Here is a 54,941-nt window from a genome sequence, read left to right as displayed (position 1 = left end):
GGCGGTCTAGAAGGGGTTCACCGAAAGGTGAGCCCCTTTTTTGTTTCTGGCCATTTTGATGGCTTTGCACGATCCGCCAAGAAGCCCACTGGCATTGCAGCGCTCGCTGCGATCTTGGCCAGTGATCAGTCGGGGCGGATGTGCTCCTGCCAATGTTCAAACAGCGCCTCGACATTGGCACTGGTCATCAGTGGCATCACTGCTTTCAACTGCTCGCTGCTCCAGTTCCACCACTGCATTTCCACAAGCATCTCGATACGCCGATCATCGAAGCGCTTGCGAATCGTCTTGGCGGGGTTACCGCCGATGATTGCGTAGGGTTCCACGTCCCGTGTCACCAGGGCTCGAGTGCCTATCACGGCGCCATCGCCGATCCTGATGCCCGGCATGACAATGGCTTCGGAACCGATCCAGACGTCATTGCCTATCACCGTGTCGCCTGCGGCTTGATATCCATTCTGCGCGCCCGCGAAGGCCGGTTCCTCGGGCATCCAGTAGAGCGCAACGGTGCTGATCCACTCGCTTCTATGCCCCTGGTTGCCGGCCATGATGAATGCGGCTCCCGAGCCGATTGAGCAGAAAGAGCCGATTATCAGCTTGTCCGCACCTTCCTCGTGGGGCAGGTAGCGCGCGCACTCATCGAAACTATGACCGTGGTAGTAGCCTGAGTAGTAGCTGAAACGACCTACTCGAATATTCGGGTGGGTGACTTGCCGATCAAGCGTGATGCCCTTGAAGGGGCTTTCGAAGTAGTTGTTCATCGGGACTCTGCTCCATGTCTTCAGTGTCCTCTGCATTTGCCGCATCGGTCACCGGTTCAAGATCTTTTACGTATTGCCCTCTGTAGCCACCAACCTGGTTCGGGGAGCCGTCGTGACGATCGGCTTCCCGTACCAGGGCGGGTCAGTCCAGAGGGGTGAAGGCGCTGCCGCTGAAGGTGCGCACGGCATTGCCCCGTTCAACCCGGTGATGGGCGTCACGACGCTGCAAGCGCAGTTCCTGTACGGATTGCTCTTGCCGATCGGCAAGCCGTTGCTGGATCAGTAGACGAGCCAGGCGCTTGTTATCGTGCTGGCTGCGTTCGGACTGCACCTTGACGCTGATGCCGGTCGCTACATGGGTGGCACGTACCGCGGAGTCGGTCTTGTTAACGTGCTGCCCGCCGGGGCCGGAAGCGCGCATGGCCTCGAAGCGGATCTCGCCGCCCTCGGCTTCTTCCAGGGCGCAGAATGGCTGGCCGGCGAAATACCAGTTCTTGCGTCGATGTGCGGGCCGCAGAGGGCTTTTGCAGATCCACAGCAGGGTGCCTGTCCAGCGTCGAGCCAGGTTTGCGGCGTGCTCGCCATCCAGGCTGACCAGCACCGAGCGATGGGCGTCGCGAGCCTGGTTGGCAACCTGCTCGATGATGCCGAGGCGCACGTTCTGCGCTTCGGCTTCGTGATGCAGGCGGCGTAATGCGTGGGTTACTGCCAATTCGCATTCGGCAGGCCCTTGGGCGGAGGACAGCTGTAGCAACATCATCAGCAGCACCCCCGGCGTTTGTAGGTCAGTACCGGTTTGAGTCGGGCGATGATCTTCACCAGGCCGGCGTCGCGCAGGCTGCCCACCACGCTGTCGATGCTCTTGTAGGCTTCGGGAGCCTCTTCGTACATCAGGCCGCGGTCCTCGCAGATCACTCGGCTGCCCAGCTGGGTGCGCTTGAGTTGATCGAAGCTGAAGCGCGTTGCCAGCCGGCCCTTGCAGTCGCTGCGCAGCCACTTGCGCCCGGCGCCGTGCGCCAGGGAGTAGAGGCTGAACGATTGGGGGAGCGGTTGCACCAGGTAGCTGTAGTCGCCACGAGAGCCGGGAATCACCACCGGACCCTGGTCCGATGGCGTGGCGCCCTTGCGATGCAGCCAGCCCGATACGCCGTCGACCTGCGCCGCAGACACCAGGTTGTGATTGATATCCAGCAGCGGCTGGCCCTTGGCCCGCAGATTGTGCAGCAGGCGCTCGGCGATCAGTCGTCGATTGGCCTCGGCAAAGCGCAAGGCCTGGTCGTGCTGCTCCAGGTACTGGGCGCCGGCGGTGCTGGTCATCAACAGGCCGTTGTGGCCGTGTTGGTCGACGTGGCTGCGCAAAATGGCCTCTCCCAGGCCTCGGGAGCCGCTGTGCACCAGCAGCAGCAAGGCTTTCGGGTCCAGTGCCAGTGCTTGCAGGGCGTCGGCGTCATGGACCTGATCGAGTTGTTGCAGTTCGGCGAAGTGGTTGCCGCCGCCGATGGTACCCAGGGAGTGCTCATGACCGCTGACAGGCAATGCCAGTTGCGCGCGTTGTTCATCCCACTGCTCATCCAGGGGCAGGTCGATATTGCCGATTTTCTTTTCCAGCTTGTCGAGGTTGAGGCGAGTGCTGGAGAGGTCGGTTTGCCACAGCGCCATGCCGCAGCCGATGTCGTTGCCCACCAGCGCCGGGTAGGCCACTTCGGTGGAAAAAAATGCCGCGCCCACCGGATAGCCCCGGCCTGGATGCAGGTCGGGCATGCCGACGACCTGGCGCATGCCGGGCAGTTGTGCGGTGGTGTGCAGTTGCTGGAGCGCTTTGTCTTCGATCCAGGTGGTGTCGGAGGCGATCAGAGAGACGCCGTTCGACAAATGACGGATGCAAGTGTCCATGTCCAATTCCTGATTGGAAAAAAATATTCAGGTAGTGGCAGGACGAAGCGGGGGTTAAGCGAAGGCGCTAGCGGGTAGCGGTTGCAGCGTTTAAACCAGGCACGTCCTGCAAGGGGTGATCAGCTGTTGCATGGTGGATCTCCTTGGCAAAAGTGTGGAAAGGGCGCGCAGGTTAATCTTTTGCCCGGGGGCTGGCAATGGTGTGGGCAAACAAAATGCACCTTCTGCGGCCGCTACGGTCGTAAAACCATCACCTTGTTGAATGAGGATGGTTATGCAGACCTTTGGTGAGCGCTTGAAAGAACAGCGCAAGGCGTTGGGGCTCTCCCAGCAGGAATTCGGTGCCATTGGCGGTGTTGAAGCCAACGCCCAGGGCCGTTACGAGAGCGGTGAGCGGGTGCCCAAATCGGATTACCTGATGGCCATCGGGCGCCACGGCGTTGACCTGCTTTATGTGTTGACCGGCGAGCGCTCGCGCTTGTCCGAGGGCAGCCTGAGCCTGGATGAAAGCACCATTATTCAGAACTACCGCCACCTCGGAGATGAGGACCAGGAGGCGATCGCCCAGCTGGCGTCCTCCCTGGCGGAGTGCTGAGTGGGCGCGGGGGAGTTTTTCTGCTGTTCGCGCGCCTTTTTAACGCGGCCTGAGCGATACTCTCGCGTTTTCTGGACGAGGAGGCAGCATGCGGGTTTTGATGGCGGTAATGGTGGCGGCGCTATTGGCTGGCTGTGCGAGCTCTACCATGGATGAAGCTCGGGCCCGAACGCCCAACAAAACCCTGGCCTCGGCCAAGGCTGATCAACTGGTAGCGCAATGTGTGCAGTTCGCCTGGCAGGACGAGTCGGTCTTTGGTGTCGATGCCGCTGCCTATCTGCAACCGGGCAAGGCTGGGGGGTACACCGTGTATACCCGTTCCGCCGAGACTTTTGTCGATATCAAGGCTGAGGCCGCGACGACCACCGTCCACTTTTATGCGGTTGCAGACAGCTATGTCTCGAAGCGTCGCCTGGCGGCGCTAGCGACCTGTCTGTAACGCAGAGGATAGTCACTGGCGTTGGTATTTGACGCTATCAGGTACAAACCCGGCATCGGCCGGGTTTTGTCATTTCTGGGGAAGGGTTTTCAGCTGGTCAGGCCAGCTGTTATTGGCGATCTGTGGAAACACCCAATAAGCCTGTAGCAAAGCGTGTAATACATTGCCTCTTCAAACTGTCAGTTGAAATAAGGAAGTCCAGGGATTAAGGGGGCTGGGGCGGACTTTTGTAAATTGTCCTGAATGGTTAGTTTTTGTGGTGATGAAAAAAGCAGGGAAAAGTGCGCTAAGTTGAGGGTGCTCAATAAGGAGCAGTAGTTAATTAATCAATGGAGTGAAAGATATGAATAAGCCACAGGCTCAACTAAAACATGGTCGCGTTGTTTCTCCGTCCAGCCGCGGTGCGGTAGCGGTAGAGCTGGGGCTGCTGGGAACCTGGCAGGTCAACGAGATGGAAGGCGGGAAAAACTTTCCGGCCCTCGCCGCCGGTCCTTTCCCAAAGCCTTACGACAGCGATGTGGCCAGTGTCGCGCCACCCGCCGACGGTCATATTCTCAGTGGCGGCAAGGTTGATGATCGCGATTGCATCAACTTCACCAACGAGGAAATGTCGAAAAAGATCAACCGGCCCTTCACTTGGCCGCTGGTGAACGTGAACCCGGGCCAGGTGTTCCAGGTGCAGTGGGAATACACCGCCCCTCACGTTACCCGGGGCTACAACTGGTTCATCACCAAGGACGGCTGGGACCCGAAACAGCGCATCAGTCGCGCCCAGCTGGAACCCCAGGCTTTTTATCAGGACTTCTACACCGAAGTGCCATTCGACAAGTTCGGTTCGGTATTGAAAGCCAAGACTCATCATGAAGTTGTGCTGCCCAAAAATAAAAAGGGCCACCATGTTGTAGTACTGGTGTGGATTGTTGCCAATACCGGCAATGGCTTTTATCAGGCTTTCGATCTGGACTTTAAATAAGTTTCAGGTAGTTAACATTTTCTGACAGTTCTGAAGGATTAGAACGTGGATAAGATCGATTTTGCATTAATCAAGAGTCAGGCCGCAGATGCTGCTTCCCTGATGCCGAGCATTGCCGGCAAGAAGGTGCTCATGGGCTTCTGGCACAACTGGGCCGCCGGTCACAGCGACGGCTACCAGCAGGGGCAATTCGCCAACCTGGATCTGGTGGACGTGCCCAAGGAATACAACGTGGTTGCAGTGGCCTTCATGAAGGGCAACGGTATTCCCACCTTCAAGCCCTACAACCTTTCGGACGCCGAGTTCCGGCGCCAGGTGGGCGTGCTCAACAGCCAGGGCCGGGCGGTATTGATCTCCCTGGGCGGCGCCGATGCCCATATCGAATTGCACAAGGGCAACGAACAGCCCCTGGCCAACGAAATCATCCGTCTGGTGGAAACCTACGGCTTCGATGGCCTGGATATCGACCTGGAGCAGAGCGCCATCGACTTTGCCGACAACAAGAGTGTGCTGCCAGCCGCCTTGAAGCTGGTGAAGGATCATTACGCCGGCCAGGGCAAGCACTTCATCATCAGCATGGCGCCTGAGTTTCCCTACCTGACCAGCAATGGCAAGTACGTGGCCTACCTGCAGGCCCTGGAAGGCTATTACGACTTTGTCGCGCCGCAGTTCTATAACCAGGGAGGCGACGGGCTCTGGGTGCAGGAGGCCAATGGCGGGCAGGGCGCCTGGATCGCCCAGAACAATGACGCGATGAAAGAGGATTTCCTCTACTACCTGAGCGAAAGCCTGGCCTCCGGTACCCGCGGTTTCACTCGCATTGCCGCGGACAAGCTGGTGATAGGCCTGCCAAGCAACGTCGATGCCGCGGCCACCGGCTATGTGATCGACCCGTCGGCGGTGAGCAATGCGTTCAAGCGCTTGCAGGGCGCCGGTCACGCCATCAAGGGGTTGATGACCTGGTCGGTGAACTGGGATGCCGGCATCAGTCGGCAGGGCGTGCCCTACAACTGGGAGTTTCGTCATCGCTATGCGCCGCTGATCCATGGCGATGGCGGTGAGCCGGAGCGCCCAGGTGCTCCTGGAAACCTGATGGTACTGGGCACCAGTCGCAGCAGCGTCAACCTGAGCTGGGGTGTTTCCGGTAGTGTGCGGCCGGTGGAGTTCTACACCTTGTACCGCGACGGCAATGCGGTCGCTCGCACTCCCTCTCCGGGCTTCGAGGATCAGGGGCTGAGTGCGGACACCCAATACAGCTATTTTGTGACCGCTACCGACACTCAGGGCCAGGAGTCGCTCCCCAGTCGCAGTGTGAGTGCCAGGACCGCAGGTGGTGCGGTCGATCCGAGCTTTCCCGAGTGGCGCACCAGCCAGCACTACCTCAGGGAGGATGGAGTGACTTACGAAGGCAATCGTTACCTGTGCCTCCAGGAGCATACCTCCAACCCCGGCTGGACGCCGCCCGTAGCGTTCACCCTGTGGAGCAAGGTGCTGCAGGAGCGTCATGGCTGAGTTGTGACGGCCATTGATGAAGTTGAGTGGCCAGGCGGTTCTTGCGGAAGTTGTCGATCCGTGCGAGCCGCCTTTTTCGTTTCCGCTGGCCGGCAACAGCCTGGGTTATGAGCTATTACTGAGCTGCCCGGATGTGTCGATCAATCAAGCGGAGATGAGCTCGATGTTGCAGCAATGGTTGCTGGCGGCTGTGCATTTGCTGGCGTTTGCCAGTGCCTTTGCCGGGGTGCTGGCGCGCGCTTCGGCATTGCGTCGCCTGAGCGGCGGCGCTGCGGCGCCCGGGCAGGTGTTGCGGGCCGACAATGTCTGGGGGCTGATGGCCGCGGTGTTGTTGATCACCGGGTTGTTGCGGGCTTTTGGCGGTTATGGCAAGGGTGCGGAGTATTACCTGCACCAGCCGCTGTTCCACCTGAAGATGACGCTGTTCGTGATCATCCTGTTGCTGGAGGTCCTGCCGATGCTGACCTTGATCCGCTGGCGCATGGCCCTGGGGCGAGGGGTGGCGCCACAGATCGGGCGGGCGCTGCTGTTCGCCCGTATCAGCGATGTGCAGGCCCTGCTCATGGTGTTGATGGTCATCGCCGCCAGCGGCATGGCGCGTGGGGTGACCTGGGCTCAGTTGTAATCATTGGTAAGCGGGGCTGCACTGCGTGGCTGCTTGAGAGTAGGCTCGCGGCTCTATCAATGAGCAATGGAAGCCTTCGATGTTTCAAATGAATGACCTGGTGCCGGAGATGCTGGTCACCGACCTGCAGCGCAGTCTGGCCTTCTACTGCGATCTTCTGGGCTTCAAGGTGGAGTATCAGCGGCCGGAACACTTCTTTGCCTTCCTCTCCCTCAATGGTGCCCAACTGATGCTGGAGCAGGATGACCAGCAGGAGTCGGAGTGGCGCGTGGGGCCCTTGCAGGCTCCATTTGGCCGCGGCATGAACCTGTCCATCGAGTGCCCGGATATTCGCCAGTTGGCAGCCGCCCTGGCTCGGGCGGGCATTGCCTTGCGTCGAGAGATTCAGGAGTGCTGGTACCGTCACGACGAATTGCTGCACGGCGAGTTGAACCTGCTGGTACTCGACCCGGATGGTTACCTGCTGCGCTTTACCCAGGACCTGGGCTTCAAGCCTGTGGAGCCTGCAGCGGGCGCCTGACCGCCGCACCGGTGCGCCGCCTGCAATGCAGCGGCGGCGTGTGTCGGGAATCAACGGTCGGGCTCGCTATCGCGAAAGGGCGATAATCAGTGGTTGACGACAGTCTGATGGGCGGGAATCTGCTGTGGCTGCAACCGGGCGAGGGTGTGCAGGCCGTCTGCGGGGAAAAGCTCAAGGCAAACAAGACAGGCGCTGCGCCAGCCGTTGTGCGCGGGCAAAAGGCTGGTGCTCATGCTGTTCAGGGGGTTTCGCGTTTGTCCGGAGCGGTCAGGCCTGCCTGAATGCGTTGATAGATTTCTTCACGGTGTACCGCGACGTCTTTTGGCGCGTTGATACCAATGCGCACTTGCTGGCCGCTGACGCCGAGAATGGTGATCGTAATGTCGTCACCGATGTTTATGCTTTCACCGACTTTGCGGGTGAGTATCAGCATGATCTTCTCCTTGATAGCTTTGTAGGGCACCAGATTCAAACAGTGCAGAGGTCGGTCTTAGGTATAGATTAGTGCGAAGTTCCACTGAGTGGGTGCCTCTTTCTGACGCGCAGAAGATCTATTAATTCCCAAGGCGCAACTATACATAGGCAATAAATATCATTCTTCCTGTTTCGGTCCGATTTTGTGACGAGGTCTCTCGGGTCATGAGTGCTAAAATCGCCACCTCAGACTTTCTAGGGGTTAGGTTGTGCGCACAGTAGCGATGATGATGGCGGTATTGGCGTTGGCCGGTTGTGGGGAAGGCAAGCGGGTCGAAGCGAACAAGAGCACGGCGGTGGCAGTACAGACCCAGCCGGCCTCGACCGAGCCGCAATGGGATGTGCTGGTGGGCAGCCCGCTTCCCCTGGCGGTGAGTGACCTGACCGGCTGGCTGATCGAGCACGGGGTGATTTCCAATGTGGTGACCGTGGACGGCAAGCGTCTGGTCGTGGTCGGTCCGTTTGCTTCCCAGGCCGAGGCCGAGGCGAAGAAGAATGAAGTGACCGAAAAGCTGGTCAAGGCCAAGAAGCGTGACATCGAAGTCACGGTCATCGAGCATCAAGCCGCGCAGTAAGCCCGTTTCCATAGGCTCAATGATCGCCCGCCACCCGCGGGCGATCTGCGTTCAGCCACAAGCCTTGAGGTTGACTGTGCCGACGAATTCATTGCCGCGCCCCATCACGCAAGCCACGCTCTGATTGCGCTGGCGCTCCCAGGCCTGTACTGGATAGGTCTTGTTCCAGGCTTCGAATAGCTGCCGATCCTGTTTGGAAAGGCGCAGGCCGTACTGCTTGCTCATGTAGAAGTAGGTACGGGCGATCATCCCGCGAATCGAAGGGCGAGGCATGACCTTCTTGGCCTTGAAGTCGACCTGGGTCAGGCACGAACCGTACTGGCCCGATTGTTCCGGCAGCCAGCCGAAGCTGAAATTGCTGCGATCACCATTCACTTCGCCAATGCTCGGTACCAGATTGTGCAGGTCGGCCTCGGCGCGCTGATAGACCGAATCGGTGCGTGTACAGTTCTTGCGACCGCCTTGTTGCCAGCACTGGCGCTGATGGCCGATCTGCCAGGCCGGCACTATATGCTCCCATTCAATGCGTTCGGCGCGTTTGGCGTTCTTGCGCGGAACATAGCCGCAGGCCGCCAGGTTCACCCGGTTACCGTTGTATTTGCAGCCGCAATAGAACTCGGTGGATTGGGGGGCGTAGAGCTTCCAGGCGACTTTCTTGGCCTCGCTGAAGGTGCGGGGCGCATCGGCGTGGGCGGAACAGGCGAGAAACAGCAACAGCAGGGCAAAACAACGGACACTCATCGACTCAATCTTCCTTCGGCACGACCCAGAAAATCTGCACACCGCCATCGTCGCGGTAGGCGAGGGTGACGTTGTCGTTTTCGGCGATCTCCTCCAGCAGGCGTTCCCACTCATCCTGTGGCTCATCGGCGAGGCGGAAGATCAGCGCTGCCTTGGCCTTTTGTGCGGTGGGAGAGTTGATGATTTTCTGGATGCGCACACCCAGGCGTTCGTAGGAGCTGAGGGGCGTTTGGGTCGTGGCCACGGAACATTCCTTATTAAGCTGTACGTGCATACAGTATTTAACTGTAGGGCATTTCGCAACTGCTTAAAATTCAAGAAGTTCCTCTGACAACGCTTTATGCATTTGTCTCACGAGGAGAGCAGATTTTTTTGCATGGGGGAAAGGGGGGAACCACCCGCCCGGGCGGGCGAGTGGTTGCAAGCATGCTCGACCGGGGCCGGTCGAGCAGAGGGGCTGTCAGTATTCCCAGAACATGCGTTGCAGTTCCTTGCTGTCCTGGGTCTTGGTCAGGGCGACCATGGCCAGGATGCGAGCTTTCTGCGGGTTCAGGTCATGAGCCACGACCCAGTCGTACTTGTCGTCAGGCTGTTCGGCGTTGCGCAGTACGAAACCGCCGGCATTGACGTGGGAAGAACGAATGATCTGTACGCCATTCTTGCGCAGTTCCTGCAGGGCAGGGACCACACGGGAAGACACCGAGCCGTTGCCGGTACCGGCGTGGATGATGGCTTTGGCGCCACCTTGGGCCAGGGCCTTGTAGGCGGTGTCGCTGACGTTGCCGTAGCCGTAGGCGATTTCTACGTCAGGCAGGCTCTTGATGTTCTTGATGTCGAATTCCGAATCCATGGTGTGGCGCTTGGCTGGCAGGCGGAACCAGTAGGATTTGCCCTCCACCACCATGCCCAGCGGGCCCCATGGGCTCTTGAAGGCTTCGGTCTTGATGTTGATCATCTTGCTGACATCGCGGCCGGACTGGATTTCGTCGTTCATGGTCACCAGTACGCCTTTGCCGCGGGCGTTCTTGCTGCCGGCCACAGCCACAGCGTTGTACAGGTTGAGCATGCCGTCAGCCGACATGGCGGTACCCGGGCGCATGGAGCCGACCACAACGATTGGCTTGTCGGTCTTTTCCACCAGGTTGAGGAAGTAGGCGGTTTCTTCCAGGGTATCGGTACCGTGGGTGATGACGATGCCATCGACGTCCTTGCTGTCGGCCAGTTCGGCAACGCGGCGGCCCAGTTGCAGCAGGTTTTCGTTGGTGATGCTTTCCGAGGCGATCTGCATGACTTGCTCGCCACGCACGTTGGCCAGTTGGCTCAACTCGGGGATGCCGGCGATCAGTTGTTCGATGCCGACCTTGGCCGCCTGGTAGGTGGCGCTGTTGGCCGCGCTGGCGCCGGCGCCGGCGATGGTGCCGCCAGTGGCGAGAACCACGACGTTGGACAGTTTCTGTTGGGTTTCAGCTTCTTTGGCTTGCAGGGCTGCAGGTAGAAGCAGGAGGAGGGCCAAAGCGCCCGGGGCGAAGGATTTGAAGGCAGATTTCATTATTTTCTCTCTAGTAGTGAGACGGTGCTGATGCAGGTTCATCTAGAAACACCCCGGCGGCAGATCTGTATGCGCCGGGGCAGCGAGGGTGGAGCAGGATCTGTACCAGCGCTACCTTGGCTGGATGACTATTTTAAGTTACTGATTTATATCAATTTTATTTCTGTTTTTATGCGTAAGAAATCATGTGGCGTCCGGGTTTCCGAACGTTTTCAAGGTGGCGCGTTCGGCAATCCGAAAATGCTCGTCACAAGTCCCGGGATGACTTCTCGCTCATCCATTAAAGATTGTTCTGCAGCGGTCGATGATCCTTCTAGGATTTTTCACCAGGAGTTCCCATGTCACTGTCAGTAGGATTTCCAGGGGCAGGAGCCATTCTGATCAATGGCAAGTCGCCCGCGACCATCGATGCATTGAGTAATGCCGCCGCCGAACAGGCGTCTACGGCGTTGGGTACCGACGAGTCGGGCACTTTGCGGGTCGGCTCCAGCAAGCAGGCCGAACAGTCTGAAAGCGAAAGCCCAAGCGAAGACAAGCACGGCATCGTGGTAAAGATGCTGCTCAAGCGCATGCAGGAGCTGCAGCAGCAACTTCGCGAGCTGCAACAGCAACTGGCTGCCGCCCAGGCCGCCAACTACCCAACCCCTGAGGCCAAGCAGACGGCAGTGATGGCCATTCAAGGGCAAGTCGCCGATACCAACGGCGCGCTGGCGGAAGTCTCTGGCAACCTGGTCCGGGAGTTGGCCAAGGAGTCGTCTTCCGGTGGCCTGGTGAACACCACTGCCTGAATCATCAGCCTGTCCGGGAGCATTTTTCGGGCAGGTTTTTCTCCTCGTGGCCGGCTGCGGATGGCTACCCACTCTCTCTGATCGCACTTTGAACAGCGTTGACAAACGCTGGCGAGGTTCGCATAGTTCGTTTTACGCAAACGTTTGCGCGGCCTTCGGAAAAGGATAATCGTCTATCTTTGCAAGGTTCGCCGTCGGCCAGTGGGGCTGCCTACCTGGCGGTTCCGTTTGACGAACGCTGCTCACAATAATCATAAGATCGGAGTGAACCCATGAAGCTGCCCTTTGCTGGACGTCTCCTCGCTGTCGCCGTTCTCGCCGCTGCATCCGCGGCCCTTCCTTTCTCCTCGGCTCAAGCCGATACCCCGCAGAAACCCAAGGTCGCCCTGGTCATGAAATCCTTGGCCAACGAGTTCTTCCTGACGATGGAAGATGGTGCCAAGGCCTATCAGAAAGAGCATTCCGCCGATTTCGACCTGGTGTCCAACGGCATCAAGGATGAAACCGATACCGCCAACCAGATCCGCATCGTCGAGCAGATGATCGTCTCCAAGGTCAACGCCCTGGTGATTGCCCCGGCTGACTCCAAGGCCATGGTTCCGGTGATCAAGAAGGCCGTGGACGCCGGGATCACGGTGATCAACATCGACAACCAGCTCGACCCCGGCGTGCTGAAGAGCAAGAACATCAGCGTGCCTTTCGTTGGCCCGGACAACCGCAAGGGCGCGCGTCTGGTGGGTGAGTACCTGGCCAAGCAGCTCAAGGCCGGTGACGAAGTGGGAATCATCGAAGGGGTTTCCACCACCACCAACGCGCAGCAGCGCACCGCCGGCTTCAAGGATGCAATGGAAGCCGCGCAGATCAAGGTGGTGTCGCTGCAGTCGGGCGACTGGGAAATCGACGCCGGCAATCGTGTGGCCTCGGCCATGCTCAGCGAATACCCGAACCTCAAGGCATTGCTGGCCGGTAACGACAGCATGGCGGTGGGCGCGGTTTCGGCAGTCCGGGCTGCCGGCAAGGCAGGCAAGGTGCAGGTCGTGGGCTACGACAACATCAACGCCATCAAGCCGATGCTCAAGGATGGCCGGGTCCTGGCCACTGCCGATCAGTTCGCTGCCAAGCAGGCGGTGTTCGGTATCGAGACCGCGCTGAAGATCCTCAAGGGCGAGAAAGTCGACAGCGGCACCAATGGCGTGATCGAAACTCCGGTTGAGCTGGTCACTCAGTAGTCATTGCGGCGGTACAACGGCGCTCGCCCGGTTGGGCGGGCGCATGGAGAGTTTCCTATGTCAGTTTCTGCTGCCAACGCTGTCCTATCGGTCAGCGGTATCGGCAAGACTTATGCGCAACCGGTGTTGACCGGCATCGACCTGACGCTGTTGCGCGGTGAAGTGCTGGCGCTCACCGGCGAGAACGGTGCCGGCAAGAGCACCCTGTCGAAGATCATCGGTGGCCTGGTCAGCCCCACCACAGGGCACATGCAGTTCAATGGTCAGGATTATCGTCCGGGCAGTCGCGCCCAGGCCGAGGATCTGGGCATTCGCATGGTGATGCAGGAGCTCAACCTGCTGCCGACCCTGTCGGTGGCCGAGAACCTGTTCCTCGACAACCTGCCCAGCAGTGGTGGCTGGATCAGCCGCCGGCAATTGCGCAAAGCGGCGATCGAGGCCATGGCCCAGGTCGGTCTGGATGCCATCGACCCCGACACCCTGGTGGGCGAGCTGGGCATCGGCCACCAGCAGATGGTGGAGATCGCCCGTAACCTGATCGGCGACTGCCATGTGCTGATTCTCGATGAGCCCACCGCCATGCTCACGTCCCGCGAGGTAGAAATGCTCTTCGAGCAGATCACCCGCCTGCAGGCCCGCGGCGTGTCGATCATCTATATCTCCCATCGCCTGGAAGAGCTGGCCCGGGTTGCCCAGCGCATCGCGGTATTGCGTGACGGCTGCCTGGTCTGTGTCGAGCCGATGGCCAACTACAACAGCGAGCAACTGGTGAACCTGATGGTGGGTCGCGAGCTGGGCGAGCACATCGACCTGGGCGAGCGCCGGATCGGCGCGCCGGCCTTGACGGTGAGCAACCTCAGCCGCTCGGACAAAGTCCGCGATGTGTCCTTCGAGGTCCGCAGTGGCGAGATCTTCGGAATTTCCGGGTTGATCGGGGCAGGGCGCACCGAGCTGCTGCGCCTGATCTTCGGTGCCGATGTCGCCGACAGCGGCACCATCGCCCTGGGCACCCCGGCGCGCCCGGTGAGCATCCGCTCGCCAGTGGATGCGGTGGCCAACGGCATCGCCCTGATTACCGAGGACCGCAAGGGTGAGGGGCTGCTGTTGACCCAGTCCATCAGCGCCAATATCGCCCTGGGCAACATGCCGGCGATTTCCAGCAGCGGCCTGGTCAATGGCCAGGACGAGGAGCATCTGGCGCAGCGCCAGATCGACGCCATGCGTATCCGCAGCTCCAGCCCGGCGCAACTGGTCAGCGAGCTGTCCGGTGGCAACCAGCAGAAGGTGGTGATCGGCCGCTGGCTGGAGCGCGACTGTTCGGTGCTGCTGTTCGATGAGCCGACCCGTGGCATCGATGTCGGCGCCAAGTTCGATATCTACGGCCTGTTGGGGGAGTTGACCCGGCAGGGCAAGGCCCTTGTGGTGGTGTCCAGCGACCTGCGCGAGCTGATGCTGATCTGCGATCGCATCGGCGTGCTCTCGGCCGGGCGGCTGATCGATACCTTCGAGCGCGACAGCTGGACCCAGGATGAACTGCTTGCCGCGGCATTTGCCGGCTATCAAAAACGAGATGCGCTGATCGATGTAGCGGCGCCTAGGAATGCATCATGAAAACTGCAGCAAGCGGCAAGCGAGGCGGCCACTACTACGGCCTCGGCACTTACCTGGGGTTGGCGGGGGCGCTGCTGGGGATGATCGTGCTGTTCTCCCTACTCAGCAGTCATTTTCTGTCCTATGACACCTTCAGTACCCTGGCCAACCAGATTCCCGACCTGATGGTGCTGGCGGTGGGCATGACCTTCGTCCTGATCATCGGTGGCATCGACCTGTCCGTGGGCTCGGTACTGGCCCTGGCGGCGTCGACCGTCAGCGTGGCGATTCTCGGCTGGGGCTGGAGCGTGGTGCCCGCGGCGTTGCTGGGCATGGCTTGCGCGGCGCTGGCGGGAACGGTGACCGGTTCCATCACCGTGGCCTGGCGCATTCCTTCGTTCATCGTGTCTCTGGGTGTACTGGAAATGGCCCGCGGCGTGGCCTACCAGATGACGGGCTCACGCACCGCCTACATCGGTGACGCCTTCGCCTGGTTGTCGAATCCGATTGCCTTCGGCATTTCGCCGTCGTTTATCATTGCCCTGCTGATTATTTTCCTGGCCCAGGCGGTGCTGACTCGCACCGTGTTCGGTCGCTACCTGATCGGCATCGGTACCAACGAAGAGGCAGTGCGTCTGGCGGGGATCAACCCCAAACCCTACAAGATCCTGGTCTTCAGCCTGATGGGGTTGCTGGCAGGTATCGCTGCACTGTTTCAGATTTCTCGCCTGGAAGCGGCAGACCCGAACGCGGGCTCCGGTCTGGAGTTGCAAGTCATCGCTGCGGTGGTGATCGGCGGCACCAGTCTGATGGGCGGGCGCGGTTCGGTGATCAGTACCTTCTTTGGCGTCTTGATTATTTCCGTGCTGGCTGCGGGCCTGGCGCAAATCGGCGCATCCGAACCGACCAAGCGCATCATCACTGGTGCGGTCATCGTGATTGCCGTGGTGCTGGACACTTATCGCAGCCAGCGCGCCAATCGGCGGGTTTGATTCATGGCAACAATCAAGGATGTGGCGGCGCTGGCGGGGATTTCCTACACCACGGTGTCCCATGTGCTGAACAAGACGCGGCCAGTCAGTGAGGAAGTTCGGGTCAAGGTCGAGGCCGCTATCGCGCGCCTGGACTATGTGCCCAGCGCGGTGGCGCGTTCGCTGAAGGCCAAGACCACGGCTACCATCGGCTTGCTGGTACCCAACAGCCTCAACCCGTACTTCGCCGAATTGGCTCGGGGGATCGAGGATTATTGCGAACGCAACGGCTACTGCGTGATCCTCTGCAACTCCGACGACAACCCGCAGAAGCAGCGCAACTACCTGCGAGTATTACTGGAAAAACGTATCGACGGGTTGATTGTCACCTCGGCCGGTGGCGACAGCGGCCTGGCCCAGGGGCTGGCCGGCGTGCGCACGCCGATGGTGATTGTCGACCGTGGGCTGGAAGGGGTGAACGCCGACCTGGTGCGTATCGACCACCAGCACGGTGCCTACCTGGCCACCCGACACCTGCTGGAGCTGGGGCATCGGGACATTGCCTGCATCGGCGGCCCGGGCAATACCAGTGTGGCGCAGATGCGCCTGGCGGGATTCCAGCAGGCGCTGCGTGAGGCCGGTGTCGAGGCGCCTGCCGAGCGCATCCTGGAAAGTGATTTCAGTAGCACTGGTGGTTATCGCGCAGCCGCGCAGTTGCTCGATGGCGGACAGCCGCCGAGCGCGATTTTCGCTGGCAACGACATGATGGGCATCGGGGTGCTGCGCGCGGCAGCGGAGCGCAATATCCGCGTGCCCAGCGAGCTTTCGGTGATCGGCTTCGACGACATCCTCATGAGCCGGTACGTCTACCCGGCGCTGACCACGGTCGGCCAGTCGATCCTGCAACTGGGGGAAACCGCGGCAGAGTTGCTGCTGCGGCGGATCGCCTGCCGGGAGCTGCCGGTCGACCAGCGCATCGTTACGCCGAATATCGTCTTGCGGGAGTCGACGGCGCCGCTGGGTGGCGCTTTCGCCGAATACCGCTGAACCCAACTGATTGAGTACCGATGTATGTCAGCAAAAGTAGTGGTAGTGGGTAGCCTCAACATGGACCTGGTGACTCGGGCCGAGCGCCTGCCCCGAGGGGGCGAGACGCTGATTGGCAAATCCTTCGCCACGGTATCCGGTGGCAAGGGCGCCAATCAGGCAGTGGCTGCGGCCAGGCTGGGAGCGCAGGTGTCGATGGTCGGCTGTGTCGGCGACGATGCCTATGGCGAGCAACTGCGAGGTGCCTTGCTGGCCGAGCAGATCGATTGCCAGGCGGTGAGTGTGGTCGAAGGCTCCAGTGGGGTGGCGCTGATCGTGGTGGACGACAGTAGCCAGAATGCGATTGTCATCGTCGCCGGCGGCAATGGCCAGCTCACTCCCGAGAAGGTCGCCGGGTTCGATGCGGTGCTGCAGGATGGGCAAGTCATCATCTGCCAGCTTGAAGTGCCGCTGGCGACTGTGGGCTACACCCTCAAGCGCGGGCGCGAACTGGGCAAGACGGTGATCCTCAATCCGGCGCCGGCCAGTGGCCCGCTGCCGGCGCAGTGGTATGGCGCGATCAACTACCTGATTCCCAACGAGAGCGAGGCTTCGGCCTTGAGCGGGGTAGCGGTGGACTCCCTGGAGAGCGCTGAAGTGGCTGCCAGTCGCTTGATCGCTGCGGGTGCTGGGAAGGTGATCATCACCCTCGGTGCGCAAGGCTCGCTGTTTGCCGATGGCCAGCGTTTCGAGCATTTCCCGGCGCCCAGGGTCAAGGCAATCGATACCACGGCGGCCGGGGACACCTTTGTCGGCGGATTTGCCGCGGCCCTGGCTGCCGGCAAGAGCGAAGCCGAGGCCATCCGCTTTGGCCAGGTGGCTGCGGCGCTGTCGGTGACGCGCGCCGGTGCGCAACCTTCCATTCCCACGCTGTCCGACGTTCAGGCGTTTATCCCTTCATGAAAAAGACACCTTTGCTCAACATTGCCCTGTCACGCTTGATCGCGTCCCTGGGCCACGGCGATATCGTGGTGATCGGCGATGCCGGCCTGCCGGTGCCCCCGGGCGTGGAGTTGATCGACCTGGCGCTGACCCACGGCGTTCCCGACTTTCTCACTACCTTGAAGGTGTTGCTCAGCGAGATGCAGGTGGAGCGTCATGTGCTGGCCGAAGAAATTCTGCTCAAGCAGCCTACGCCGCTGGCGGCGCTTGAAGGCATGACCGCCGGTGGTGAGCTGGGGCAGCGGCAGCTCATGAACCACGAGGGTTTCAAGGTGCTCAGCCGCCAGGCCCGTGCGGTGATCCGCACCGGGGAGTGCCAGCCGTATTGCAATATCGCCCTGATTGCCGGGGTGACCTTCTAGGCCGCTGTCGGGCCTTTTTCCATCTTGCACAAGGAGTGCGCCATGCGCCGCTATGCTCAGTTGTTTCACCACTGGTTCCGGAGTCTGCTGCTTTTGTCTCTGCTCACTGCTACCGGCGCTCAGGCGGCGGAAAAAATCGATCTGATCATCGACACCGATCCGGGGGCCGACGATGTGGTAGCCCTGCTGTTCGCCCTGGCTTCCCCCGAGGAGCTGCAGATCCGCGCCCTGACCACGGTGGCGGGCAACGTGCGGTTGGACAAGACCTCGCGCAATGCGCGCCTGGCCCGAGAGTGGGCGGGGCGCGAGGAGGTGCCGGTATACGCCGGAGCGCCCAAGCCGCTGCTGCGTACCCCCATCTATGCCGAGAATATCCATGGCAAGGAAGGCATTTCCGGGGTGACGGTGCACGAGCCCAAGGCGCCTCTGGCCAAGGGCAATGCGATCAACTACCTGATCGATACGCTGCGGGCGGCCAAGCCCCACAGCATCACTATCGCCATGCTCGGCCCGCAGACCAACCTGGCGCTGGCGCTGATCCAGGCACCGGACATCACCCAGGGCATCAAGGAAGTGGTGGTCATGGGCGGTGCGCACTTCAACGGTGGCAACATCACGCCGGTGGCCGAGTTCAACCTGTTCGCCGACCCCCAGGCGGCCGAAGTGGTGCTCAAGAGCGGCGTCAAACTGACCTATCTGCCGCTGGACGTGACCCACAAGGTGCTGACCAGCGATGCGCGGCTGCAGAAGATCGCGGCGTTGAACAACAACGCCAGCAAGGTGGTGGGGGACATCCTCAACGAGTACGTCAAGGGCGACATGGAGCACTACGGTATTCCCGGCGGCCCGGTGCATGACGCTACAGTGATTGCCTACCTGCTCAAGCCCGAGCTGTTCACCGGCCGTCAAGCCAATATGGTCATCGACAGCCGCGAGGGGCCGACTTTCGGCCAGACCATCGTCGATTGGTACGACGGCCTGAAGCAGGAAAAGAACGTGTTCTGGGTTGAGAACGGCGATGCCCAGGGTTTCTTCGACTTGCTCACCGAGCGCCTGGCGCGTCTCAAGTAAACCTTGCCCCCGCAGGTACCTGCCTGCGGGGTTCTATTCCCGTTCCGGGTCCTGTACGCCCAGGTGGTCGGCCGGGTATTTCTCGAAGACTTGTTCAATGAAGGCTCGGGCGGACTGGGTGCCCAGTTCCTTGACCAGCAGGTCTATGCCAATGATCGCCAGCTCCTCCGGGCTCCCCGGGCTGTAGGAGCATTGGCCCTGGGGCCATTTGGCTTTGATGTCGGCGTCGATACTCACGGTGGCCATGAAAGTCTCACGAATTCGGATAAGGCGGGCGCCAGGGCAGGGCTCTGGGCGGGTAGTTGCTGCGTCGCAGAGTTAACCATGTTGCCGGGCGTTTGGCACTCCGACTTAGGCATCAGGCGAGTGCTGTGCGACACTGCGGCTTTTCCTGTGCTCAAGGAAGCCTCCGTGCAAATCGATTTGAACCAGCCTGATGCCCTGACCCTGGAGGCGGTGCGTCAGCTGCTGGCGTCTGCCAGCGACAACGTGCATACCCAGTTGCGCGTGAGCAAAACCGGAATTGCCTATATCTCTTCGGGGGTAGTGGGCGGTGCCGAGATAGAAGGTTTGCTGTTTCGCCTGGAAACCTGGGCGGCCGGCTCCGGGTATGTCGGCAAGGTGGCTGCCGCCGACGAGGTCTGGGTGATGCAGATCTTCAATGCGCTCAAACAGAACTGGCCCAAGCCGGCGTTCGACTACATCGACATCTATTGAGCGTCGTTCATATCCGGTGACGATTGTCCCGTGAAAGAGTGGCACCGGCTGAGGCAGACTTGCCCGCTGTTCACCTGATACGGCAAATGGCCATTTGTTTTGAAACCAAAAGCCAAATCGGCTGTCGCACGATCTCTGCTTAATTTTGAAAAGGAGGCTTCATGCCTTGGAAGCTCGCTTCATTCGGAACCTTGTTGGCCGCTGTCGTCCTTGGTGGGTGCAGCACTGCCGGGTCGACAAAGGAGCCTGTGGCCGCTGAGTCCGGGCACACTCGTTGTGAAGCATCGGCCGCCGAATTCGCCGTCGGCAAGAAGGCTTCTCCCGAGTTGCTCGAGCAGGCCCGTACACGCGCAGGCGCGCAGTACGCACGGTTCCTCAAGCCCAACGACATGATCACCCTGGAGTACCGCTCGGATCGCCTGAACCTGAACACTGATGCCGGCCTGGTGGTGACCCGGGTCAACTGTGGTTGAGGCTGAGGCCTTTGGATCACGCATAAAAAACCCCGTCACATGGACGGGGTTTTTTTAGCTCGCTGAGAAATTACTCAGGGCGAACTTGTGCAGCTTGCATACCCTTTTGGCCTTTCTCAGCCACGAAGGAAACGGTCTGGCCTTCTTTCAGGCTTTTGAAACCGTCGCTTTCAATAGCTTTGAAGTGTACGAACAGGTCGTCACCGCCACCTTGAGGAGTGATGAAGCCGAAGCCTTTTTCATCGTTGAACCATTTTACGGTGCCGGTTTGGCGATTAGACATGGTGTATCTCCAAGAAACATATATTTTCAGTAGTGCTGTGCTGCTCAGGCCAACTGGGCACACCGAGCTATCATAGTCGAAATGTTCGGCTTGGGAGCCCCCCAGAGGCGCTCTTTGCCCGATGTACCTGTGTATTTTGCCATCTGAGTTGGCTGCAGGCCCCGGTTTAAGGGGCTTTGGCGTAAAACAGAGGGTAATAAAAAAACCCGTAAAAGCTGCGTAAATTGTGAAAAAGACCGCGTTTCAGGCTCTGTGGCGAGCACTGGCGCAGCCTGTTCCGGGCATCAGCAGCTTATTTGACCACCCGGCAAGCAGCGATGGCGTCCAATGCTCGGGTTCGCAGATCTGCGCTGGGTTGCTTGGTTTTGCTCATCAGCTCCTTGATCTCCTCGGTGGTGAATTTTTCATTTAGCTTGTCGGCGCCGCAGGCACAGTGCTTTTCGGCGCTCTTGGCGTCGATGTTCTGGCTGGCCGCCGCGGTGCAGTCCTTCATGTAGTCGGCGCGTGCTCCGGCAGGCCATGCCGCCTGTGCACTCAAAGGCAGTAGCAGGGTGAGCGGTGCGGCAAGGGCGAGCAGTTTGATAAGGCGCATGAGTCGGGTTCTCCTGAAGTCGGTAGCAAGGACGACGATTCTCCGGTTATTTGAGGCTCGACGTACATCTCAAGTTCACTTTCAACAATAAAAGACTGTAAACCAGGCTCGCGATAATTTGCTGCACGGCGATTGCGATGTATCTGTGCTAGCATGCCCGGCTTCGGTGTTTTCAAGCTTTGGGCCTTTTCTAGCCCTTGCCGTTTATGCCTCATTAATCTTGATGTGAACCCCAGTCACTCTGGTTCGGTTTTTCGGTTGGCCGCAAGGCTCTTGCCACTGTGAGGCAGGCGTTCGTAGCAGAACGGCCGGACTGAATCGCGTACTGGCTCATCCCAACCCACGTGACCTTTGGTAGGGGTCACCACTAGGAGAGGAGGCGCCATGCCCACTATTACTCTTCCCGACGGCAGTCAACGTTCATTCGATCACGCAGTATCCGTAGCCGAGGTCGCCGCATCCATTGGCGCGGGCCTGGCCAAGGCCACATTGGCTGGCAAGGTCAATGGCAAGCTGGTCGATGCCTGCGACGTGATCGACGGCGATGCAACCCTGCAAATCATCACGCCAAAGGACGAAGAGGGGCTGGAGATCATTCGCCACTCTTGCGCTCACTTGGTGGGGCATGCGGTCAAACAGTTGTATCCGACCGCGAAAATGGTCATCGGTCCGGTCATCGATGAAGGCTTCTATTACGACATCGCCTATGAGCGTCCTTTCACGCCTGAGGATATGGCCGCCATCGAGCAGCGCATGCAGCAGCTGATCGAGAAGGACTATGACGTGATCAAGAAGGTCACGCCGCGCGCCGAAGTGATCGAGGTGTTCAAGGCCCGGGGCGAGGACTACAAGCTGCGTTTGGTCGAAGACATGCCGAACGAGCAGGCGATGGGCCTGTACTACCACGAAGAATATGTCGACATGTGCCGCGGTCCGCACGTGCCGAACACGCGTTTCCTGAAGTCCTTCAAGCTGACCAAGTTGTCCGGTGCCTACTGGCGCGGTGATGCCAAGAACGAGCAGTTGCAGCGGATCTACGGTACTGCCTGGGCGGACAAGAAGCAGCTCGCTGCCTACATCCAGCGTATCGAAGAGGCCGAGAAGCGCGATCATCGCAAGATCGGCAAGCGCCTGGGCCTGTTCCATACCCAGGAAGAAGCGCCGGGCATGGTGTTCTGGCACCCTAATGGCTGGACCCTGTACCAGGTGCTCGAGCAGTACATGCGCAAGGTGCAGCGTGACAACGGTTACCTGGAGATCAAGACTCCGCAGGTGGTTGACCGCAGTCTCTGGGAAAAATCCGGGCACTGGGCCAACTACGCCGAGAATATGTTCACCACCGAGTCGGAAAGCCGCGACTACGCAATCAAGCCGATGAACTGCCCTTGCCACGTGCAGGTGTTCAATCAGGGCCTGAAGAGCTACCGCGAGTTGCCGATGCGCCTGGCCGAGTTCGGTGCCTGCCACCGTAATGAACCCTCGGGCGCTCTGCACGGCATCATGCGTGTGCGTGGCTTCACTCAGGATGATGCTCACATCTTCTGTACTGAAGACCAGATGCAGGCCGAGTCTGCGGCGTTCATCAAGCTGACCATGGATGTCTATGCCGACTTCGGCTTCAAGGACATCGAGATGAAGCTGTCCACTCGCCCTGAAAAGCGCGTGGGCTCCGATGATCTGTGGGACCGTGCGGAAAGCGCACTGGCAGCGGCTCTGGATAGCGCCGGCCTGCCATACGACCTGCAGCCGGGCGAGGGCGCATTCTACGGTCCGAAGATCGAGTTCTCGCTGAAGGACTGTCTGGGTCGTGTCTGGCAGTGCGGTACCTTGCAGTTGGACTTCAACCTGCCGATCCGTCTGGGCGCCGAGTACGTTTCCGAAGACAACAGCCGTAAGCATCCGGTGATGTTGCACCGGGCGATCCTCGGTTCCTTCGAGCGTTTTGTCGGGATTCTGATCGAGCATTACGAGGGTGCATTCCCTGCGTGGCTGGCTCCGACTCAGGCCGTGGTGATGAATATCACTGATAAACAGGCAGATTTTGCCCTCGAAGTGGAAAAAACACTCAATCAAAGCGGATTTCGTGCCAAGTCCGACTTGAGAAATGAAAAGATCGGCTTTAAAATCCGCGAGCATACTTTGCTCAAGGTTCCCTATCTCTTGGTTATTGGAGATCGGGAGGTCGAGATGCAGACTGTCGCTGTGCGTACCCGTGAAGGTGAAGACCTGGGCTCGATGCCTGTCGCCCAATTCTCGGCGTTCCTCGCACAAGCGGTTTCCCGGCGTGGTCGCCAAGATTCGGAGTAATTATTATTAAGCGTGATATGAGACAAGATAAACGAGCTGCACCGAAAGCCCCGATCAACGAGAATATCTCGGCACGCGAGGTTCGGTTAATTGGCGCTGACGGCGAGCAGATTGGCATCGTCTCGATTGATGAAGCGCTTCGTATAGCTGAAGAAGCCAAGCTGGATCTGGTGGAAATTTCCGCCGACGCAGTCCCACCTGTTTGCCGGGTGATGGATTACGGCAAGTCGATCTTCGAAAAGAAGAAGCAGATTGCTGCTGCGAAGAAGAACCAGAAGCAGATTCAGGTTAAAGAAATCAAGTTTCGTCCAGGGACGGAGGAAGGGGATTACCAGGTAAAACTGCGCAACCTGGTACGTTTCCTGAGTGACGGGGACAGGGCCAAGGTATCCTTGCGATTCCGCGGCCGTGAGATGGCCCACCAGGAGCTGGGGATGGAACTCCTCAAGCGGGTTGAAGCTGACCTGCAAGAGTACGGTTCGGTCGAACAGCATCCTAAGATGGAAGGACGCCAGCTGATCATGGTCATCGCCCCGAAAAAGAAGAAGTAATCAACAGGGCACGGCAGGCCTTCTGATTATGTTTATCAACTGAATGCGGAGTATCCGAACATGCCAAAGATGAAAACCAAAAGTGGTGCTGCTAAGCGGTTTCTGAAAACTGCTAACGGTATCAAGCACAAGCACGCTTTCAAGAGCCACATCCTGACCAAAATGTCGACCAAGCGTAAGCGTCAACTGCGCGGTAGCAGCTTGCTGCATCCGTCTGACGTGGCAAAAGTCGAGCGCATGCTGCGCCTTCGTTAATTTTTGGATCAAGAATAGAGGAAGTAACTCATGGCTCGTGTAAAGCGTGGCGTCATTGCCCGTAAACGTCACAAAAAAATTCTGAAACTTGCTAAAGGCTACTACGGCGCTCGCTCGCGCGTATTCCGTGTTGCCAAGCAAGCGGTAATCAAGGCAGGCCAATACGCCTACCGTGACCGTCGTCAGAAAAAACGTCAGTTCCGCGCTCTGTGGATTGCTCGTATCAACGCTGGTGCTCGTAATAACGGCCTGTCGTACAGCCGTCTGATCGCTGGCCTGAAAAAGGCGTCCATCGAGATCGACCGTAAGGTTCTGGCTGATCTGGCAGTGAACGAAAAAGCGGCGTTTGCTGCGATTGTCGAGAAAGCTAAAGCCACCTTGGCTTAAGTACCCCCGACAGTCATCCGGGCTCACCTTTCGTGAGCCCAGATGTTAAACGTCATAAATAGGGGAAGAGCCTTCAAGCTCTTCCCCTATTTTGTATCTGGAGTCTGTACATGGAAAACCTGGATGCGCTGGTTTCTCAAGCACTTGAGGCCGTGCAACACGCTGAAGACATCAATGCCCTGGAACAGATCCGGGTTCACTTCCTTGGCAAGAAGGGCGAGCTGACTCAGGTGATGAAGACCCTGGGCAACCTGCCTGCCGAAGAGCGTCCGCAAGTCGGTGCGCTGATCAACGTTGCCAAGGAGCGTGTAACAGAGGTTCTCAATGCTCGCAAAGCGGCTTTCGAGGAGGCGGAACTCAGCGCCAAGCTCGCCGCCGAGTGCATTGACGTCACTCTGCCGGGCCGTGGCCAGACCTCGGGCGGTCTGCACCCGATTACGCGGACCCTGGAGCGTATCGAACAGTTCTTCACTCATATTGGCTACGGCATCGCCGAAGGCCCTGAGGTTGAAGACGACTATCACAACTTTGAAGCGCTCAACATCCCAGGCCACCACCCGGCCCGGTCGATGCACGACACCTTCTATTTCAACGCGAACATGTTGTTGCGCACCCATACCTCACCGGTACAGGTCCGCACCATGGAGTCGCAGCAGCCGCCGATTCGCATTGTCTGCCCAGGCCGTGTGTACCGTAGCGACTCCGATATCACTCACTCGCCGATGTTTCACCAGGTCGAAGGCCTGCTGGTCGATCGTGACATCAATTTCGCCGACCTGAAGGGCACGATCGAAGAGTTCCTGCGGGTGTTCTTCGAGAAGGAACTGGCGGTGCGTTTCCGTCCTTCGTACTTCCCGTTCACCGAGCCTTCCGCCGAAGTCGATATGGAATGCGTGATGTGCGCCGGTAAAGGCTGCCGGGTCTGCAAGCAGACTGGCTGGCTGGAAGTCATGGGATGCGGCATGGTTCATCCGAACGTGCTGCGTATGTCCGGGATCGATCCGGAAGAGTTCCAGGGCTTTGCCTTCGGCATGGGCGCCGAGCGTCTGGCCATGCTGCGTTACGGTGTCAATGACTTGCGCCTGTTCTTCGACAACGACTTGCGGTTCCTTGCGCAATTTCGCTAGTCGCGCGTCCGTAACGAATCTATTAGGAGAGCAGGATGAAATTCAGTGAACAATGGCTGCGCGGCTGGGTTAGCCCGCAGGTAAGTCGTGACGAGCTGGTAGCCCGTCTTTCGATGGCCGGTCTTGAGGTCGACAGCGTAACGCCGGCCGCCGGTGATTTCAGTGGCGTGGTAGTGGGCGAGGTGTTGAGCACCGAGCAGCACCCGGATGCCGACAAGCTGCGCGTTTGCCAGGTCAGCAATGGTTCGGAGACCTTCCAGGTTGTCTGCGGCGCGCCGAACGTGCGCCCGGGCCTGAAGGTCCCGTTCGCCATGATCGGTGCCCAGTTGCCGGGCGACTTCAAGATCAAGAAGGCCAAGCTGCGTGGAGTGGAATCCAACGGCATGCTGTGCTCCCAGGCTGAGCTGCAAATCGGTGAGGGCAATGACGGCCTCATGGAGTTGCCGGTCGATGCGCCGGTGGGTGAGGACGTTCGCACTTACCTGAGCCTGGACGATGCCAGCATCGAGGTCGACCTGACCCCTAACCGCGGGGACTGCCTGTCCCTGGCCGGCATGGCCCGTGAAGTGGGTGCCTTGTACGCGGCCAAGGTGCAGCGTCCGGAAGTGCCGGCGATTCCTGCGGCGCATGACGAGGTGCGTCCAGTGGAAGTGCTGGCTCCGGCTGCCTGCCCACGTTACCTGGGGCGTGTCGTCCGCAATGTCGACCTGTCCAAGCCTACTCCGCTGTGGATGGTCGAGCGCCTGCGTCGCGCCGATGTGCGCAGTATCGATGCTGCAGTGGACATCACTAACTACGTGATGCTCGAACTGGGCCAGCCGCTGCATGCCTTCGATCTCGCCGAGATCAATGGCGGCATCCGTGTACGAATGGCTGAAGAGGGCGAGAAGCTGGTATTGCTCGACGGTCAGGAAGTGACCCTGCGCAGCGATACCCTGGTGATTGCCGACCATACCCGAGCCCTGGCGATTGCCGGCGTGATGGGGGGGGAGCACAGTGGCGTCGCCGCCAATACCCGTGACGTATTTCTGGAAAGTGCCTTCTTCGACCAGATCGCGGTTGCTGGCAAGGCACGCTCCTATGGCCTGCATACCGATGCTTCCCATCGCTATGAGCGTGGTGTGGACTGGCAGCTTGCTCGCGAAGCCATGGAGCGGGCTACTGGCTTGCTGCTGGAAATCACGGGCGGCGACGCGGGGCCGATCATTGAAACGCTCAGCGAGCAGCATCTGCCATCCGTTGCGCCTGTCACCTTGCGCGCTGAACGCATCACTCAGATGCTGGGCATGGAAATCGACGGCCTTGAGGTAGAGCGTTTGCTCACCGCCCTGGGCCTGACTGTAACTGCCGATGGGGCAGGGCAGTGGCGTGTTGAGGTGCCGAGCCATCGCTTCGATATCAGTCTTGAGGTTGACCTGATCGAAGAACTGGCACGTCTTTATGGTTACAACCGTCTTCCGGTTCGCTATCCGCAGGCTCGTCTGGCGCCTCAAGCCAAGGCCGAGGCCGAGGGTGACCTGCCTGCTTTGCGTCGTTTGCTGGTTGCTCGTGGTTATCAGGAAGCGATCACCTACAGCTTCATCGATCCGAAGCTGTTCGAACTGTTCAACCCAGGCGTCGAACCGCTGTTGCTGGCCAATCCGATTTCGGCCGACATGGCAGCCATGCGTTCCTCTCTGTGGCCGGGCCTGGTCAAGGCGCTTCAGCACAACCTGAACCGTCAGCAGGACCGTGTCCGCATGTTTGAAAGCGGCCTGCGTTTTGTTGGTCAGCTGGAAGGTTTGAAGCAGCAGCCGATGCTGGCAGGTGTTGTATGTGGCAGCCGCTTGCCTGAAGGCTGGGCGCAAGGTCGCGATGGCGTGGACTTCTTCGACGTCAAGGCGGATGTCGAAGCGGTACTGGGTTTTGCCGGTGCTCTTGATGCATTCACCTTTGTGCCGGGCAAGCATCCAGCGCTTCATCCTGGTCAGACGGCTCGCATCGAGCGTGACGGTCGTGAAGTCGGTTTCCTGGGGGCCATTCACCCAGAGCTGGCGAAGAATCTCGGTCTGGACCGCCCTGTCTATGTGTTTGAACTGGTCCTGAGTGAAGTGGCTCAAGGGCGTTTGCCGAAATTCCATGAGCTGTCGCGCTTCCCGGAAGTGCGTCGCGACCTGGCATTGCTGGCGGATCGTGACGTGGCGGCCAGCGCCGTTCTGGACGTAATCCGTGAAAATGCAGGTGAGTGGCTGACAGACCTCAGGCTGTTTGACGTCTATCAGGGTAAAGGCATTGATCCTCATAGAAAAAGCCTTGCCGTCGGCTTGACCTGGCAGCATCCATCGCGCACTCTTAACGACGATGAGGTGAACTCTACGACGCAAAATATCCTCACCTCGCTCGAACAAAGGTTGAACGCCACGTTAAGGAAGTGACGTATGGGGGCTCTGACGAAAGCTGAAATGGCCGAACGTCTCTACGAAGAGCTAGGCCTGAATAAACGCGAGGCCAAGGAATTGGTCGAGCTATTCTTTGAAGAAATCAGGCACGCTCTCGAAGATAACGAACAGGTCAAATTGTCCGGTTTCGGTAACTTCGACCTTCGGGATAAACGCCAGCGTCCTGGCCGCAACCCGAAAACGGGTGAAGAAATCCCGATCACGGCGCGCCGTGTGGTCACCTTTCGTCCAGGGCAGAAGTTGAAGGCCCGAGTTGAGGCTTATGCTGGAACCAAGTCATAACGACGAGCTCCCGGTCATTCCGGGCAAGCGCTACTTCACCATTGGTGAAGTCAGTGAGCTCTGTGCGGTCAAGCCGCATGTGCTGCGTTATTGGGAGCAGGAGTTTCCTCAACTCAACCCCGTCAAGCGCCGCGGAAATCGCCGGTATTATCAGCGCCAGGATGTGCTGATGATCCGGCAGATCCGCGCGTTGCTTTATGACCAGGGGTTCACCATCGGCGGGGCGCGCCTGCGTCTTTCCGGTGATGAGGCCAAAGACGATACGACCCAGTACAAGCAACTGATCCGTCAGATGATCTCTGAGCTGGAAGATGTGCTTGTGGTGCTAAAAAAGTAATTCTCTGTTTTAAATACTTCCACTTTTCAAAAGCTTGCGGTATATTCCTCACCGTTTCCTGAGAAGTGAAACAGGTTTCACGCCTAGTCGGGGCGTAGCGCAGTCCGGTAGCGCACTAGCATGGGGTGCTAGGGGTCGAGTGTTCGAATCACTCCGTCCCGACCATATTTTTCAATGACTTAGCCCAATCTTCACAGGTTGGGCTTTTTCATGCCCAGGGACTTTTGCGGGGGTTCAACCCGTTTTCCTCCTCAAGATGGTCAGTGCCGGCCCTCGCGAATCGGTCGCTGATACTTTGTTCGCTGCCTCAATCAGATGCTGCAGCTCCGGGGTAGAATAGTGGCTCGTAATGCTGCCGTTCTTATGTCCCAACAATGCCTTCCGATCTTCTTCTGTCACGCTTGCTGCACGTAGCCTTCTGCCAAAGGTGTGCTTTAAGTCGTGAATCCTGATCGATCTGAACCCGGGGTGCGCGGGTGTCCGGTGGTCCTTCTCCCACTTGTCTGCTGCGCGCACTCTGGCCTTCTTCCATGCTGAATCATTCATCCGATGCATGGCCGTTGGCCCGAATTGATCTGGCTGTCCATAGGGGAACACCAGCTCCCGGTGTAGGCCGCGCTGACCATCAATGATGGACATCGCTACTTTGTTCAGAATCACCAGGCGTTCATCGCCGTTCTTCACTCCAGCCTTGGCACCTCGTCCGCCAAAACCGGCCGGTATCAGAAACACACTGGTACTGAGCTCAGGCACCCGTATCTCCCAATCCCACCGCAACTTACAAACCTCCTGTTCCCGGCATCCGGTATTGACCTTGTAGAGGGCCATCCTCAACAGGTGGTCCGGCAGTTCGGCAAACAGCATGGATTGCTCTTCCCAGGACAGCGGGTAAGGTTTCCGGCTGGACTTCTTTTCCTCCATCATCGATATCATCGGCACGTTATCAAGCCACGGCCGCTTTTCTGCATCCCGCCACTTGCGATGGCAAAGGTTCAAGATTCTGACGACTCGTTGCAGGGCGATGTTCACCGTCCTGTTCGATACGCCCGGCTTAACCTTTCCCTGCGCCGTCTTGGTCGGCTTCTGGCGGTCACGCACAAACGGCGCCAGGGTTCCGTCATCGATGTGCGTGATCGGCAGATCGCCGATATACGGGTCAAGCTGTTCAAGATGCGAGGCGGATAGCCCGATTGATGGCTGGTCCTTGAACTCCACCAGAAAGCGGGTGGCGGCTTCACGCCATGTTCTAACCTGCCGTACGCCGTAAACCTTTTCCTGCCGAAGCTTCTCCAGCCGGTGGATCAGGTACTGCTCTGCTTCCTCCCTTTCGCTTGCTCCAGTGCTTTCCTGAAGTCGGCTACCTCTGACGACTTTGTCGATGTGCCAAATCCCGTTCCTCTGGTAGAGGCCTGAGATCGTTTTTCGCGCCATGTCTTAACTCCTTGGCGCCCACTGCGGGGCGGATTGTTGTCCTCATTGCTCGCTTTTTCAATTGCGACCGACTGGATGTAGGCATCTGCCCAGGCGTCGAGCTCGTTGCGGTCGAATGCAACACCCTGTTTTCCAATGCGGATTTCAGTCAGGTGCGGCCTGACGGTGTTCTTGAATTCTTCTCTGCACATACCGAGGTATGCGGGAGCCTTCATTGCTCTGATGAAGCGGGGCGCAAGCTCTACGGCCTGCGCTGCCTTTGTATTGGCCATAGGAATTCCTCGCCCGCCATCGCCGGCAGGCTTTCCGATTGTTGAGGGTGTTGTTTCAGATGGTGCTGATCGCCGCCGGCGTTGCGCCTGGCTATGGTTTGCAGCGTTCGCCCGGTCTAGGCCTTTCCATCCAAGTCCTGGCCACCGGGCCGGGCGGACTCTTCACTTCTTGTAGCCGTTGCTGATACGGTTCGCGATCCCTTCCAGGCGCTCAGCCATTCGCCACATGTCGTTGTGGTCGCGGCGTAAAGCCACTGCCGAACTCTGCACGTTCAGGCCTACCAAGATCCAGCCGCCAGCCAGATCAGCCACAACTCGGCTTTCTGCTGGGAGAGTCTTTTTCATTTCGTTGCTCCTGTGTAGATGTTCCAGGTGAAGTAGATCTGAGCGGGAAGGGTCATAGCTGTACCCTTGTTGAGGGATTGGAGCGAAAGCTATGTTTCTATCTAGCCAACTAACCAAAATCTTGCCTGGCTGAAAAAGATCTCCATGCTAGGATCTTAGGAAAAATACTTAATATGGAGATTGCTATGTCGTTGCTGGACTTGAGTACAACTGATTGGTGCATAGTTTCTGCAACGCTGCTTGGTCCGATACTCGCCGTGCAAGCCCAGAAGTGGGTGGAGCGGTCTAAAGAGGGAAGGGCAAGAAAACTTCATGTTTTTCATGCTCTTATGGCGACGCGAGGAGCACGCCTTCACGCTGATCATGTTCGAGCTTTGAACATGATTGACCTAACGTTTTACGGGTCAATTGCTTTAGGACGGTCTTGGAGGCAAAAAAAGGATCAGGATGTACTGAATGCTTGGAAGGAGTATCACGACCACTTATGTACTCCCCTGGATGAGACTTCAAATATTGATGTGTTAATGGCGCGACGAGATGAGTTATTCGTAAATCTTCTTTTTGTTATGGGCCAAGCAATTGGCTATCAGTTTGATCGCGTACAACTGAAGAAAAGCTGGTACTCCCCTATGGCTCACAACCAGTATGAAACTCGCATTGATAATTTGGTCACCGCCGCAACCGACGTATTTGAAGGCAGGAAGCCCATAGTTGTTGCACCCGGTAGTGCAGATATCCCCGAATCACAGAACGCGTAGATGACCAAATCAGGCGGCGGTGGGTTGGTCAGGATCGGCGGGAGCAGCTCAGGCACTGGCTTTTCGCGGGGACGGTCAAGCGCCGGCTTTGCTGTTGGGTTCATGGTGTTACCTCGCCGGGCTGGCGTGACAGTGGGTTATGGGATACTTGTTGCGAGTCCGGCGTTTCGCCTTAACAAGGGGAAGTTGCTATGGCATTAGACGTTCAGCGCGCAGTAGCCAACGCGAAGCTTCATTTTGATTCGATGACCGATGACGAAAAAGCTCGGTGGAATCAAGGGCAACATGATGAGCATCAGAGACAACATGCAGAGTTCAGGGCAGGCTACCATGCTCAAACATGCTATCTATGTGGCCGAGATATCAAGACGATCAGCAAAGAGGAACCATGTCTTCACTGGCTGCTTCGCCGGGGAAAATTTAAAAATAAAGATATAAGGCTGATAGCTAGTAAATACGGTTATTTCCAAATAGCCGCTTATTTAAGATGGTGCGCCAACGAAGAAAAGTTTATGGCGAATGTCAATGATCTTGTTGAGGAAGCGCCTGCCGGTAAAATCCTAAGCTCCACCATCAAGTGGAAAAATATCGAATGGTCGTTCGATTGCTCACCAAACGACTTAGCCGGTCACGCAGGGAGTCACTCTGACTATCCTCATTATCATTTTCAAATGCGGATAGATGGCCGTCAGTTCATAAATTTCAATGATTTTCATCTGCCATTTAGTCGAAAAGATCTATTTGGTCTTGAGTGTATGAGCGTTCCGGGAATGCACTCTGGGTTTGGTGCTCATGGAGCGGGAATGCAAGATGCAATTAATATAGAGCCTGAAGATATAGTTAACGCTACCCTTCGTACGGAAGAGGAGGGGAGTTCAGCATTTCATATGTCCACCGTCGCATTTTCTGCTGACAAACCTATGAGGGGAGAGGATATATATAACTTGATGCAAGAGAGTAAAGCCACCGGGAGAAGCATGGCTTCACTCCTGCATGAGTTTTATAGCGAGAGTGATGTTTCTATTCAAACGACAATTTCGCCTTCCGATGCAGTTCCGGTAATTACATCACGGACAGAGCACAGCAAAAAATCTTAAGCGCGATTCTGTACTCGTTGTTCGGTCCGTCGCATCGGGGCAAGAAGCGCTTTTTACGGTTGGGATATGGAAACGCTCAGCGCCACCGCCACGGGTTGTACCCAGATCGGCATGCTGCTGAGCATGAAGGTTTCGCCGGCTTCTGCCAGGAGTAGGGTGGTGCCCATTACCTGGGCGATTGCCTCGGCCGCGGCCGGGGGGACTGCGTTGCCGATCCGTTCCCGCCAGGCCTGGTCGCTCAGGCCGTCCAGCTCAAGCCATTCCTCGGGCTCGACCAGACTCTGCAGGGCGGCCAGCTCCAGGGTGGTGAAGGGGCGGTGCCAGGTGCCGTCGAGGCTTTCGATTACGCAGGTGAGCTTTTCACTGGGCTCTGGCATACGCGGATCTGCGACGGACCAGCGACCGTTATCCTGGCGTGCACTCGCCGAAACAGCTCCGGCCTGGCCGTTCCAGTCGACAACCCCGTAATGGCCGCCGGTCAGGTAGGCGTCTCCCTTCACCCGCTTCATGCCGGGCATTGGGTCTTGAACAGCAAATGCCCCCTGTCCGGTGGTGCTGCCGGCAATCACAGTACCCGCTGCTTGGTCCCATGGCGTCACTAGGTATTTGCCGAAGCCTTCACCCGGGCGCCGAGGGTCTGCAATGCACTGGCCGCCGGCACTGGGTGACTGGCCACCGGTGACAGTGCCGGCGGGACCTTCCATCTTGCAGACGCGGTACACGTTGTTGTGCCGAACACTTGCAGGTCTAGGGTCGGCAACGCTGAACGTCCCTTGCCCGGGTGACTTGACGCCAATCACCGCACCGCTGGTTTCATCCCAGCGCCGCACGCCGTACTGCTGGTATTGCAGCGCGCCATCCCTGGCCCGTGGGTCTGCCACGGAGAACGCGCCATTGGTTGGGCTGCTCCGGCCGGCGACAACGCCCATTGAGTCGTCCCACCGGTTGACCCCCAGATAGCCGCCGTAAGCCTCGGGCACTATCACGAAGTCGCGCAGATACCCATCCTCGATTGCCAGGTCGTTCAGGCTGCGCCAGTCCTTGCCGGCCTGGACCAGCGCCAGGCGCACCCAGGTTTTCCAGTGCAGTGACGGCACGCGGTGCATGGGCCCCGCGGCCTCGATATCTCCGGCCATCGGCATGCGGCCAAGGATCGAACCCACTGACTTGAGCGTCTTTTTCTCAGGCTCGTACAGGAACGGCGGCACCTTTTCGATGTGACGGGCCACCAGCAGGAACCGCTTGCGGCTCTGGGCCAGGCCGCCGATGACGCCGCAGTCGTGTGTGGTTTCAGCTAAGGCATAGCCGTAGTGGCTCAGCAGCTTGTTGATCTGGTCCAGCAGGTGCCGGCCGCGAGTGGCGAGCCGTGGTACGTTTTCGAAGACGATCAGCGGCACCGGATCATCTGGCCAGGCCTCGCCCATCAGCCAGATGCAACGCAGCGTCAACTCGTTCAGGGCCTGGTATTTGGGTGTGAGGCTCATCTTCTCAGACAGCAGGCCCGAGGCGCCTTTGCAGGGGCTGGAAATGAATATCGCATCGGGTCGCTGATACCCGGCTGCCCGGCGAATGTCCTCTGCCGTTGCCTCGCGCCACCCTGGTGGTGGCTCCTTTCCGTGGAAGCGAACGTATTGATCGCGGGTGAACAGGTCCAGCAGGGTGCCCGGGACGCCGGCGAGGCGTTCGAAGTCGCGCAAACCCACCGGGTCAACGTCGACGCCCCCGATGCATTGCCAGGTGCCCAGCATGTTGCCGACTACGGACCTGGCCCGGTTGAAACCCTTGGCGCCGCCGCCGAGGCCGCAGCAGAAGTGGAAGTGTTTAAAAACTCGCTTGAGCATCATGCGGCGATTTCCTTTTCGGAGATTGTTAAAAGCTCGCAACTAAAGGGTCGATTCATTAATATCTCAACATTATTCGAAGGAGCGATCTGTATGAAGTTAAAATCGGAAGTGATTGGCGGGGGCGTTACGGCAATCTATTTAGTCGGTGTCGCGTTTCTTGTTTATTTAAAAAGGGACTCTTTACATACGTTAGAGCTGAATGCGATTGGTGATTTTCTTGCAGGTGTATTCGGCCCTGTTGCTTTTTTATGGCTGGTGCTTGGTTACATGCAGCAGGGGCGGGAGTTGAAGCTAAGTTCTGAGGCGCTTCAGTTGCAGGCTATGGAGTTAAAGAACTCAGTAGATCAGCAAGTAAAGATGGTTGAAACGCAGCATCTTTCACTTGAGAATCATGAGCGGTCACTTGAGCCGATACTGAGCCTTAAGTGGGATGGTCTTGTAACGGATGAATCTGATGGGTGTGATTATGATTCATTCTCCCTGAATAATAACGGCGGGTACTGCGAAGATGTCCATGTTAACGAGATAGTTTCAGTTGGCAATAAAAATCTTGCAAATTTTGACCAGGTAGAAAGAGGTTCGAGTAAAGGTTTCTTAATTTTGCAGGATGACGAAATTAATGTCGCGCTAGAGATTAATTACAAAAAAATTAGTGGTAAGAAGAATAGTCAGTTTTTTGAGCTTCGCAAAGTATTTAGTGATGGAGACTATGCTTTCATTATTAAGAGGCGACCTTTTCAGGGTGAGGCGTAACCTTGTCGCGGGCACGGTCAAGCGACCGCTGTGCTGTTGGGTTCATGGTTTACTCTTCGATTTATTATCGATTGTGTGAATGTGGTATAGAACGTTAGACTTTCGGAGTTACTTAATTTAAATAGGGGGTGGGAGTGAGGGGCGTTGAGCTAGTTACTACTCTAAGATGGCTATCAGTGGATGCGCCATCAGGCATATACAAAATAATGCCAACTGTAAGCATAGTGGTGGGGCGCGAAAATATAGAGCGGTACTTGCCTTCCGACTTTGATCGGTTTGCTGGGCTCATTGAGTCGACCTATTTTAGATCTGCGAATCACCTTGTTGTTTGCGAGGTTGAGGATTTAGATGCTTGGGATGGCTACCAGAGTGCTGATGAAATCCTTCATGTATGGTTGTTGTATGTGGAGTGGATACTACAAGATTCATGGCTAATTAAAGATAACTGTTTTATCTGTGAGATTGCATACTGCCGCTTCGAACGGTTGGGTAAGGTTAATTGGGCAAACAATAACCTATATGCTCAGGCATCAACCACTCAAGGGTTTAGGAATGCGATGGTGACGTTTGATCGTTCTGAGCTTGAGTTATGGGCGGATAAAAGCATTTTGTTACGAACCAGACTTCATGAAACTGGATATCGAATTACCACGTCGGTAATAGATAAAGTAACTACTAGGTTTGCAAGGTTTCTGAACTTCGTTAATATATCCCGATGCGCCTCTTCTCCCGCGATGAAGATTGCGCAGATGTGCAGCGCGTTAGAAAGTCTTTTTTCTACTACGACCACTGAGCTTACCCATCGACTGTCCGAGCGTGTTTCCTTCTTTGTTGGAGGCACTCCAGAGGAAATGGAGTCTAATTATCAGTTTATGAAGAAGGTTTATTCTGTCCGTTCGCAAGTTACCCACGGTGCTCCAGTGAGTAAGTCATTAGCTGGAGAAATTTCATCGCTTAGTGAAAGGATGTTGGAACTTCAAAGGCTAATTACCTTCAAAATTCTTGAGGATGAAACGGCAGGTGTGGTAGTTGGCGGAAAAGATGAAAATATTGAATCATACTTTCGAAAGTGCCTGTTTTTCGGAGTTCACTAACTAAAATCCGAGGCCCGGCTCATAACAATTTTTACTTCTGGCAAAAGAAAGGCGCCCGTAGGCGCCGTGTGGTGTGCGTGGGAGGCAGTCAGCTGGCTTTCTGCAACTGCTGGTCACTGCCGGCAATACCGTTCTCGATCCAGACCGCGTTGATTTCTGGCGGCAGCTTGGCGGGCTTCTCTTTCAAGGTGCCGCAGACAATGGCGCTATCGAGGGTGCCGACCTTGTTGGCCGCCATCAGCAGGTGGAACAGCTGACCGCGGGCTGTCAGGGGTGGAGGGTCCAGCACGTCGAAGCGGTCGAGGACTAGGTTGGTACACGTATTCGCAGTTGTAGTTGCTCATGGCTTTCTCTGTTTGTGAGCCGCCCTCGTTGGGGTGGCGCACGTCAAGAAGTGTGGACTACGCTACTTTGGCCAAATAGGCATATGGACTACTTCAGGGGAAATCATGGACGTGTTGAGAGCAGAGTTTGCGAGGGCAATCGAAGAGGCCATCCAGGAGTGCCATAGGATCAAGTACAACCCGATCATATGGGAAAGGATGAACAGACAGCACGGGCCAGTCGAAGCGGCCATCAAGCTTGTAACCTCAGGCGATTTTCAGACTGGTCTCAAGCGATTGCTTGCAGAGAATCGACCCGAACTGACGGTTGAGTCACACGTGCTGCAGTCAAGATTCTCGGCCCTATTTGATAACCGATTGAAAGAGCTTGCCCAGTGGCGCCTGGACAACGCACTTCGGTAGCGCTGGATGGTCAGGCCAAGTCTGCGAGAGGCAGCGTAACCTGGGTTTGATCGACCGCTCCGGCAGGGCGAATGGTGTTGAATCCTGCCTCTACCGCCGACAGGGCCTCGATCCAATGGCTTTCGCGCTGAGTGATGTAGGCCGCTCGGTTGGTGCAGTCTGCCGGGTAGACGATCACCTCGATCACGGAGAACTCCCAGTCGGTTATATCGGATCCGCCGAGCGCTGCGTGGAACTTGCAGCTGGTTGGGTTGCTCAGGTGCTGCCACCAGCGCAGAGTGAACGGCTGAGTGGTCTGGCCGACGTAGGCTCGTCCGGTGGACTTCTGTCGGACCTGGTAGATCACCGCTGGCGCCCGGCCTTCGTTGACCAGGCGGAACCCCTGAACATCTCGAAACCGCGCCGCCTGCTTGCAGGCTTCCGTGCAGTAGTCATGGCTGGTGGTTTCGGTGTTTGGGTCGTTGTACTTGTCGATCAGCTTGAACACCGTGCCGCACTCCTTGCAGGCGGTGTCCTCAAAGCGGCGCAGCAGGTAGGTGTCGTGCTCGTGCAGTTCCTGGATGTGCAAGAGGTAGGCGTGATCGGTCATGTCTGTGCGCAACACCCTCTGCGGGAACTGGCGCTCGTACAGCTCCTCGATCTGCGCCTTTGCCAGCTTGCGGTTATCGGCCTCCGCCATGCCGCTGAACACCGGCGGCCAGGCCCATTCTGCTTCGCGGTTTGGTCCGGCCGGCTGGCGTCCCTTGATCTGGTAGTAGAACTTCGCCATGGCTTTCTCCATGCATGCGCCGCCCTCCGTGGCCGGATGCGGCATGGTGGCTATTTGATGTTAGAATCCGAGGCTGACAAAGCTGCAATTTATGTATTTGCAGATGACTTATTTGAAATCAACATAGGCTGATAATATTCATGGCACCTAATAATGCTGAGGCTTACGTCCGGTCAAAAGCGAGGGAGAGGAAGAAGCAAGCTCGTGAAATGATTTTCGCTGGGCTTGTGGCAATACTTTCGGCCATTACCGCTGCCCTTTCATTCTCTGGTTTCCTTGATACAAAAAACAAAGCCACAGATGCAGTTGAGGTCGTGGTTTCAAGTTTCGGTAAACAGTATGCATCTGCAGATAGTCTAAATGGATTAAAGGCTCAGTTAGATGCCTTAAATAGTGAGATTAAATCTCTGCAGCAAGTTAAATTCCCAAGTCAACCTGAGGTGGATCTAGCTCCTATAGAGGCTAGGTTATCCGCATTGTCGAAGCGCCTGTCGGATCTTGAGACCGCTATCACTTCTGACCCCGTTAAAGCCCTTACATTGCCGCTTATGAAGCGAGACTATGAAAATCTTTCTAAGGCTGTTCTTCAAGACAAAGTTTCTATGAGGGAGGATTTGAATCGAATATGGCAATTTATTTTTCTATGTCTCGGTGGGCTAGGATCTATAGGTGTCGGTTTATCGGTGTGGTGGGTGAAGAGCGTCAGCAAACAATCCGATAAGCCTGCTTAAGTTAGACTGATACTCTGTTGGCGCTGGCGGTGATACATTTCATGCTGCTTTCTGCTGACTCCAGAAGCTGGCAGCGGCAAAGATCTTAGCGGCCTCTACTTCGTCAAGCGTTGTGTCGGTAGGGATGGCGATTCATTCTTGGTGGCGTTGTTTGTCGTTCATGGTTTTCTGCATGCATGCGCCGTCCTCCGTGGCCGGATTCGGTGGCGTGAAGTTGGTTTGTGGTCTATTGATTCATGGGCCGGAATGAAGCCGGATTACGGAGCGAATCGAGTGAACGAGCAAAAATTTACTGTTGGTGATCTGCAGCGCCAATTGCGCAATCTGGACCCAGAGGATGAGCTGCAATTTGACGGCGGCGTCACTTTGGACTACCCCCATTCCAATAGACATTTCCCAGCCTCATAACGAGGCGCTTTCAAAGGCCTCGGGGCTGACGCCACCCAAGTGGCTATGGCGACGGGTTCGGTTGTAGAAAACCTCGATGTAGTCGAATAAGTCGGCCCGGGCCAAGTCTCGGGTTTTGTAGATGCGTTTGCGGATGCGCTCTTTCTTCAAGCTGCTGAAAAAGGACTCGGCTACCGCATTGTCCCAGCAATTTCCACGTCGGCTCATGCTGGGCTCCAGGTTGTTGGCAGCGCAGAAACGCTTCCAGTCATCGCTACCGTATTGGCTGCCCTGATCGGAATGTACGATGACGCGCGTTTTCGGTTTTCGCCGCCAAAGCGCCATAAGCAAGGCGTCCAAGGCAAGTTCGCGAGCCAGCGTTGGCTTCATAGACCAGCCAACCACCTTGCGCGCATACAGATCCACTACCACTGCCAAGTACAGCCAGCCTTGCCAGGTTCGAATGTAGGTAATGTCGGTCACCCACGCCTTATTGGGGGCGTCGACGGTGAACTCCCGATTGAGATGGTTGGGAGCGATGATTGAAGGCCGCCCGGTGATCGGCCGGGGGGCCTTGTAGCCACGCAGTGCCTTGATCTTGTGCGTGCGCATCAAACGGGCAACACGGTGCTTACCGCAGGTTTCGCCCGCTTCCCGAAGATCGCCAAAGACACGTCGTGCGCCATAAACACCGCGACTTGCCGCGTAGGAACTGCGAATCAACTGGAGCAGTCGGTGATTGTCCTGATCGCGGTCGGAAACGGGCTTGTGCAGCCATTGATAGAACCCAGCACGAGCAATCCGCAGTACTTTGCACATTGTGGTAATTGCGTGCTGATGGCGATGCTCGTTCATGAAGCGGTACTTCACTCGGGCTCCCTGGCAAAGTACCGCGCGGCTTTTTTTAAAATATCCCGCTCCTCTTCAAGGCGACGCATCTGGGCCCGCAGTCGCAAGATTTCGCTCTTGGCTTCCAGTAGTTCGCTGGCTTGCTTCTCCGACTTGTCGGGAGTGACGGCCTTTACCCATTTGTAGAGGCTGTGAGTAGAGACGCCGAGGCGTGCGGCAATTTCTGCCACTGAGTATCCGCGTTCGATGACCTGCCTGACGGCTTCGGCCTTGAATTCCGGGGTGAATCGCTGGGTGCTCATAGACTTCCTCCTATGCTCAAAGCGTAAGCCGGGGATGTCTATCGTACCGGGGGCAGTCCAAATGAGCTTGCAAGGTGTCTAGAGAATCCGGGGCGATTCAAGGCCTCACATCAACGAGGCCTTTTATGTCAGAAGTTTTTTATAATGAAATCAAGCTCTGTTGTGACTTTGTTGCGGACGAACTGTCCGACCTTTGCCTGTCGGGTTACGATCTTTGGCGAGGAGTTTGTGACTGAGCATGCTCTAACGAATTAACCCAAATCTGTCTTTACAGTTGCATTTCAGTGAACAAGTTTGTCCGCCATGCATTGTCAGGCTGTTTTCGGCTAAGGTAGTTTGTGCGATACCAATCACCTCGTAGCAGTTAATTCTGATTTTCTCTCAGGCCCCATGCTCATTTTTTAAAATCATTTGTTAATGAATGACATCATGAACTCCTTGCTGGCATCTTTATGTATCTTTCTAGCTAGGAGCATATTGCTATTTATGATCTTGTCGAAGTCTTCGTTCGTTAGTACTCTTGGGTACTCTGGTCCGCTAACCCAGTCAATGTACCTCATGGCATTGCTTCTTAATTCTTTGTTGTTGTAGATCAAATTGTCATCGCTTGACTTTATGATAGTATGAAAAAAGATTTCATCTGCACAAATTGACTTTTCGAACATCGAAAAATACCAGTCGTGAGAAGAGATGAAATCCAGGATATAGCCAGTGGTATATTCTGTCAGGCCAAACCAATTTGTACCTTTATACATGGTTGGGGTTTTGTAGAGGTTTGAAAAATAGCTCTTGTTTTTAAAGAGATATTCTCTTGTCAGACGATGGAGTACCCTCAAGGCTCTGGATTTTATATCTCTGCTTCGACTGAAAAAAACATCGGTGTACTTATATTTTACCCGCTGGTGAGGGTCGATGTAGGCTCCTCTTTCATCTTGGTAGTGTATGAGGTTGTAGCCTGCATTTTTTGTTAGAAATTCGTTGAATTGGCTGTTTGTTTGTATGGGGATGTCGTCGCCGGACAGTAGGAAGAAGTAATCATATTGATATTTTCTTGAGAATTTCATCAGGTTCAAGGTGGCTTCTATTTGGGAAACCCCTCCCCATTTCACATCAACTCTATCTTCAATTAATATTACATTTTCCTTTTTCAGGAATTCAAAGTCGTGAATTGCGGATTTTTTGTCGACATGGATTAATATAGTGTTGTCATCAAATGATGAGAAATAGTTGACTGTGTGTATTAATGGATTTGTTACTTGGTGGCAGGTTATTGCTAATACTTTTTTCATGTGCATACTCGAAAATCAATAGCTTGCTATCAGACTTGTGTTTGTTCGCGATAAATCTACAAAAGCAAGCTTTATTCCGGTCCTTGTTAGGGAGATAGCAAGCTACCTTCTGCCCGGGTTTTGCTGAATAAAGCGCACTCCGGGCCCTTGTCATGGCCAGGAATAATAACTTTTTCTATCAGAGTTGTAAGGTCATGTCACCCGCGAGAGGGGTTAAAGCTGTTCCTTGAATGCCGCTCGTTCAACCTTGAAAAACAGATTCTCCTGAGTACCGCCATTCACCTGCTTCAGGACGGTGTGCGACAACTGCCCGCCGATTTTCTCCATGGCTCGCTGTGAGCGGATATTCGAACCCGCAACATGGAACCAGACGGTGTCGACCCACTGAAAGGCGTGCCCGAGCATCAGGTACTTGAGTTCCTTGTTGGCACTGCCCCCCCATTTTTCGCGCGCCAGAAAGGTGTAGCCGATGGCAACTTCACGCTGGTCCTCGTTGAACTCGTAGTAGCGGGAGCTGCCTGCAACCTTGCCGCTGTCGCGGTCGATCACGATCAGGGTGCTCCTGGCCGCCAGTGCGTCGTCGAACCATTGGCGAAATACCGGCTCCTGATAGCGGGTCGAGCTTTGGTGCTGAGCCCAGATCAAGGGATCGCAGGCGACGCCATACAGCGCCGCGAAGTCCACGGCCTCAAGTGGGCGCAGTTCAAGTGATTCACCAACGAGCAGGGGCGAGAGGGGCAGCGATTGCATCAGTGGTCTCCAAAGGACGAATGCATCTGTTTCGTTGCGCGAGGCTTGCTGGATGAGCAATATGCTCCGGTTGCATCACGGCTACGCGAGAGCCGGAACCTTAACAAGGCTCTGGCAGGCCTGAATAGCGCGGCACGGCTGCTGTTGGCCGCGAGTATCCCTGATCGGTCTGTGGCGCATCACCTGGTCAACCCCGCGCAATACTCAACAAGAGCGAGAGCGCTCTGAGCACATCAATGGATGGCAATGCGACGATGAAATACCCCATTAGCCTGTTGGCATGCACGCTCTTACTGGCCTCGCCCGCGTGGGCGCAGGGCAAGCGGGTGATTCCGGGCAGCGAGCAGGTCGAGGCGGGTTATCTCTCGTCGCAATTGTTGCTGAAGCCCTGTACGGATGTGACGACGCTGGGCTTCAGCGCGGACGACAGCGCCCTGCACGATGCCGCCGCCGCGCGCCAGGCCTTGCCTGCGGGAACCTGCAACGACGCAGCGCTGGTGGAGAAACTGTTCAAGGCGCGCTTTGTGCAGTACGGCTCGATCACGCAGGTGTTCACCCCGTGGCAATTGGCACGGCAGGTCGACAGGCAGAACCGCGCCATCAGCCGTTGCCCGGATACCCAATGCCTGGGCCGCGAGCTGGATGCAGTGATTGCCGCGCTGGCGCCGGTGTATCTCGGCGCCCGCCGGGCCTGGCCCAGGGGCAAGGGGCTGTGCGCCAGCGAGCCGGTGGACAGCCCGGCGAACCAGGCCCTGGCGGTTCTGGGAGCCGACACCCGTCAGCAGATCAATGCGCAATGCGCACAGGAGGGGGTGATTGCCACAACCTGCCGCGGCCCCCATGGCCAATTGCTGTTCTTGAGCTGTGGCATGAGCGGCAATCAGGTCAACTCAAGCCAATGGCTTTATCGTGCCGGCAAGGCACACGCCGAGCCGCTGTTCGCCGTCGAGGATGGCCCCCTGGGCGTACTGGCGACTTCCTGCAACGGCATGCCCGACCTGATGACCAGTGCACGGGTCAGTGCCGGGGAGCACAACGACACCTTCTACCGGTACGACGGCAAGGCCTATCAGCAGGTGTATTCCTACATCAGCACCTTTGTCGGTATCGATGCCAACGGCAATGACCTGGCCATCGCCCAGGCCGGCGCACTGGCCAAGGTCGCGTGCCGCTAGGGGGCGCGCATTGCTCACAGCGCGCGGCAAAGATCAAGATTGACCTCCCTGGCCGACGCCCAGAAGATGCGGCCCTTCGTATCCAGTCTCGGGAGAGGGCATGCAGGCTCATGACGCTTACTTCACTATCGACGCCGAGGCGCTGCAGGACCGCTCCCTGGCCGAGCTGGCCGCCGGGCAGCCGCTGCCGCTGCGCTGCGCAGGGCTGGACCTGAGCGGCCAGGACCTGTCCCGCATCAGCCTGCCCGGGGCCTGGTTCGAACGCTGCCTGCTGACCGGCGCCGATCTCACCGCGGCCAACCTGATCAATACCCGCTGGACCAGCTGTCGCGGCGGCCAGGCCAACCTGCGTTCTGCAGTGCTTACCGATGCCCGTTTCGAACGCTGTGACCTGAACAACACGCAATGGCAGCGCAGCAAGGTGGCCCATGCAAGCTTCGATGGCTGCAAGCTCACCGGCGCCCACTTCGGCGACGTGTCGGCCCTGGGCCTGAGCTTTTCCGACTGCCTGCTCAACAGCGCCATGCTCTCGGGTATCTCGTTCTACAAGTCGCAGTTGCACAACATCGATTTCAGCGAAGCCGACCTGACCTACTGCGACTTTCGCAAGGCGGTGTTTGTCGACGGCGGCAGCCTGTCCATGGCCCGGGTCAACAATGCCCGCTTCGATGACGCCGACCTGCGTGAAGCCAGCCTGCATGGGCTGCGCCTGGTGGATGCCAAGCTGTTCAAGGGGGCGATCATTTCCCGCAGCCAGGCCGGCATGCTCCTGGCCGGGCTGGGCCTGACCGTGCTCTGACTAGAGCCCGGCCGCTGCGGGTTGGGCTTGCAGCAATTCGTCGAGCACCCCCATGAAGGCTTCCACCAACTGGCTGCGGCCCTGCTTGCGGGTCAGTACCAGCAACTGGGCGGTGGCGCTGGGGTCGGCGAGGGGGCGGTAAGTCACGCCTTTTTTCGCCAGGGTCTGGGTGCAGCGGGGCACCAGGGCAATGCCCTGGCCGGCGGCGACCAGGGCGATGATCGAGGTGATCTGCCGGCCGCTGGGGCCCGGGCGCAATGGCAGGCCGTTGCGTCGGTAGAGTTGTTCGATGGCTTCGTTGAGCCCCGAGCCGTAGTCGGCGGGAAACAGGATCAGCGGATGCTCGCTAAGCTCGGCCAGAGTCACTTGTGCCTGCGCGGCCAGGGGGCTGTCGCTGGAGATCGCCGCCACCAGCGGTTCGTCCCCCAGGGACAGGGACTGGATATCGCTCTGCTCGCTCGGCGGTTGCATGCGGCTCATGCCGATGTCGATGCGCCCGTCGACAATCTGCGACCACTGGCTGACCGAAGCACCTTCCACCAGGGTCAATTGCACGTCCGGGAAGCGTTGGGCGAAGGCCTGGATCGCCTGGCTGAACAGGTCCGAGAGGGCGATGGAACTGGCGTAGCCCAGGGCCAGTTGCCCGGCGCAACCTGCAGCCAGCTTGCCGGCCATGACCTGGGCCAGGTCCACCTGTTCCAGCACGGCCCGGGCGTACGGCAGGAAATGCCGGCCCTGGGCGGTGAGGGTCACGGTGCGGCTGGTGCGGTCGAACAGGCGAAACCCCAGTTCGGTTTCCAGGGCCGAAATCTGCCGCGTCAGCGGCGGTTGCGCCAGGTGCAGGCGCAGGGCGGCGCGACCAAAATGCAGCTCTTCGGCGACCGTCAGAAAATAACGCAACTTGCGTAGATCGAGCATCCTGTTCCCTGGGTATTGATCGGTCGGAATTCGGTATTGGTCTTGGCTTGGCGACGTATTTTATAAAGGCCTTTGGTCATAAAACGAGAGGTTTCATGAATTCGCGTCAGCATTGTGCGCGCATCGCCCTGTTTCTGTGTGGTTGTGCGGCATTTCTCAACCTGTATGCGACCCAGGGCATTCTCCAGGAATTTGCCCAGAGCTTTCAGGTGAGCATCCGGGAAGCCGGCTGGAGCATCACCGTCACCACCCTGGCGGTGGCCCTCACTGCGCCCTTTGTCAGCCGCTTTACCGGGCGTTTCGATCAGCGCCGGGTGATTGTGGTGGCCGCGCTGTTGCTGGCGGTGCCGGCGGGGCTGGCGGCCTATGCCGGCAGTTTTACCCAGCTGCTGGTCTGGCGCCTGGTGGAGGGCATGCTGATCCCGGTGGTGTTCGCCACCAGCGTGGCCTACATCGGCGACCGCTGGAGCGGCGGCACCGTGACCGAAGTCACCAGCCTGTATGTCGCCGGCACCGTGCTGGGCGGCTTTGCCGGGCGTTTTGTCACCGGTTTCATGACCGAATACGTTGGCTGGCGCGAAGCCTTTGCCTTGCTCGCGGGCCTGAGCCTGCTGATCGGGGTGGCCATTCATTTGCTGCTGCCGGCCAACCCGCCCCTGACCGCGCCCCGGGCATCCGGCGGCCTCAGCGCCCTGCGCGAGCTGTGCCGGCGGCCCTTGCTGGCGGCCTACGGCGTGGGCTTCTGCGTGCTGTTCTCGCAAGTGGCCACCTTTACCTACGCCGGGCTCTACCTGAGCCAGGCGCCGTTCGACCTGGGGGCCGCAGCCCTGGGCGCGATCTACAGCGTGTTCCTGCTGGCCCTGGTGGTGATCCCCATCGCCGGGCGCCTGAGCAAGTCGCGGCCCCAGGCCGAGCTGCTGGTGGCCGCGGCGTTGCTCGGGGTCTGCGGTTCGGCCCTGACCCTGCTGCCGTCGCTGTGGCTGATCGTGCTGGGCCTGGCCCTGAGTTCCACCGGAGTGTTCCTGGCCCAGGCCGCCGCCAACTCCTTTACCACCGCCACCGCCCGCCACAACAAGGCCGGCGCCGTGGGCCTGTACCTGACCTGCTACTACCTGGGCGGCAGTTTTGGCGCCGTGGTCCCGGCCCTGCTCTGGAGCCACTGGGGCTGGCAGGGCTGCGTGGCGCTGATCGTGCTGTTCCAACTGCTGTCGCTGCTGATTGCCTGGGGCGGCTGGAAGCCCCTCGAACCCCAAACCCCGGTCGCGGCTCGCGAACCGTCCAACCCGATAGATTCATCATCCAACAAGGAATACGTGAGGTGACCATGAATAACGTACTGACCCGGCAGAGCCAGTTGCTGAAGATTGTCGAACCTGTGTTGAACGACATGCCGGCCAGTGTCTTGAAGCATGCGCTGTTCGAGGCGTTCTGGAGCGAAGAGGGCGCCCTGGTGGACATCGAGCATGCCTTCGAGAAGCTCACCTCCCGTTGCCACGAGCCGGCGGTGCTGCGCAAGTTCTTCGCCAGCTGGTCGAAGACCAACAACTCCGCCACCAGTGTGTCCGGGCTGGCCAACCGCATCACCTTGCTGGCCCGCTCCGGGCAGGGCTCGGAAGCCGCCGACGGCCTGTACCGGGCCTGCGGCAGCCTGCAGCGGATCACCGATGAAGACCTGGGCGCCCTGGGCAATACCCTGCATTCGGACCTGTTCTACAACATGGCCACGCCGATCTGCGGCGATGACCAGTGGCTACTCAAGGAAAACTGCCTGCCCTCGGCCCAGGGCTTCAAGGACTGGACGGATTTTCGCCGCCTGCGTGACCGCGACCTGCTGCAGGGCCTGCTGACCACCCTGATCCACGAGGTCTACACCCACGGCGAAGTGGAGTTCATCCACCCGCTGTACAAGCAGTGGTTCGTCCGCGACATGGGGGTGCCGGCAGAGAAGGCGCGCACCACCGTGGCCTGGGTCACGGTGCACACCGGCGGCACCGAGAGCAATCACTTCGCCCATGCGGTGGCGGCGGTCAACGAGTTCGTCGATGCCATGCAGGTGCGGGTCGACCCGCAGGCCGCGCGGGAAATCTTCGCCGAATACCTGCAGCGCAAGGCTCGGGTAATGCGCGACTGTGCCCAGCTGTTGCGTTGATGGCTCCGGCCCGGCCCCGGCAACGGGGCTTGTGGCTGACCCAGGCTCGCCTATCCTGTTGCTGATTGACCCTTCCTTTTCATTTTGCAGCCTGCCTCGACAATGAATGACCTGAAACATCACGCCTCCCCGGAGGCATTGCCGGCGTCCGATGTGTCGGTGCGCCGCCGTTCCCTGGTGGCCGGTTGCGGCGCCCACGCGGTGCATGACGGCCTGACTGACGTGATCTATGTACTGCTGCCGATCTGGCAGGCGCAGTTCGCCATGAGCTACGCCCAGATCGGCCTGCTGCGCGGCGCCTATTCCGGGATGATGGCCGGCTTCCAGTTGCTGGCCAGCCGTGGAGCCAAGCGCTGGGGACGCGAGCGCCTGCTGGTGGGTGGCACTGCCCTGGCCGGGCTGGCCTACCTGCTGGCGGGGCAGGCCGGGGGGCTGGGGGTGTTGCTCCTGGCGCTGCTGCTGGGCGGCCTGGGGGCCAGTACCCAGCACCCGCTGGCGTCCTCGATCATCACCGACACCCACGAGGCTGGCGGCGGGGTCAAGGAAGCGCTGTCCCAGTACAACTTCGCCGGGGACATCGGCAAGACCCTGATTCCCGGGTTGGTGGGGCTGCTGCTGACCGTGATCAGCTGGCGTGCCAGCGTGACCCTGATCGGCCTCCTGGGGCTGGCCGCTGCGCTGGCGCTGTGGTGGCTGATCCCGTCCCGGGCGGCGACCCTGGCCATGCAGGAAAAGGCGCCGAAGACGGTCAAGGGCCAGGGCTCGGTCGGCGGCCTGCGGGCACTGATCCTCACCGGCACCCTGGACAGTGCGGTACGCATGGGTTTCCTGACCTTCCTGCCGTTCCTGCTCAAGGCCAAGGGCGCCGGCACCGCCGGTATCGGCCTGGCCCTGACCCTGCTGTTCGTCGGTGGCGCTTTCGGCAAGCTGCTGTGCGGTTACCTCGGGGCGCGTATCGGCATGATGAAGACCGTGTGGATCACCGAGTTCACCACCGCCAGCCTGATCGTGCTGGCGGTGTTCCTGCCCTATGTGGGGTTGATGGTGATGCTGCCGCTGCTGGGGCTGGCGCTGAACGGCACCTCGTCGGTGCTCTATGGCGCGGTGCCGGACCTGGCGGGGGCGGGCAAGCGCGAGCAGGCGTTCTCGCTGTTCTACACCGGCACCATCGGCGGCGGGGCACTGGCGCCGGTGCTGTTCGGCAGCCTCGGCGACGTCACCGGGATTCCCCTGGCGGTGATGGCCCTGGCCGCGACCCTGCTGCTGACCCTGCCGCTGTCCTGGTACGTGCAGCGTGGCCTGGACGCCGACGCCCGATCCTTGCCCAGCCCCGGCTGAGGTCCCGCCAATGCCCTGAAAGCGCAGGCCCGGAGCGGGATTGTCCGGGCCTGCTGCTTGCTGGTGGAGCGCTAGCCGCGCAGGCGCCATTCGGGCCCCGCGGCAGGGGCCGGCAGCGGCGCTGCCAGGGTCCTGGCCAGTTCGACGAAGCGCTCCAGGCAGCGCGACCCCAGGGGCGTGCGCCAACTGACCGTCTGTTCCAGCACATAGGGCTCGGCCAGCGGCACATAGACCACCCCGGGACGCTGCAGGGTCGCGGTGTAGTCGGGCACCACGGCCACCCCGCGCTCCGCCGCCACCAGGGACACCAGGGTGGTCATCTGTGACGCCGTGGGCCCCAGGCGCGGGATGATCCCGCTGTGGGCGCAGAGGTCCTCCAGGGCGGTGTTCAGGGCCGATCCGTAGGCGCTGGGAAAGGTCACGAAGGATTCCCCCGCCAGTTCGCAAAACCCCAGGCTGCTCCTGCCGGCGAAGGCGCTGCGCGACGGCACCGCCACCACCAGGGAATCGCGCGAACTCACCAGCGACTGCAAACCGTGGGCCGGCAAGTTGGGCGCCCCCCAGCCAAAGCCGATATCCAGGCTGCCATCGATCAACTGCTGGCGCTGGCTGGCGGTGGACACCTCGCGAAACGCCAGCTCCACCTCCGGCAGGCTGCGGCTGGTGTTACGGATCATCTCGGAGAAAGCGTTGGACAGGGGAATCGAGCTGGCATAGCCGATGACGATACGGCCGATGGCGCCATGGGCGATCTTGCGCGCGGTGGCCTCGGCCTCGCCGACGGCACTGATCACCCCCCGGGCCTGCTGCAGGAACAGTTCGCCCTCCGGGGTCAGGCACACGGTGCGGGTCGAGCGTTCGAACAGGCGGATGCCCAGGCGCGCCTCCAGGGCGGCGATATGCCGGGTTAGCGGCGGTTGGGCGATCCGCAGGCGCAGGGCGGCGCGGCCGAAGTGCAATTCATCGGCAACGGTGACGAAATAACGCAGACGACGGAGCTCTAGCATTTCTTGTTTTTCCAGTATCAATCACGACGCAAACAGTATTGGCCGCTATTTGCGACTGTCATCAGAATGTAAGACGACCAGCCTAGACCAGCTTTCCAGGTTGCCGGGGGCACATGGGTACAGGCTCGGTTCACTCTGTTTTCCGATTGTTTTCGCAGGTATAAAAATGACAAGCAGCGAAGCCACGGCCGTCCGTTTTTCCTTGTCCCAGCGTGCGCTGGGCCTCAGTGCTCCAGGCACCTCGAGCATGCGCAGCAAAGCCAACGCCCTGAAGGAAAGCGGGATCAAGGTGATCAATTTCGCCGCCGGCGAATTGTCCTTCGATGCCTGCGAGGACATGCGCGCCGGGGCCATCGAAGCCATCGCCAATGCGCGCAACCGCTACACCCCGCCCATCGGCCTGCCGGCCCTGCGCGAGAAGCTCGCGCAACGGGTCAGCCAGCGCACCGGGGTGGAGTTCGCCGCCAATGAAGTGGCGGTCACCGCCGGGGCCAAGCAGGCGCTCTACAACGCCTGCATGGTGCTGCTCAACCCCGGGGACGAGGTGATAGTGCCCACCCCGTACTGGGAAACCTTTCCCACCCAGATCCGCCTGGCCGGCGCCACCCCGGTGTGCGTCCAGACCCGCGCCGACCACTACCGGCTGACGGTGGACGCGGTGCGTGGCGCGCTCACCGAGCGCACCCGGATGATCGTCATCAACACCCCCAACAACCCCACCGGCACCGTCTATGAACGCGAGCAACTGCTGGCCATCGCCCAGTTGGCCCAGGAGCGGCAACTGTGGGTGATGTTCGACGAGTGCTATCGCGGCCTGGTGCGCGAAGGCCGCGAGCACCACAACATCCTGGCGCTGTGCCCGGCATTGAAAGGGCAGACGGTGCTGATCGATTCCTTCTCCAAGAGCCAGGCGGTGACCGGCTGGCGGGTCGGCTACGCCTGCGCCCCGGCGCCGGTGATCGCGGCCATGCACAACCTGCAGGGGCACACCACCTCAAACCCCAGCAGCCTGTCCCAGTACGCCGCGCTCAATACCCTGAACGCCGATTCGTCGCACTTTGCCGACCTGGTCAACCCGTTCCTGCAACGCCAGCTGCACGCCGCACGCACCTACCTCGACCGCCTGGAAGGGGTGAGCTATGCGCCGCCGGAAGGCGCCTTCTACCTGTATATCGATGTCTCTTCCCGGCTCGGCGGCTACTACCACGGCGAAGCGGTGCGCGATGTGGATCACCTGGCCGACCTGCTGCTGACCGAGGCGCACATCGCGGTGGTGCCCGGCTCCGGTTGTGGCGACCCCCACTGCATCCGCATTTCCTACGCCGTGGAATATGAGGAACTGATCGAGGGCCTGGGCCGTTTCGCCCAGTTCATCTCGGCGATCGTCATCGACTGAAGCGGCTCCCGGCAGCCCAGCCCCCAGGGGATCAAGCCCGTTCCCGAGCCCGCCGTGGCCCGGGCCGGCGTCGTTCATCTTGTTGTCCGTGAAGTGAAGAACAATTACAGGAGAAAAACATGGAGAGTTCCCGCAAGGCGTTCATCGGCTACGTGCACCAGGCCCTGGTGGATGTCGAGGACCGCAACCTGGTGGAGGCCCTGCTGACGGGCTTTGAAAACCACCCCGACAAGCTGGACGGCTACTGCCTGACCTACCAGCGCATGACCTCGCGCAAGTGGTCCGAGGACTCGCTGTGCACGTTCTTCTGCGGCTGGCGCAGCCCGGATGGCGCGGCCCATGCGGTGTCCAGCATCATCGTGCGGCTGCTGCAGGAGTCCGAGGACCTGCCCGGTGATGACAACAAGCTCAAGCTGCTGGAGGCGGCCCGGCACTGCGGCGAGATCATCGTCGAGGACGTCGGCCTGGGCGAGATGCACGGCCATCCCCACCATTCCAAGCTCTACCACCGCATGGCTTCGGCCATCTGCGGCTCGGACAACTGGCGCCTGCAGGACAAGTACCTGAACCCCATCACCAAGGAGTTCTCCACCTGGGTCGGCGAGAAGCGCCCGCTGGCCCCGAACCTGGTGGAAGCCCTGGAGATGATGGCCCTGACCGAGCTGTTCAACACCGGCGAGTACAACCTGATGACACCACTGTGGAAGAACTGGCTGCGCGAATCCTGCGGTTACCCCGCCGGGGAAGCCAACCGCATCGCCGGCTTCCTCAGCGTTCACTGCGGCGCCGTCGAGGCCCGGCATTTCCGCCACGCCACCGACGCCCTGAAGCTCTACACCCAGGCCACCGGCCAGCAGGTCAACTACCGGCGCATCGCAGCGCTGTCCGATGAGTACGTGCTGCGCGCCTGCCAGCACCTGGAGAAGATGGCCTCCGTACTCAAGGAATAAGCGCCTGCCAACCAGGCCGGGCAGGGCGCCTGCCCGGCACCGCAGGCCGGACCCTCATTCATTTATTGGAGAACTACCCACATGCGTCTTGAATCCGACTCGATGGGTTCCATTTCGGTACCGTCCAACAAGTACTGGGGAGCCCAGACCGAACGCTCCATCCACAACTTCCCCATTGGCCGTGCACGTTTCCAGTGGGGGGCGCCGATGATCCGCAGCATGGGCATCCTGAAGAAGGCCGCGGCCCTGGCCAACCTCAAGCTCGGCGAGCTGCCGGAAGCCATTGCGCTGCCCATCGTCAAGGCGGCGGATGAGGTGATCAGCGGGCAACTGGACGAGCATTTCCCGCTGGTGGTGTTCCAGACCGGTTCCGGCACCCAGTCCAACATGAACGCCAACGAAGTGATCGCCAATCGGGCCATCGAGATGCTCGGCGGCGAGCTGGGCAGCAAGAAGCCGATCCACCCCAACGACCACGTCAACCGTGGCCAGTCGTCCAACGACACCTTCCCCACGGCGATGTACATGGTGGTGGTGACGGAGATCTTCGAAACCCTGCTGCCGGGCGTCTCGGTGCTGCGCGACACGCTGTTCGAGAAGGCCGAGCAGTACCGCGATGTGGTCAAGGTCGGACGCACCCACTTGCAGGACGCCACCCCCATCACCCTGGGCCAGGAGATCGGTGGCTGGGTCGAGCAGATCGACTACGCCTTGGCGGCCATCCAGCACAACCTCACCGGCCTCTACGACCTGGCCATCGGCGGCACGGCGGTGGGCACCGGGCTCAACTCCCATCCGCAGTTCGGCGACGAATGCGCCCGGGTCATCGCCGAGCTCACCGGCTACCCGTTCAAGTCCTGCGCCAACAAGTTCTTCGCCCTGTCGGCCCACGATGCCCTGGTCAACACCTCGGCGGCGATCCGAACCCTGGCCATGGCCCTGATGAAGATCGCCAACGACGTGCGCTGGCTGGCCAGCGGGCCGCGCTGCGGCATCGGCGAGATCGACATTCCAGAGAACGAGCCGGGCTCCTCGATCATGCCGGGCAAGGTCAACCCGACCCAGTGCGAGGCGCTGACCATGGTCTGTACCCAGGTCTTCGGCAACGACGCCACCGTGGCCTTCGCCGGCAGCCAGGGCAATTTCCAGCTCAACGTCTACAAGCCGGTGATGGTGCACAACGTGCTGGAAAGCATCACCTTGCTGGCCGAGTCCTGCCGGGCCTTCAACGACCATTGCGCGGTGGGCATCGAACCGAACCGGGCGCGCATCGAGGCCAATATCGAGAAGAACCTGATGCTGGTGACCGCCCTCAACCGCCACATCGGCTATGACAAGGCCGCGATCATCGCCAAGACCGCCCACCACGAGGGCAAGTCGCTGCGGGAAGTGGCCCAGCAGCTGGGCTATGTCTCGGCGGCGGATTTCGACCGCTACGTGGTGGCCCTGGACATGACCCATCCCTGAGCGAACCCGGTGTTCCCCAACCACAAGAGGCGTGTGAATCCCATGCAGGAAGCTGATATTCGCCGAACCAACCTGAGCCAGTTGCTGCGCCGCAAGCGCTGCCTTCGCGTGCTCGAAGCCCACAGCCCGATCTCCGCCCTGCTGGCGGAGCAATCCAGGCTGGAGCGGGGCAGCGGACCGAGCCTGGTCTACGACGCCATCTGGTCCAGCTCCCTTACCGACTCGACCCACAAGGGCCTGCCGGACATCGAGATCCTCTCGCCGAGCAACCGCTTGCACGGCATCCGCGAGATCTTCGATGTGTGTTCGTTGCCGATGATTTTCGACGGCGATACCGGGGGCAAGGCCGAGCACTTCGCCATCCACGTGAAGATGCTGGACCGGGCCGGGGTCTCGGCGGTGGTGATCGAGGACAAGTGCGGGCTGAAGAAGAACTCGCTGTTCGGCAACGCGGTGAGCCAGCTCCAGGACTCCATCGAGGAGTTCTGCGAAAAGATCCGCGTGGGCTGCGCCAACCGCAGCCACGAGGATCTGCTGATCATCGCCCGTTGTGAAAGCCTGATCCTCGACAAGGGCATGGACGATGCCATCGAGCGCTGCCTGGCCTATGTCGCGGCCGGCGCCGACGGGATCATGATCCACAGCCGCAAGAAGGACGGCCTGGAGATCCTCGAGTTCGCCCGGTTGTTCCGCCGCCACTGCCCGCGTGTGCCGCTGATCTGTGTGCCCACCAGCTACGCTCACTTGAGTTTCGACGAGCTGGAGGGGGCGGGCTTCAACGCGGTGATCTACGCCAACCACATGCTGCGCAGTGCCTACATGGCCATGCGTGATGTGGCGGTGGGGATTCTCGAGCATGGCCGGACCCTGGAGGTGGAGCCGCGGTGCCTGGGCATCGACGAGATCCTCGACCTGGTGCCGGGCACCCGTTAGGCACTCGCGGCCAACCCCCTTCGCAGGGCCGTGGAACGGGCGTGCTTTATCCGATTCCACTCCGAGATTCGGAACGTTCTGAATTCAGAATTTTCCTACAGACGCTGTGGGGGGCGCTGTCTAGACTCGCTCCCCGTTCGCCCGGCCAGCTACCACAGGCAACACGCTGAATGGCGGTGGTTGGTCAGGGCGGGCTGCAACACGGCTGTACCTGCCTGCCCGGTCCATGTTTCGCCTACTGCCCAGGCTGACCGGGTTGGTTCTACAGCGTGGGGCACTCATGGCCCCGGTCCCCACATCCCCCCAACCTCTCATCGCCCCAGCCCCCTGATACCCGGCCATCGCCAGTGGCTCAGGGCAAGGTCTGGGCGCGGGCCAGGCTCGGTGCCTGCGCGCCACCCTCCCAGGCACCACCCAGGGCCCGGAACAGATTTACCTCGGCCAGCAACTGCGCCAGGCGGTCATTGATCAGCCCTTGCTGGGCGCTGAACAGCGAGCGCTGGGCATCGAGGAACACCAGGTTGCTGTCGACGCCGATGCGGTAGCGGTGCTCGGCCAGGTTGTAGTAGTCCTGGCTGGCCTGCACCAGGCTGTGCTGGGCACTCAGTTGCTGCTGGAAGGTCTGGCGCGCGGCCAGGCCGTCGGCGACTTCCTGGAAGGCGGTCTGGATGGCCTTTTCATACTGGGCGACGCTGATGTCCTTCTGCAGCCGGGCGTAATCCAGGCTGGCCCGCAGGCTGCCGGCATTGAAGATCGGCAGGTTGATCTGCGGCTGGAAGGTCCAGGCCCCGGCACCGCCCTTGAACAGCCCGGACAGCTCCTTGCTGGCGCTGCCGGCGTTGGCGGTCAGGCTGACGCTGGGGAAGAACGCTGCACGGGCCGCGCCTATATTGGCGTTGGCGGCCTGCAACTGGTACTCGGCCTGGAGAATGTCCGGGCGCCGCTGC

At 59.1% G+C, this 54,941-nt stretch carries 60 protein-coding genes and 1 tRNA gene; 40 read left to right on the top strand and 21 right to left on the bottom strand.

Annotated features, from left to right (window positions below; translation table 11 throughout):
- Positions 1–125: 125 nt before the first annotated feature.
- The 3 genes from catB to F6S12_RS04665 form a co-directional block, all read right to left on the bottom strand.
- Entirely contained in the window at positions 126–761 is a 636-nt protein-coding gene (gene catB, locus F6S12_RS04675) for a type B chloramphenicol O-acetyltransferase (RefSeq protein WP_315868760.1), read from the bottom strand.
- A gap of 142 nt (positions 762–903) precedes the next feature.
- Positions 904–1,521, bottom strand: coding sequence for a peptide chain release factor H (gene prfH / locus F6S12_RS04670; protein WP_315868759.1), 618 nt, complete (start codon positions 1,519–1,521; stop codon positions 904–906).
- A complete protein-coding gene (locus tag F6S12_RS04665) occupies positions 1,521–2,654 on the bottom strand; it encodes an RNA ligase RtcB family protein (RefSeq protein ID WP_015634911.1) in 1,134 nt (377 codons plus the stop codon). Before F6S12_RS04665 ends, prfH begins: the two co-directional genes overlap by 1 nt.
- A 274-nt stretch (positions 2,655–2,928) precedes the next feature.
- On the opposite strand from F6S12_RS04665, the gene F6S12_RS04660 reads away from it, so the two are divergent.
- From F6S12_RS04660 to F6S12_RS04635, 6 genes are all read left to right on the top strand, one after another.
- Positions 2,929–3,249: a helix-turn-helix domain-containing protein gene (locus F6S12_RS04660; protein ID WP_011060395.1), complete on the top strand. Its 321-nt coding sequence runs from the start codon at positions 2,929–2,931 to the stop codon at positions 3,247–3,249.
- An 88-nt stretch (positions 3,250–3,337) separates the two neighbouring features.
- Positions 3,338–3,688, top strand: coding sequence for a hypothetical protein (locus F6S12_RS04655; RefSeq protein WP_041117035.1), 351 nt, complete (start codon positions 3,338–3,340; stop codon positions 3,686–3,688).
- Positions 3,689–4,031: 343 nt separating this feature from the next.
- A complete protein-coding gene (locus tag F6S12_RS04650; RefSeq protein ID WP_011060397.1) occupies positions 4,032–4,661 on the top strand; it encodes a lytic polysaccharide monooxygenase auxiliary activity family 9 protein in 630 nt (209 codons plus the stop codon).
- Positions 4,662–4,706: 45 nt separating this feature from the next.
- The gene (locus F6S12_RS04645; RefSeq protein WP_103289791.1) at positions 4,707–6,173 is read left to right on the top strand and encodes a glycosyl hydrolase family 18 protein; all 1,467 of its coding nucleotides are present in this window, start codon (positions 4,707–4,709) and stop codon (positions 6,171–6,173) included.
- 163 nt (positions 6,174–6,336) lie between these two features.
- A complete protein-coding gene (locus F6S12_RS04640) occupies positions 6,337–6,798 on the top strand; it encodes a DUF2214 family protein (RefSeq protein WP_053151474.1) in 462 nt (153 codons plus the stop codon).
- A 79-nt stretch (positions 6,799–6,877) separates the two neighbouring features.
- Positions 6,878–7,318, top strand: coding sequence for a VOC family protein (locus F6S12_RS04635; RefSeq protein ID WP_053157365.1), 441 nt, complete (start codon positions 6,878–6,880; stop codon positions 7,316–7,318).
- A gap of 238 nt (positions 7,319–7,556) precedes the next feature.
- Here F6S12_RS04635 and csrA read toward each other — a convergent pair whose 3' ends face one another.
- Positions 7,557–7,751, bottom strand: coding sequence for a carbon storage regulator CsrA (gene csrA, locus F6S12_RS04630; RefSeq protein ID WP_007920550.1), 195 nt, complete (start codon positions 7,749–7,751; stop codon positions 7,557–7,559).
- 265 nt (positions 7,752–8,016) lie between these two features.
- Between csrA and F6S12_RS04625 the strand changes: the two genes are divergently transcribed.
- On the top strand, positions 8,017–8,367 hold the full coding sequence (locus tag F6S12_RS04625; RefSeq protein WP_011060401.1) for a hypothetical protein: 351 nt from the start codon (positions 8,017–8,019) through the stop codon (positions 8,365–8,367).
- Positions 8,368–8,418: 51 nt separating this feature from the next.
- On the opposite strand, the gene F6S12_RS04620 is transcribed toward F6S12_RS04625, so the two are convergent.
- From F6S12_RS04620 to F6S12_RS04610, 3 genes are all read right to left on the bottom strand, one after another.
- Positions 8,419–9,108, bottom strand: a complete 690-nt coding sequence (locus F6S12_RS04620) for an endonuclease I family protein (protein WP_315868758.1) — start codon at positions 9,106–9,108, stop codon at positions 8,419–8,421.
- Between the two features lie 4 nt (positions 9,109–9,112).
- Entirely contained in the window at positions 9,113–9,382 is a 270-nt protein-coding gene (locus F6S12_RS04615) for a DUF1654 domain-containing protein (protein ID WP_015634917.1), read from the bottom strand.
- A gap of 186 nt (positions 9,383–9,568) precedes the next feature.
- Positions 9,569–10,657 carry an asparaginase gene (locus F6S12_RS04610; protein WP_011060404.1) on the bottom strand — a complete coding sequence of 363 codons (1,089 nt, stop codon included), beginning with the start codon at positions 10,655–10,657 and terminating at the stop codon, positions 9,569–9,571.
- Positions 10,658–10,995: 338 nt separating this feature from the next.
- On the opposite strand from F6S12_RS04610, the gene F6S12_RS04605 reads away from it, so the two are divergent.
- The 8 genes from F6S12_RS04605 to F6S12_RS04570 all read left to right on the top strand — a co-directional run bounded on the left by F6S12_RS04605 (position 10,996) and on the right by F6S12_RS04570 (position 18,696).
- The gene (locus F6S12_RS04605) at positions 10,996–11,445 is read left to right on the top strand and encodes a hypothetical protein (RefSeq protein ID WP_011060405.1); all 450 of its coding nucleotides are present in this window, start codon (positions 10,996–10,998) and stop codon (positions 11,443–11,445) included.
- 272 nt (positions 11,446–11,717) lie between these two features.
- Positions 11,718–12,674, top strand: a complete 957-nt coding sequence (locus tag F6S12_RS04600; RefSeq protein ID WP_011060406.1) for a sugar ABC transporter substrate-binding protein — start codon at positions 11,718–11,720, stop codon at positions 12,672–12,674.
- Between the two features lie 57 nt (positions 12,675–12,731).
- Positions 12,732–14,285, top strand: coding sequence for a sugar ABC transporter ATP-binding protein (locus tag F6S12_RS04595; protein WP_161467173.1), 1,554 nt, complete (start codon positions 12,732–12,734; stop codon positions 14,283–14,285).
- Positions 14,282–15,256: an ABC transporter permease gene (locus F6S12_RS04590; RefSeq protein WP_011060408.1), complete on the top strand. Its 975-nt coding sequence runs from the start codon at positions 14,282–14,284 to the stop codon at positions 15,254–15,256. The genes F6S12_RS04595 and F6S12_RS04590 overlap by 4 nt, the downstream gene beginning before the upstream one ends.
- Positions 15,257–15,259: 3 nt before the next feature.
- On the top strand, positions 15,260–16,282 hold the full coding sequence (locus F6S12_RS04585; RefSeq protein ID WP_011060409.1) for a LacI family DNA-binding transcriptional regulator: 1,023 nt from the start codon (positions 15,260–15,262) through the stop codon (positions 16,280–16,282).
- 24 nt (positions 16,283–16,306) lie between these two features.
- Positions 16,307–17,224 (top strand): ribokinase, encoded by a 918-nt coding sequence (rbsK, locus tag F6S12_RS04580; RefSeq protein WP_315868757.1) that lies wholly within the window; start codon positions 16,307–16,309, stop codon positions 17,222–17,224.
- Entirely contained in the window at positions 17,221–17,625 is a 405-nt protein-coding gene (gene rbsD, locus F6S12_RS04575; protein ID WP_072451517.1) for a D-ribose pyranase, read from the top strand. Before rbsK ends, rbsD begins: the two co-directional genes overlap by 4 nt.
- Before the next feature lie 42 nt (positions 17,626–17,667).
- Positions 17,668–18,696: a nucleoside hydrolase gene (locus tag F6S12_RS04570; RefSeq protein ID WP_011060412.1), complete on the top strand. Its 1,029-nt coding sequence runs from the start codon at positions 17,668–17,670 to the stop codon at positions 18,694–18,696.
- A gap of 33 nt (positions 18,697–18,729) precedes the next feature.
- Here the strand turns inward: F6S12_RS04570 and F6S12_RS04565 are convergent, their stop codons facing one another.
- Entirely contained in the window at positions 18,730–18,942 is a 213-nt protein-coding gene (locus tag F6S12_RS04565) for a hypothetical protein (RefSeq protein ID WP_011060413.1), read from the bottom strand.
- Positions 18,943–19,107: 165 nt separating this feature from the next.
- On the opposite strand from F6S12_RS04565, the gene F6S12_RS04560 reads away from it, so the two are divergent.
- Both F6S12_RS04560 and F6S12_RS04555 read left to right on the top strand, forming a co-directional pair.
- Complete coding sequence (locus F6S12_RS04560) at positions 19,108–19,413, top strand: hypothetical protein (RefSeq protein ID WP_011060414.1); 306 nt, start codon at positions 19,108–19,110, stop codon at positions 19,411–19,413.
- Positions 19,414–19,574: 161 nt separating this feature from the next.
- Complete coding sequence (locus F6S12_RS04555) at positions 19,575–19,886, top strand: I78 family peptidase inhibitor (RefSeq protein ID WP_041117049.1); 312 nt, start codon at positions 19,575–19,577, stop codon at positions 19,884–19,886.
- Between the two features lie 70 nt (positions 19,887–19,956).
- Here the strand turns inward: F6S12_RS04555 and F6S12_RS04550 are convergent, their stop codons facing one another.
- Together F6S12_RS04550 and F6S12_RS04545 are read right to left on the bottom strand one after the other, a co-directional pair.
- Positions 19,957–20,169, bottom strand: coding sequence for a cold-shock protein (locus F6S12_RS04550; RefSeq protein WP_003179963.1), 213 nt, complete (start codon positions 20,167–20,169; stop codon positions 19,957–19,959).
- A gap of 292 nt (positions 20,170–20,461) precedes the next feature.
- Positions 20,462–20,761, bottom strand: a complete 300-nt coding sequence (locus F6S12_RS04545; RefSeq protein WP_011060416.1) for a hypothetical protein — start codon at positions 20,759–20,761, stop codon at positions 20,462–20,464.
- Between the two features lie 384 nt (positions 20,762–21,145).
- On the opposite strand from F6S12_RS04545, the gene thrS reads away from it, so the two are divergent.
- From thrS to F6S12_RS04500, 9 genes are all read left to right on the top strand, one after another.
- Positions 21,146–23,068, top strand: a complete 1,923-nt coding sequence (gene thrS, locus F6S12_RS04540) for a threonine--tRNA ligase (RefSeq protein ID WP_011060417.1) — start codon at positions 21,146–21,148, stop codon at positions 23,066–23,068.
- Positions 23,068–23,619, top strand: a complete 552-nt coding sequence (gene infC / locus F6S12_RS04535) for a translation initiation factor IF-3 (protein WP_169893379.1) — start codon at positions 23,068–23,070, stop codon at positions 23,617–23,619. The genes thrS and infC overlap by 1 nt, the downstream gene beginning before the upstream one ends.
- Before the next feature lie 60 nt (positions 23,620–23,679).
- A complete protein-coding gene (gene rpmI / locus F6S12_RS04530) occupies positions 23,680–23,874 on the top strand; it encodes a 50S ribosomal protein L35 (protein WP_002553160.1) in 195 nt (64 codons plus the stop codon).
- A gap of 30 nt (positions 23,875–23,904) precedes the next feature.
- Positions 23,905–24,261: a 50S ribosomal protein L20 gene (gene rplT, locus F6S12_RS04525; RefSeq protein WP_011060418.1), complete on the top strand. Its 357-nt coding sequence runs from the start codon at positions 23,905–23,907 to the stop codon at positions 24,259–24,261.
- A gap of 110 nt (positions 24,262–24,371) precedes the next feature.
- A complete protein-coding gene (pheS, locus tag F6S12_RS04520; RefSeq protein WP_152686078.1) occupies positions 24,372–25,388 on the top strand; it encodes a phenylalanine--tRNA ligase subunit alpha in 1,017 nt (338 codons plus the stop codon).
- Between the two features lie 35 nt (positions 25,389–25,423).
- Positions 25,424–27,802, top strand: coding sequence for a phenylalanine--tRNA ligase subunit beta (pheT, locus tag F6S12_RS04515; protein WP_161467172.1), 2,379 nt, complete (start codon positions 25,424–25,426; stop codon positions 27,800–27,802).
- 3 nt (positions 27,803–27,805) lie between these two features.
- On the top strand, positions 27,806–28,108 hold the full coding sequence (ihfA, locus tag F6S12_RS04510) for an integration host factor subunit alpha (protein ID WP_002553164.1): 303 nt from the start codon (positions 27,806–27,808) through the stop codon (positions 28,106–28,108).
- Positions 28,089–28,445, top strand: a complete 357-nt coding sequence (locus F6S12_RS04505; RefSeq protein ID WP_007920509.1) for a MerR family transcriptional regulator — start codon at positions 28,089–28,091, stop codon at positions 28,443–28,445. The genes ihfA and F6S12_RS04505 overlap by 20 nt, the downstream gene beginning before the upstream one ends.
- An 88-nt stretch (positions 28,446–28,533) precedes the next feature.
- Positions 28,534–28,610: transfer RNA gene (locus F6S12_RS04500), tRNA-Pro, on the top strand.
- 69 nt (positions 28,611–28,679) lie between these two features.
- Here the strand turns inward: F6S12_RS04500 and F6S12_RS04495 are convergent.
- Positions 28,680–29,876, bottom strand: coding sequence for a tyrosine-type recombinase/integrase (locus tag F6S12_RS04495; protein ID WP_315868756.1), 1,197 nt, complete (start codon positions 29,874–29,876; stop codon positions 28,680–28,682).
- Positions 29,877–30,310: 434 nt separating this feature from the next.
- Positions 30,311–30,493, bottom strand: coding sequence for a hypothetical protein (locus F6S12_RS04490; protein ID WP_315868755.1), 183 nt, complete (start codon positions 30,491–30,493; stop codon positions 30,311–30,313).
- Between the two features lie 185 nt (positions 30,494–30,678).
- Here F6S12_RS04490 and F6S12_RS04485 point away from each other — a divergent pair, with 185 nt between their 5' ends.
- Both F6S12_RS04485 and F6S12_RS04480 read left to right on the top strand, forming a co-directional pair.
- Entirely contained in the window at positions 30,679–31,251 is a 573-nt protein-coding gene (locus F6S12_RS04485; protein WP_315868754.1) for a DUF6680 family protein, read from the top strand.
- A 191-nt stretch (positions 31,252–31,442) separates the two neighbouring features.
- On the top strand, positions 31,443–32,348 hold the full coding sequence (locus F6S12_RS04480) for a hypothetical protein (protein WP_315868753.1): 906 nt from the start codon (positions 31,443–31,445) through the stop codon (positions 32,346–32,348).
- A gap of 53 nt (positions 32,349–32,401) precedes the next feature.
- Here F6S12_RS04480 and F6S12_RS04475 read toward each other — a convergent pair whose 3' ends face one another.
- Positions 32,402–34,189: a DNA cytosine methyltransferase gene (locus tag F6S12_RS04475; RefSeq protein WP_315868762.1), complete on the bottom strand. Its 1,788-nt coding sequence runs from the start codon at positions 34,187–34,189 to the stop codon at positions 32,402–32,404.
- Positions 34,190–34,282: 93 nt separating this feature from the next.
- On the opposite strand from F6S12_RS04475, the gene F6S12_RS04470 reads away from it, so the two are divergent.
- Positions 34,283–34,945 carry a hypothetical protein gene (locus F6S12_RS04470; protein ID WP_315868752.1) on the top strand — a complete coding sequence of 221 codons (663 nt, stop codon included), beginning with the start codon at positions 34,283–34,285 and terminating at the stop codon, positions 34,943–34,945.
- 176 nt (positions 34,946–35,121) lie between these two features.
- Positions 35,122–36,039: a HEPN domain-containing protein gene (locus F6S12_RS04465; protein WP_315868751.1), complete on the top strand. Its 918-nt coding sequence runs from the start codon at positions 35,122–35,124 to the stop codon at positions 36,037–36,039.
- An 88-nt stretch (positions 36,040–36,127) separates the two neighbouring features.
- On the opposite strand, the gene F6S12_RS04460 is transcribed toward F6S12_RS04465, so the two are convergent.
- Positions 36,128–36,328 (bottom strand): hypothetical protein, encoded by a 201-nt coding sequence (locus F6S12_RS04460; RefSeq protein WP_315868750.1) that lies wholly within the window; start codon positions 36,326–36,328, stop codon positions 36,128–36,130.
- Positions 36,329–36,795: 467 nt separating this feature from the next.
- Positions 36,796–37,554, bottom strand: coding sequence for a GIY-YIG nuclease family protein (locus tag F6S12_RS04455; protein ID WP_315868749.1), 759 nt, complete (start codon positions 37,552–37,554; stop codon positions 36,796–36,798).
- Positions 37,555–37,694: 140 nt separating this feature from the next.
- On the opposite strand from F6S12_RS04455, the gene F6S12_RS04450 reads away from it, so the two are divergent.
- Positions 37,695–38,285, top strand: coding sequence for a hypothetical protein (locus tag F6S12_RS04450; protein WP_315868748.1), 591 nt, complete (start codon positions 37,695–37,697; stop codon positions 38,283–38,285).
- Positions 38,286–38,687: 402 nt separating this feature from the next.
- On the opposite strand, the gene F6S12_RS04445 is transcribed toward F6S12_RS04450, so the two are convergent.
- The 3 genes from F6S12_RS04445 to F6S12_RS04435 all read right to left on the bottom strand — a co-directional run bounded on the left by F6S12_RS04445 (position 38,688) and on the right by F6S12_RS04435 (position 41,862).
- A protein-coding gene (locus F6S12_RS04445) for an IS3 family transposase (protein ID WP_315868747.1) occupies positions 38,688–39,823 on the bottom strand; the annotation gives its coding sequence in 2 pieces (ribosomal slippage) (positions 38,688–39,571 and positions 39,571–39,823; 1,137 coding nt in all).
- A gap of 407 nt (positions 39,824–40,230) precedes the next feature.
- Positions 40,231–41,112: a beta-1,6-N-acetylglucosaminyltransferase gene (locus F6S12_RS04440; RefSeq protein WP_169893370.1), complete on the bottom strand. Its 882-nt coding sequence runs from the start codon at positions 41,110–41,112 to the stop codon at positions 40,231–40,233.
- Positions 41,113–41,325: 213 nt separating this feature from the next.
- Positions 41,326–41,862, bottom strand: a complete 537-nt coding sequence (locus F6S12_RS04435) for a GNAT family N-acetyltransferase (RefSeq protein WP_125062888.1) — start codon at positions 41,860–41,862, stop codon at positions 41,326–41,328.
- 254 nt (positions 41,863–42,116) lie between these two features.
- On the opposite strand from F6S12_RS04435, the gene F6S12_RS04430 reads away from it, so the two are divergent.
- Both F6S12_RS04430 and F6S12_RS04425 read left to right on the top strand, forming a co-directional pair.
- Positions 42,117–43,037, top strand: coding sequence for a hypothetical protein (locus F6S12_RS04430; protein WP_237615563.1), 921 nt, complete (start codon positions 42,117–42,119; stop codon positions 43,035–43,037).
- Positions 43,038–43,137: 100 nt separating this feature from the next.
- Positions 43,138–43,836 carry a pentapeptide repeat-containing protein gene (locus F6S12_RS04425; RefSeq protein ID WP_072444810.1) on the top strand — a complete coding sequence of 233 codons (699 nt, stop codon included), beginning with the start codon at positions 43,138–43,140 and terminating at the stop codon, positions 43,834–43,836.
- Here the strand turns inward: F6S12_RS04425 and F6S12_RS04420 are convergent, their stop codons facing one another.
- A complete protein-coding gene (locus tag F6S12_RS04420) occupies positions 43,837–44,754 on the bottom strand; it encodes a LysR family transcriptional regulator (protein ID WP_011060434.1) in 918 nt (305 codons plus the stop codon).
- 95 nt (positions 44,755–44,849) lie between these two features.
- On the opposite strand from F6S12_RS04420, the gene F6S12_RS04415 reads away from it, so the two are divergent.
- The 3 genes from F6S12_RS04415 (at position 44,850) to F6S12_RS04405 (ending at position 48,241) form a co-directional block, all read left to right on the top strand.
- Entirely contained in the window at positions 44,850–46,076 is a 1,227-nt protein-coding gene (locus F6S12_RS04415) for an MFS transporter (protein ID WP_011060435.1), read from the top strand.
- 2 nt (positions 46,077–46,078) lie between these two features.
- Positions 46,079–46,903 (top strand): hypothetical protein, encoded by an 825-nt coding sequence (locus F6S12_RS04410; protein WP_152686630.1) that lies wholly within the window; start codon positions 46,079–46,081, stop codon positions 46,901–46,903.
- 102 nt (positions 46,904–47,005) lie between these two features.
- Positions 47,006–48,241: an MFS transporter gene (locus tag F6S12_RS04405; RefSeq protein ID WP_011060437.1), complete on the top strand. Its 1,236-nt coding sequence runs from the start codon at positions 47,006–47,008 to the stop codon at positions 48,239–48,241.
- A gap of 71 nt (positions 48,242–48,312) precedes the next feature.
- On the opposite strand, the gene F6S12_RS04400 is transcribed toward F6S12_RS04405, so the two are convergent.
- Positions 48,313–49,248, bottom strand: coding sequence for a LysR substrate-binding domain-containing protein (locus F6S12_RS04400; RefSeq protein WP_011060438.1), 936 nt, complete (start codon positions 49,246–49,248; stop codon positions 48,313–48,315).
- A 166-nt stretch (positions 49,249–49,414) separates the two neighbouring features.
- Here F6S12_RS04400 and F6S12_RS04395 point away from each other — a divergent pair, with 166 nt between their 5' ends.
- The 4 genes from F6S12_RS04395 (at position 49,415) to aepX (ending at position 53,994) form a co-directional block, all read left to right on the top strand.
- Positions 49,415–50,644, top strand: coding sequence for a pyridoxal phosphate-dependent aminotransferase (locus tag F6S12_RS04395; protein ID WP_123430351.1), 1,230 nt, complete (start codon positions 49,415–49,417; stop codon positions 50,642–50,644).
- Positions 50,645–50,763: 119 nt separating this feature from the next.
- On the top strand, positions 50,764–51,594 hold the full coding sequence (locus F6S12_RS04390) for a hypothetical protein (RefSeq protein ID WP_011060440.1): 831 nt from the start codon (positions 50,764–50,766) through the stop codon (positions 51,592–51,594).
- An 81-nt stretch (positions 51,595–51,675) separates the two neighbouring features.
- The gene (gene fumC, locus F6S12_RS04385; protein WP_065363498.1) at positions 51,676–53,061 is read left to right on the top strand and encodes a class II fumarate hydratase; all 1,386 of its coding nucleotides are present in this window, start codon (positions 51,676–51,678) and stop codon (positions 53,059–53,061) included.
- A 42-nt stretch (positions 53,062–53,103) separates the two neighbouring features.
- A complete protein-coding gene (gene aepX / locus F6S12_RS04380; RefSeq protein ID WP_011060442.1) occupies positions 53,104–53,994 on the top strand; it encodes a phosphoenolpyruvate mutase in 891 nt (296 codons plus the stop codon).
- Between the two features lie 352 nt (positions 53,995–54,346).
- Here the strand turns inward: aepX and F6S12_RS04375 are convergent.
- Positions 54,347–54,941 (bottom strand): efflux transporter outer membrane subunit (locus F6S12_RS04375; RefSeq protein WP_315868746.1); only part of this gene is annotated, 595 nt, incomplete at its 5' end.

The organism is Pseudomonas sp. JV245A, assembly GCF_032424515.1.
GTDB lineage: Bacteria > Pseudomonadota > Gammaproteobacteria > Pseudomonadales > Pseudomonadaceae > Aquipseudomonas > Aquipseudomonas protegens.
Note: the sequence above shows the minus strand (reverse complement) of the source record. Positions and strands in the feature narration are given on the sequence as shown.

Bases quoted from the DNA above. Each gene is read 5' to 3' on its own strand.
- F6S12_RS04655 (WP_041117035.1), top strand. From the start codon at position 3,338: ATGCGGGTTTTGATGGCGGTAATGGTGGCGGCGCTATTGGCTGGCTGT.
- F6S12_RS04435 (WP_125062888.1), bottom strand. From the start codon at position 41,862: ATGCAATCGCTGCCCCTCTCGCCCCTGCTCGTTGGTGAATCACTTGAA.
- F6S12_RS04470 (WP_315868752.1), top strand. From the start codon at position 34,283: ATGAAGTTAAAATCGGAAGTGATTGGCGGGGGCGTTACGGCAATCTAT.
- csrA (WP_007920550.1), bottom strand. From the start codon at position 7,751: ATGCTGATACTCACCCGCAAAGTCGGTGAAAGCATAAACATCGGTGAC.
- F6S12_RS04555 (WP_041117049.1), top strand. From the start codon at position 19,575: ATGCCTTGGAAGCTCGCTTCATTCGGAACCTTGTTGGCCGCTGTCGTC.
- pheT (WP_161467172.1), top strand. From the start codon at position 25,424: ATGAAATTCAGTGAACAATGGCTGCGCGGCTGGGTTAGCCCGCAGGTA.
- F6S12_RS04485 (WP_315868754.1), top strand. From the start codon at position 30,679: ATGTCGTTGCTGGACTTGAGTACAACTGATTGGTGCATAGTTTCTGCA.
- F6S12_RS04545 (WP_011060416.1), bottom strand. From the start codon at position 20,761: ATGCGCCTTATCAAACTGCTCGCCCTTGCCGCACCGCTCACCCTGCTA.
- F6S12_RS04585 (WP_011060409.1), top strand. From the start codon at position 15,260: ATGGCAACAATCAAGGATGTGGCGGCGCTGGCGGGGATTTCCTACACC.
- rpmI (WP_002553160.1), top strand. From the start codon at position 23,680: ATGCCAAAGATGAAAACCAAAAGTGGTGCTGCTAAGCGGTTTCTGAAA.
- F6S12_RS04480 (WP_315868753.1), top strand. From the start codon at position 31,443: ATGGCATTAGACGTTCAGCGCGCAGTAGCCAACGCGAAGCTTCATTTT.
- F6S12_RS04635 (WP_053157365.1), top strand. From the start codon at position 6,878: ATGTTTCAAATGAATGACCTGGTGCCGGAGATGCTGGTCACCGACCTG.
- aepX (WP_011060442.1), top strand. From the start codon at position 53,104: ATGCAGGAAGCTGATATTCGCCGAACCAACCTGAGCCAGTTGCTGCGC.
- F6S12_RS04665 (WP_015634911.1), bottom strand. From the start codon at position 2,654: ATGGACACTTGCATCCGTCATTTGTCGAACGGCGTCTCTCTGATCGCC.
- F6S12_RS04420 (WP_011060434.1), bottom strand. From the start codon at position 44,754: ATGCTCGATCTACGCAAGTTGCGTTATTTTCTGACGGTCGCCGAAGAG.
- F6S12_RS04505 (WP_007920509.1), top strand. From the start codon at position 28,089: ATGCTGGAACCAAGTCATAACGACGAGCTCCCGGTCATTCCGGGCAAG.
- F6S12_RS04410 (WP_152686630.1), top strand. From the start codon at position 46,079: ATGAATAACGTACTGACCCGGCAGAGCCAGTTGCTGAAGATTGTCGAA.
- F6S12_RS04495 (WP_315868756.1), bottom strand. From the start codon at position 29,876: ATGGCGCGAAAAACGATCTCAGGCCTCTACCAGAGGAACGGGATTTGG.
- F6S12_RS04440 (WP_169893370.1), bottom strand. From the start codon at position 41,112: ATGAAAAAAGTATTAGCAATAACCTGCCACCAAGTAACAAATCCATTA.
- F6S12_RS04565 (WP_011060413.1), bottom strand. From the start codon at position 18,942: ATGGCCACCGTGAGTATCGACGCCGACATCAAAGCCAAATGGCCCCAG.
- F6S12_RS04455 (WP_315868749.1), bottom strand. From the start codon at position 37,554: ATGGCGAAGTTCTACTACCAGATCAAGGGACGCCAGCCGGCCGGACCA.
- F6S12_RS04550 (WP_003179963.1), bottom strand. From the start codon at position 20,169: ATGTCTAATCGCCAAACCGGCACCGTAAAATGGTTCAACGATGAAAAA.
- F6S12_RS04660 (WP_011060395.1), top strand. From the start codon at position 2,929: ATGCAGACCTTTGGTGAGCGCTTGAAAGAACAGCGCAAGGCGTTGGGG.
- F6S12_RS04390 (WP_011060440.1), top strand. From the start codon at position 50,764: ATGGAGAGTTCCCGCAAGGCGTTCATCGGCTACGTGCACCAGGCCCTG.
- F6S12_RS04610 (WP_011060404.1), bottom strand. From the start codon at position 10,657: ATGAAATCTGCCTTCAAATCCTTCGCCCCGGGCGCTTTGGCCCTCCTC.
- F6S12_RS04595 (WP_161467173.1), top strand. From the start codon at position 12,732: ATGTCAGTTTCTGCTGCCAACGCTGTCCTATCGGTCAGCGGTATCGGC.
- F6S12_RS04490 (WP_315868755.1), bottom strand. From the start codon at position 30,493: ATGAAAAAGACTCTCCCAGCAGAAAGCCGAGTTGTGGCTGATCTGGCT.
- fumC (WP_065363498.1), top strand. From the start codon at position 51,676: ATGCGTCTTGAATCCGACTCGATGGGTTCCATTTCGGTACCGTCCAAC.
- F6S12_RS04405 (WP_011060437.1), top strand. From the start codon at position 47,006: ATGAATGACCTGAAACATCACGCCTCCCCGGAGGCATTGCCGGCGTCC.
- rbsD (WP_072451517.1), top strand. From the start codon at position 17,221: ATGAAAAAGACACCTTTGCTCAACATTGCCCTGTCACGCTTGATCGCG.
- F6S12_RS04605 (WP_011060405.1), top strand. From the start codon at position 10,996: ATGTCACTGTCAGTAGGATTTCCAGGGGCAGGAGCCATTCTGATCAAT.
- rplT (WP_011060418.1), top strand. From the start codon at position 23,905: ATGGCTCGTGTAAAGCGTGGCGTCATTGCCCGTAAACGTCACAAAAAA.
- catB (WP_315868760.1), bottom strand. From the start codon at position 761: ATGAACAACTACTTCGAAAGCCCCTTCAAGGGCATCACGCTTGATCGG.
- F6S12_RS04395 (WP_123430351.1), top strand. From the start codon at position 49,415: ATGACAAGCAGCGAAGCCACGGCCGTCCGTTTTTCCTTGTCCCAGCGT.
- F6S12_RS04570 (WP_011060412.1), top strand. From the start codon at position 17,668: ATGCGCCGCTATGCTCAGTTGTTTCACCACTGGTTCCGGAGTCTGCTG.
- prfH (WP_315868759.1), bottom strand. From the start codon at position 1,521: ATGATGTTGCTACAGCTGTCCTCCGCCCAAGGGCCTGCCGAATGCGAA.
- F6S12_RS04600 (WP_011060406.1), top strand. From the start codon at position 11,718: ATGAAGCTGCCCTTTGCTGGACGTCTCCTCGCTGTCGCCGTTCTCGCC.
- F6S12_RS04425 (WP_072444810.1), top strand. From the start codon at position 43,138: ATGCAGGCTCATGACGCTTACTTCACTATCGACGCCGAGGCGCTGCAG.
- F6S12_RS04615 (WP_015634917.1), bottom strand. From the start codon at position 9,382: ATGCACGTACAGCTTAATAAGGAATGTTCCGTGGCCACGACCCAAACG.
- F6S12_RS04625 (WP_011060401.1), top strand. From the start codon at position 8,017: ATGATGATGGCGGTATTGGCGTTGGCCGGTTGTGGGGAAGGCAAGCGG.
- F6S12_RS04620 (WP_315868758.1), bottom strand. From the start codon at position 9,108: ATGAGTGTCCGTTGTTTTGCCCTGCTGTTGCTGTTTCTCGCCTGTTCC.
- pheS (WP_152686078.1), top strand. From the start codon at position 24,372: ATGGAAAACCTGGATGCGCTGGTTTCTCAAGCACTTGAGGCCGTGCAA.
- rbsK (WP_315868757.1), top strand. From the start codon at position 16,307: ATGTCAGCAAAAGTAGTGGTAGTGGGTAGCCTCAACATGGACCTGGTG.
- F6S12_RS04475 (WP_315868762.1), bottom strand. From the start codon at position 34,189: ATGCTCAAGCGAGTTTTTAAACACTTCCACTTCTGCTGCGGCCTCGGC.
- F6S12_RS04640 (WP_053151474.1), top strand. From the start codon at position 6,337: ATGTTGCAGCAATGGTTGCTGGCGGCTGTGCATTTGCTGGCGTTTGCC.
- F6S12_RS04430 (WP_237615563.1), top strand. From the start codon at position 42,117: ATGAAATACCCCATTAGCCTGTTGGCATGCACGCTCTTACTGGCCTCG.
- thrS (WP_011060417.1), top strand. From the start codon at position 21,146: ATGCCCACTATTACTCTTCCCGACGGCAGTCAACGTTCATTCGATCAC.
- F6S12_RS04400 (WP_011060438.1), bottom strand. From the start codon at position 49,248: ATGCTAGAGCTCCGTCGTCTGCGTTATTTCGTCACCGTTGCCGATGAA.
- F6S12_RS04590 (WP_011060408.1), top strand. From the start codon at position 14,282: ATGAAAACTGCAGCAAGCGGCAAGCGAGGCGGCCACTACTACGGCCTC.
- ihfA (WP_002553164.1), top strand. From the start codon at position 27,806: ATGGGGGCTCTGACGAAAGCTGAAATGGCCGAACGTCTCTACGAAGAG.
- F6S12_RS04650 (WP_011060397.1), top strand. From the start codon at position 4,032: ATGAATAAGCCACAGGCTCAACTAAAACATGGTCGCGTTGTTTCTCCG.
- F6S12_RS04415 (WP_011060435.1), top strand. From the start codon at position 44,850: ATGAATTCGCGTCAGCATTGTGCGCGCATCGCCCTGTTTCTGTGTGGT.
- F6S12_RS04450 (WP_315868748.1), top strand. From the start codon at position 37,695: ATGGCACCTAATAATGCTGAGGCTTACGTCCGGTCAAAAGCGAGGGAG.